Consider the following 57,671-nt stretch of genomic DNA (forward strand, 5'->3'; position numbering starts at 1 on the left):
AGCACGTTGGTGGCAAAGCCCTGGGTGCGGGTGCAGTCTGCGAGGTTCCAGGTGTCGATGCGGGCCCCTTCGTTGAAACAGACGCCGTTGCGCCAGTCGCCGACCCGGATCGGCTCGGTCGAGAAGTCCGGGAACCGTTGCGGAAAACCACCGCCGAGCGCGCCGGCCAAGCCGCCGACGCAGAGCAGGACGATCGCCGTCGCCGAAAAGGCGAAGATCGGCAATGGGGCGGTGAACGCCCGTTTCCGGCGAAACGGCTGCTCGACATATTTCCAGGAAAATGTCGCCAGGGCGAAACTGGCCACCATCATAGCGATGACCGTCGGCACGCCGATGGCTTTCAGCGAGAGATAGTGGACGAATGAGTTGATGGGCCAGTGAACGAGGTAGAGCGAATAGGAAATAAGACCGACCCAGACCAGCGGCGCGAACCGAAGGACGCGGGTGGCAACAGGGGCTGGCCTGTCGGCGCCGGCGTGATCGTGACCCGCATAGATGAGCAGGGCGGTTCCGATGCAGGGGAACAAGGCATTGTAGCCCGGAAACGGGTCGCTCTCCGAAATCGTCAGAAAGCCAAAGGCGATCAGGGCAAAGCCGGCGAGGCCGATCAGCTCCATGGCCGGCCGGCTGGCAAGCGCCGGTGGCTTCTTCAGCATCAGCATGGCGCCAAGCGCCAGTTCCCAGAGGCGCGTCGGCAACAGGTAGAAGCCGGCTGTCGGCGCCAGCGACGTTGCCATGACCGCCACGGCAAAGCTGCCGATGGCGATCGGCAGCAGAACCGTCAGCCAGCGCTTCGAGACATATCGGTAGATCAAATAGAGCAGGATCGGCGCGAAGATATAATACTGCTCTTCGACAGAAAGCGACCAAGTGTGAAGCAGCGGCCGCAGTTCGGCGTCGATGGAGAAATAGTTCGTCGTCTTCCAGAAATAGATGTTCGACCAGAAGGTCGAGGCGGCGATCACGCTCAAGCTGAATTCGTGCAGGTCCGACGGCAGCAGGATGAACCAGGCCGCAATGCTTGCGAGCAGGATGACGAAGGTCAGCGCCGGCAGGATGCGCCGTGCGCGGCGCCAATAGAAGCGACCGATCGAAAACTGGCCGCGCTCGAGATCGTCGAGCAGGCTGCCGCTGATCAGATAGCCCGATATGACGAAGAAGATGTCGACGCCGGTGAAGCCGCCGGGAATGGCGGAGACGCCGAAGTGGAAGAGCAGGACGGGCAGCACCGCCACGGCCCGAAGGCCATCGATGTCGCGCCTATAGTTCATCCGGGCAGGCTCGCGCGCCGCGGCCGGAGGCTTTGGTTCTGCGAGCTCAAGACGCCGCTCATACGGCGATGTCCCGCTGGTGCAAAAAATTCCGGCTCGTCGGTGTCACATGCCTATCCTCTGCGGTGCAACTTTGCTGCACCGCAACATAAGTGTCAAGGCATATGCCAGTTCGAATGCTGGCGAGGCCGGTCCGCGCCGGCGCGGCGGGATCAGGCGCCGGGCAGGTAGATCACCGCATCATCGTCCGAATAGGCCCGCTTCCAGCCCAGTTGGTCGAAGAAAGGAATGCGACTGTCGTCGGCTGCAATCAGCGCCCAGCCTATCGCGTATTTCTTCAGTTGGGCTTCGAGAAGCGGCTTGCCGTTGCTGTGCCCCGTCTCGTCATCGGCTTTTGTGAAACCGCCCAGGAACAGCTGGTCCGTCCGACCGTCGATATAGGTCTTGATCCCGTGGAAGATCAGCGTGCCGCCGAAATTGTAGGAATTCAGCACGTTGCCGGAGAGATGATGGCTTTCGGCGAACGCCAGCGCCCCGCTGGCCGACGTCTTCGGGCTCGGCGCGACATGATAGACGCTGCCGAACACGGCTACCGCGCCGATGACCATAACAGCTGCCGCGCCGCAGATCGCGTAAAACCGCCTGGCGAAGAATTGTTCCAGCCCGTCGCGCCTTTCAGCCAGCCATGCGGTGGCCGAAAGCGAGGGATATTGCTGTGCGACCTCCATCGCGATCACCACCGGAACCAGGAGGAAGAACAGATACATGAATCGCAGATGGGCGAGAAAGGCGTGCAAGGTAAAGACAATGAATAGCGCCTTGGCCCAGCCAATTCGCAACCGTGACACCAGCAGCCCGAACAGCGCCGCCAGCATAGCAACTTCCTGGACAACGAGATCCTGCGCATTGAACGGCCGCCATTCCGCGATTAGCGACACCGCCTCGTTGCCATAGGCCACGGCGAAGGTCGCCAGGATAGCCTGGACGCCATACGGGTGGATCAGGCTGACCAGCGGACAAAGCAGACCGAATGCGATCCATTTCGCCACGAGGGCCGGTTTTGTGAGACCTGTGCGCGTCAGCAGATCGAGACCGGCGAAAGCTGCGATAAAGAAGCTCAAGGTGAAGGTGGCGTGCAGGTTCGCCCACAACACAACGAGCACAAGCAGCCACCAGGGTGGCGCCCGTTCTTCCCATGCCGCACGAAAGAGCATCGCCGTCCAGACGACGATGATCGGGAAAGTGAAGATATGTGGACGCCCCGTAAAGATCGGGGTGATCAGGGCCATTGCGATGAAGGCCAGCGCAATCGACAGGATCGGCTTCAGCCATGTGCTGAGAAACCACCCCATCAGGAAAACCGTCAGGGAAATCATGGCGATGATCAGCGTGACCACGCCGTTCCAGCCTCCCGCCCGATAGGCAAGAGCCAAAAGGACCTGCCCCAACCATTCCTTGGCGATCCATGGCTGGCCGGCAAACGTGTAGGAATAAGGGTCGACTGTCGGAAATGTCCGGCTCGCCAGGAGATCCTGTCCGACCTTCACTTGCCACCAACTGTCGGGATCCTGCAGGATGGAAGGGGCGAAGGCGGCCAGCACCGCCGCCATGATACAGGCGGTGAACAGGCAGAATATCAGCCGGATACGCTGATCGTACGTTGCCGCGCCCGCACTGGCCTGAGCGTTGTTCATGGCGCCGCCTCCAATCGCTTCCGATGACAGTTGGTTCAAGGATTTCGACTGGTCGGCATCCGCCGAGACCCACCGGCCATCGGAAGGTTCCGGTCGGCGTCATCGTCTTTGCGACCTCCGCGCCCGACAAACACGAAGTGAGCCGAACCGAGGTAGAAGACAACCGAATAGACGCAGATTCCCGCGAGGTGAACCAGCGGGCTTTCGGTGATGCCTCCTGAGCGGGCGGCGATCACGACTGCCAGATTGATGCTGTAGGCGACCAGGAAGACGCCCCCATATCGCATCAGGGTTCCTGACCGGAAGCCATCGGCGCGGGTGAAGGTCCATTGGCGGTTGAGGAAGAAGCCGAGGACCAGGCCGGCGCCAAAGCCAGTGGCATTGGCGACGATGTCGCCAAGACCCAGCGCAAGTCCGGCCAGAATGACGGCGTAGCCCAGCGCCGTGTTCAACAGGCCGACGACGCCAAATCGCAGCATCCTCGGATAGTCAAACGGCAGGTTTGACCGCATGCGCAAAATATTGGGCTCCGACAGGAATCTTGGTGAGGAAACGCTCGAACGGCCTCAGCCGCGCAAGCAGCCGAGGAAAAAAGATCCGGTAGATGATCTGGGTGTTGGCAAGACCCGCCTCGGCCATGCGCATGCGCATCTCGTGCGCATTTATCAAGACCGCATTCTCGTCGAAGGCGCAATTTCTCACCGCGTGCGTGGTCAGCGGGTTCCACGGATTGTGCTCGAAAACAAAGAAGCTGCCGCCACCGGCCAGCACCCTGCCAATCTCCGCGAGCAGTCCGACCTGGAGGTCCTCGGGAATGTGGTGGAAGACGCAGGCCGCGAAAGCCAGGTCGAAGCTGCCGTCGGCAAAGGGAATTGTCTCGCCGTCGAAATGCGTGAAGGCGGCCTGGCCGGGGAAGCGCTTGCTGGCGATGTCGAGCGATTCCCGCGAAGGATCGAGCAAGGTGATCTCGCTGTCCGGAAAAGCGTTGCGCATATGGCCGAGCGAGTTGCCGACACCGGCGCCGAAGTCGAGTATCCGTCGCGGTTTCACGCCGGCCCGCCTCAGCGTCGCGGCGATGTCGTCGATCTTGTACTTGGCGAAGAAGTCCGGGGTTTCGCCGCTCAGCCTTATGCTGGCGGCATGCTGCTCCTGGTACTCCCGTGCAAACTGGTCGAACTCCGCCTCAAGCACGTGCGGCCCTCTTTGCCATCTCCTGCAGGCGGTGGACGGGCAGATCCTTGTCCTCGGCTGCCTGGCTGCGCGAAACGATCTCGTTGACGAAGTAAAGCGGCCGCCGCTTTGTCTCCATGTACATGCGCCCGAGATACTCGCCGAAGATACCAAGCACCATAAGCTGGACGCTGCCAAGGATCAGCACGATCGCGGCAAGGCTGGTCCAGCCGGGCAACACGTTTCCGACCGACCATTCGACCAGGGTGTAGCCGAGCACGACCAGGCCCAGAAGCCCGAACAACATTCCAAGCAGCGAGGCGAACCGCAAGGGTGCGATGGAAAAGCTGGTCATCGCGTCGACCGCCAGAAGAACCATCTTCTTCAGGGGATAGTGGGTGGTGCCGGCAAAGCGCCGATGCCGTTCATAGGGGAAGGCCACCTGCTTCAGTCCGATCCAGCTCACCATGCCGCGAATGAACCTGTAGCGTTCGGGCATCGCGTTCAGATGGTCGAGCGCGCGGCGGCTCATCAGCCGGAAATCCCCTGAATTCGAAGCGATCTCGACATCGACCATGCGGCGCAGCAAGCGATAGAACATCGAGGCGGAGGCGAGCTTGAACCAGCTTTCCCCGTCGCGGCTCTGCCGTTGGCCGTAAACGACATCGAAGCCTTCATTCATCTTCGCCATCATTGCGCCGAGCAGTTCAGGCGGATCCTGCAGGTCGGCATCGAGAATGAGAATGCGCTGGCCGCGACAGAATTCGAGCCCCGCGCTCAACGCGATCTGGTGGCCGTAGTTGCGGGCAAGGTCGATTGCGACGACATGGTCGTCCTTTTCCGCCAACTGGAAGATGGCCTCGCGCGTACCGTCTGTCGCGCCGTCGATGACAAGCACGATCTCATAGGAGGATCCCTGTTCCAGGCATGCGGCCGTCACCCGTCGATGAAGTTCGGCCACCCCATCCAGCTCATTGTAGCATGGGACGACCACCGACAGCATGACGGCGCGTCGCGCGGTGTTTTTCTCCATCTCCACCAAATGCCTTGCTCCCGCTATTCGATTGGGAATAGCGGCAATTGGTTAGAAAACAGATAAGCCAGCGGGTCGGTCGCGGCCGTTGGCGGACTGTGTTTTCTGCCGCCAGCAGCCACGGTTACGAACGAACCGGCAACCAAACCTGTCGGCTTGAAGCCGGGAAGCCAAGTGCGTATGTCTGGGCCGACGCCCTCGAGTGTGGGCACCTCAATCGGGGAGACGGGCTTTGTCCGCATTGACGCGCTTTCTCGGCGACTCGCCGCTCAGGGTGATCCTGAAGCTGCTTGTGGTGTCGTTCCTCGTCGGCCTGGTCATGAATGCCTTCGGCTGGTCGCCGATGGACGTGTTCTATGGCATCCGGAAGTTCTTCACCGATCTCTGGAATCTCGGCTTCCACGCCATCGATCGCTTTCTCGGCTACATCCTGCTGGGTGCGGCGATCGTCGTCCCGGCCTTCATCCTGCTCAGGATCGCCAGCTACCGGAAGTAGGGCATGATCCCGAACCGCAGGTCCGAGCAGCGAACTTGGGAACCGGTTTTCGGACAAGATCATGCGTAAAGGGATTATCTGATATAACTTGACGCCACCTCGAACAGGATGGCGTGGCGCGTGGCGAGTGTTGCGACATCGGTTGAATAACCGCCACCAATGACGCCGCAGACGGGAATGCAGAGCGTGCGAAAATGGTTGATCACCATGTCGTCGCGGGCGCGCAGGCCGTCATCCGATAGCGACAGCCGTCCAAGCCTGTCCTCGGCATGGACGTCGACTCCGGCATTGTAGAAGACGATGTCCCAATGTGCTTGGGCCGACAGTTCTGGCAGGATGGCGGCGAGCCTTTCGAGATAGGCAGCGTCACCTGTGCCGTCGGGCAGCGCGACATCGAGGTCGGAGGCGATCTTGCGCGCGGGGTAGTTGCGGTCGCCATGCATGGAAAAGCTGAACACGCGCGGATCGTCCGCGAGAATGTCCGCCGTGCCGTCGCCCTGATGCACGTCGAGGTCGACGACCAGGATGTTTTGTGCGGCGCCCTCGGCAAGCAGAACGAGCGCGGCGACAGCGACATCGTTGAAGGTGCAGAAGCCGGCGCCTTGCGCGCGCCGTGCGTGATGGCTGCCGCCGGCGGTATTGCAGGCGATGCCGTGGCGCAAGGCGAGCCGCGCCGCAAGCACCGTGCCGCCGGTGGCAAGCTGCGCGCGCAGCGAAACACGTGGGCCAACCGGAAAACCGATCTCGCGCTCGATTTTTTCAGGTACCGAGCAGCTGATGACCTGGTCGACATAGTCCTCCGCATGGGCAAGCTTCAGCCATGATGCCGGCGCCGGTTCGGTGGTGTTGAGCGCGCCGGGCCCGGCCAGACCGCGTGCGCGCAAGGCGTCCATCAGCAGCGGATATTTGCTCATCGGAAAGCGATGGTTGACGGCGAAGCCGGCGTCGTAGTCGGGATGGTGGACGATCTGCAGGGGCATGAACTGGATCCGGCGGGCTCGCGCCAGGCCGGGGATTCGGTTGGCCGTCACGGGATGGGTGATTGCGCGATGCCGGCAAAATGGGGCACACCGGCTGTTCAATCAAGCCGCAATCAGCAAGGCAGCAATCCTTTGGACAAGGGTGCAACCCCAGCCGACGCCAGATACTTTGTCGTCACCAATCGTTCGGTGCTCGCCATCGCGGTGCCGATGACGCTTGCCTATCTGACGACACCGATGCTTGGCCTGGTCGACACGGCGGTTGTCGGCCAGTTCGGCGACGCCGCCTTGCTCGGCGGCCTTGCCGCCGGCTCGTTGATCTTCGACGTCGTCTTCACCACCTTCAATTTCCTGCGCTCGGGCACCACCGGCCTCGTCGCCCAGGCTTTCGGGCGCGGCGACGAACTGGAGGAACGGGCGGTGTTCTGGCGCGCCGTGCTGATCGCGGTTGTCGCCGGCATCGTGCTCGCGGCACTTGCGCCCCTGGTCGCCATAGCCGGGCAAAAGTTCATGGGCGCCGAACCGCGCGTCAGCGAGGCGATGGCCGTCTATATCCACATCAGGATGCTCGCAGCCCCCTTCTCGCTGATCAACTATGCCATCCTCGGCTATGTCCTGGGCCGCGGCGAGGGCGGGCTCGGGCTGATGCTGCAATTGGTGCTGAACGGCATCAACATCGCGCTCTGCTTCCTGCTTGGATTGAAGCTTGGCTGGGGCGTCGCCGGCGTCGCCTGGGCAACCGTCACCGGTGAGTTCCTCGCCATGCTGCTCGGCCTGGCGATCGTGGTCCGCCGATTCTGGGCGACCCCGTCCTTGCCACGCCACCGCCTGCTCGACATGGCTGCCTTCCTGCGCATGCTGTCGCTCAACCGCGACATCATGATCCGTTCGTTCTCGCTGCTGGCCGCCTTCGCACTGTTCACCCGCCAGGGTGCGCAGTTCGGCACGGTGACGCTGGCCGCCAACGCCGTGCTGATGAATTTCTTTCTCGTTGCCGGCTATTTCCTCGATGGCTTTGCCACCGCTGCCGAACAACTGGCCGGCCGTGCCGTCGGCGCGCGTGCCGCCACACCGTTCCTGCAGGCCGTGCGGCTCACCTTGTTTTGGGGGTTCGGGCTGGCGGGCGCAGCGACCCTGGTGCTGCTGCTGGCCGGCGCCAATCTGGTCGCTCTCGTGACGACGTCGGAGGAAGTCCGTTCAGTGGCCGATATCTACCTGCCGTGGGCAGCGTTCACTGCGTTGAGCGGCGTTCTGGCTTTCCAGATGGATGGCGTTTTCATCGGTGCGACCTGGTCGCGTGACATGCGCAACATGATGCTGCTGTCGTTTCTGGTCTTTGCAGTAGCGTTGCTCACCTTGGCGCCTGCCTTCGGCAATCATGGTCTGTGGGCGGCGCTGCACATCTTCCTGCTGGCGCGGGGCTTCAGCCTGCTGACGATCTTGCGGCTGCGACTGCGGACGGCGTTCAGCTGAGCGGTTTCGACGCCCATTGATCGAGGTGGTCGTCGCGCAACTCGCGAATGGATCTGAGGCGCCCCGTTTCGGCAAAGCGTGCCATCCCGGCGACGATCCGGCCCGGCAGTGCGGGGCCGGCATAGATCATGCTGGTATAGAGCTGGACGAGATCGGCGCCGGCTCGGATCTTTTCGAGCGCCGCGTCGGTCGAATCGACGCCGCCGACGCCGATGATGGCAAGCTCTGGCCCGAGCAGTTTGCGCATTCTGGCCAGCACGATGGTCGAGCGTTCAAACAGCGGTCTGCCGGAGAGCCCGCCGGTCTCGCGCGCGGCGTCGCCGCTGCGCAGCCCTGGCCGGGAGATGGTGGTGTTGGAGACGATGACACCGTCGATCCGCTTCTCGGTCACCTCGGCGGCGATGTCTTCCAGCTCGGCCTCGACCAGGTCCGGCGCGATCTTGAGGAAGACCGGCGGCTGTGCCGTTGCAGCGGCGCGCGCGGCCGTGACGCGTGACAGCAACTCGCCGAGCTGCTCGCGCGCCTGCATGTTGCGCAGGCCCGGCGTGTTGGGCGAGGAGATGTTGACGGTCAGATAGCTGGCGTAGGGCGCAAAGCGGGTAACGCCGCGCTCATAGTCGCCGATGCGATCGGCACTGTCCTTGTTGGCGCCGATATTGACGCCGACGATGCCGCCCCGCCCCTTGCGGGCAGCGAGGCGCTTTTCGGCGGCCGCGTGGCCTTCATTATTGAAGCCCAGCCGGTTGATCACCGCTTCATCCGCCGTCAGCCGGAAGATCCGCGGTTTCGGGTTGCCGGCCTGCGGCAGAGGCGTGACCGTGCCGACCTCGGCAAAGCCGAAGCCGAGCCCAAGCAGCGCATCGGGCACCTCGGCGTTTTTGTCATAGCCGGCCGCCATGCCAAGCGGGTTGGGGAAATCGAGGCCGCAGACCGTCACCTTCAGCCGCGCATCGCGCGTTGTCCGCGCGCCGACAGGCAGGCCGCATCGCAGCGCCGCGATCGACATGCCATGCGCGGTTTCCGGATCGAATGTGAACAGCAGCTTCTGGCCGAGCCTGCCGAGCACGCTCATTCGGCCTCCAGTGCCGGAAGCTGGTGGGTACCGTCTGCGCCAAGCGGCAGCGGTCGAACCCACAGCACGGCTTCCAGGTCCAACACGCCGTAGAGATGCGGAAACAGCGCGCCGCCCCGCGAGACCTCGTATTTCAGCGCCGCGCCCAGACGCGAGCCGTCGATGGCGACCAGCAGAAGGCCGGCCTGGCCGGCAAAATGCTTCGCCGCCGTTTCCCTGACCTGCCCTGCCGTGGAGAAATGGATGAAGCCGTCGGCGACATCGATCGGCGCGCCGGTGAAGCGGCCATTGGCTTCGGCCTCGCGCCAAGGCGCTTCCGGGGTTATCTTGTAGATAAACTGAGACATGGTTGCGCTATAGTCCGAACCAGCCAATCGGGAAAGACCGCGCCAAGGGTCTTCCCCATTTCCGGCGCAAACATGCGATAAATCAGGCTTTGGCCATGGAGGACAACATGCGTCTGCAGCACATCTTGATCCCCGCCGCGCTCGTTTCGCTGGTCGCGGCTACAGCTTATTCGGAAGAAACCGACCGCTACCGGCTGGAAAAGTCTGACAACGGCTTTGTCCGCATGGATACGCAGACCGGTGCGATGTCGATCTGCGAGGAACGCTCCGGCCAACTCGTCTGCAAGATGGCGGCTGACGAACGCGCAGCTTTCCAGGACGAAGTCGACCGCCTCCAGACCTCGATGAAGGCGATGGACGAGCGCGTCACCAAGCTTGAGAATTCGCTGTCCGCCCGCCTCGAATCGCAATTGCCGAGCGAGGAGGATTTCAACAAGACGATGAGCTACATGGAGCGTTTCCTGCGTGGCTTCATGGGCATCGTCAAGGATATGGACAAGGACAACGGCGCCCAGCTCAACTCGCAGAAGACCTGAGGGCTCGAAACAGGGAAAACGCGGCGCGCTGGCTTTGCCGCTTGAAAACAGCGCGCAGCCCCTCATAATCGTCCAACTGGTCCCGGAAAAAGCAAAAATTATCGGGGATTCGGGGAGGGACACTTGCCGTCAGGCTATTCTTTCGTCATCGCCGACGATCACCCACTGTTTCGCGGTGCGCTGCGCGAAGCGCTCGCCGGCATCGGCAATGTCGCGGCAATCCACGAGGCCGGTGATTTCGAGAGCGCCAAGGCGCTGGTCGTGGCTAACGAAGATGTCGATCTGGTGCTGCTCGATCTGTCGATGCCGGGCGCCAGCGGCCTTTCCGGCCTGATCTCGTTGCGCGGGATCCATCCGGCGGTCCCGCTTGTCGTGGTCTCGGCGCATGACGATCCGGCGACCATCAGGCGTGCGCTCGATCTCGGTGCTTCCGGCTTCATCTCCAAGTCGGCCAGTATGGAGGAGATCCGCGACGCCGTGCAGTCGGTGCTTGCCGGCGACATCGCCGCGCCCGTCGGCATCGATCTCGGCGTCGAGCGCGATCCCGAGATTTCCGACCTGATCAAGCGCCTGCAGGCGCTGACCCCGCAGCAGACCCGCGTGCTCGGCATGCTCGCCGAGGGCCTGCTCAACAAGCAGATCGCCTATGAGCTCGGGGTCTCCGAGGCGACGATCAAGGCACATGTCTCGGCCATCCTGCAGAAGCTCGGCGTCGACAGCCGCACCCAGGCAGTGATCCTGCTGTCCAAGATCGGCAGCGACCCGTTACAGCCGGCCGGCTGACACGCGGGTCTCGTCGGAATCGTCATTCGGCCGCCGATGCCAGCGGCCTGACCCTGGCCATCATCGAACGCAGCACCGCCGGTTTCAGGGGCTTGTTGATCACCGGAACCTCGAGCCCGCCTGCGGCCGTGCGCACCTCGTTGGAGCGGTCGGCAGTGACCAGCACGGCCGGCAGGGCGTCGCCATGGATCGCGCGCAGCCTGACGATTATGTCGAGGCCGGTTTCACCGTCGAGATGGTAGTCGGCAAGGACGATGTCCGGACGACGCATCGTGGCGCTCGCCAGATCCCGCGAGCCGGACACCGTGTCGACATTGCAGCCCCAGCCTTCGAGCAGGAGCCGCATGCCTTCGAGGATGCGGGCATCGTTGTCGATGCAGAGCACATGCAGGCCGGCCAGCGAAGCTGTGGCACGGGCAGGGGCCCTGGTTTCGATCTCGCGTCGTGGCTCCTGCACGGCGGCGACCGGCAGGATGACGGAGAAGCGCGTACCCTTGCCCGGATTGGAAAAGATCCGGATCTCCAGGCGCAGCACCCGGGCGATACGATCGACGATGGAAAGGCCGAGACCGAGGCCCTCGGCTTCGCGAGCGCCTTCGTCCAGCCGGGTGAATTCGTGGAAGACGGTGTTCAGCTCGTCGCCGGCAATGCCGATGCCGGTGTCGATCACCTGGATCTCGACCAGGTCGCCACGTCGCCGAACGCCGACCAGCACACGGCCGTGGCGCGTGTATTTGATGGCGTTGGAGACAAGATTCTGGATCAGGCGGCGCAGCAGGTTGCGGTCCGTCATCACGGTCAGCGACGACGGCATGATCGTCAGGTCGAGTTTCTTTTCGGCGGCCAGCGGCCGAAAATCATTGCCGATCTGGCGCAGCAGTCCGTCGAGGTGGAAGGCGGTGTCGTCCGGCTTCATGGCGCCGGCATCGAGGCGGGAGATGTCGAGCACGGCGCCGAGAATGGTTTCGACCGATTCCAGCGAGGATTCGATGTTGACCGCTGCCTTGCCGGCAGGCCCCTTGCCGGCCTTCTCGATCAGCGACGAGCAATAGAGCCGGGCGGCGTTCAGCGGCTGCAGGATGTCGTGGCCGGCGGCGGCAAGGAAGCGTGTCTTGCCGAGATTTGCCTCCTCGGCCAGCATCTGCGCCTGCGCCAGCTCCTCGTTGACGCGGGTCAGCTCGATGGTGCGGGTCTTGACGCGCTGCTCCAGCGATTCATTGGCGCGCTTCAGCGCCAGGTCCTGTTCGACGCGTCCGGAAATGTCGGCGTAGGTGGCGACGATGCCGCCATCCGGCATCGGGTTGGAACGCAGCTCCAGGATGCGGCCGCTGGTCTTCAACTCCATCTGCCACGGACTGACGAAGCTGGTGAGCCGGTTGAGCATCGCCACACGCTGGTCCGATGGAATGTCGCCGCGCTCGGCAAGATGGCGCAGGATGCGGTCGAGCGAGACGCTGACCTGACCCATCTCATCGGGCAGGTCGAACAGCGCCCGGTACTGACGGTTCCAGCAGATCAGGCGGAAATCGCGGTCGAAAACGGTGATGCCTTGCTCCATCTGGTCGAGCGCGATCTGCAAGAGGTCGCGATTGTGCTGCAGCGCCTCGGTTGCGTCGTCGAGCAGCCGGAAGGCATCCCTGGATTCGCGGTCGTGGCGCCGAAACAGCAGCGACAGGATCAGCCGCGCCGAGGATGAGCCGACGGCGCTGGCCAACAGCTGCTCGGAAAAGCGGATGACGTCCATGCTCGCCTGCTCCTTGCCGTGCAGCGAGGCGCCGTTGGTCTTTTCGAACGACTGGAAGGAGCGCTCGGTGCGCTCGACGCCGAGATAGCGCGAGATCGTGTCTTTGAGGTCGTTGACAGTGATGGCGGTGCGGAAGCGGCGCAGGCTGGGCATCGGCCCGGCATCGCGCGGCACGAAGATCGACGCCTGGATGCGCTCCAACGGCACCGACGCGCGCGACAGGGAGCCGAGCACGAAGAACACCGCGTTGATCGACAGGCTCCACAACACGCCATGGTTCAGCGGTTCGGCGACTGTGCCGAACAGCGCCTGCGGCCGCAGTGCCTCGAAGCCGAACAGCCCGTGCGCGATGATGTCGGTGTCGGGTGCGGCAAGCGATGGAAGCAGCAGCGTGTAGCCCCAGATGAGGATGCCGGCGACCATGCCGAGTGCAGCACCCCGTCCATTGGCGCCACGCCAGATCAGCCCGCCGATCAGTGCGGGCGCGAACTGGGCAATGGCCGCGAACGACATCAGGCCGATCGACGACAGGCGCGCACTGTTGGTGCTCTCGCGGTAGTACAGGAAGGCGATGAACAGCAGGATGAAGATCGCCCCGCGCCGCACATTGAGGATCAGCGTCGACCAGTCTTCATCCTCGGAGGTCGAGGTCTTGAGAAGGCGGCGCACGAACAGCGGAATGACGAGGTCGTTGGAGATCATGATCGACAGCGCCACGCTTTCGACGATCACCATGGCCGTTGCAGCCGACAGGCCGCCGATGAAGGCCGCCATCGCCAGCAGATCATGGCCGCTGAACAAAGGCAGCGACAGCACATAGAGATCGCTGCTGGTCCCGGTGCCGACCAGCGACAGGCCGGCAAAGGCGATCGGAAGCACGAACAGATTGATCGCCGCCAGATAGAGCGGAAACACCCATGTCGCGGTGCGCAACTCGGCCTCGCCGCGGTTCTCGACGATGGTGACGTAGAATTGCCGCGGCAGCATGATGATGGCAAAGCCGCTCAGGCAGGTCAGCACCAGCCAGGTGGCAAGCGAGGTGTTGTAGCCCATCGCCTGCCGGACCTGCGCGTTCTGCGCCAACTTGTCGAACATGTCGCCAGGGCCGCCGAAGATCAGGAATGTGACCATCAGGCCGATGGCAAGGAAAGCGGCGAGCTTGACCACGGTCTCGACCGCCACCGCCAGCACCAGCCCGTCCTGGTGTTCGGTGGCATCGGCATGGCGGGTGCCGAACAACACCGCAAACAGCGCCAGCAGCATGGCAACGACCAGCGAGATGTCGCTGACGAACGGATCGAAGGAGGGTGGCGAGCCAGTGTAATGCTCGACCATCAGGCTGACCGAACCGGAGATCGCCTTCAACTGCAGCGCGATATAGGGCACCGCGCCGATGGTCGCGATCAGCGTCGCGATCGCCGAGACCGTGAAGCTCTTGCCATAGCGGGCGCCGAGGAAGTCGGCGATCGAGGTGATCTTCTCCGTCTTGGCCAGCCGCACGATGCGGTTGAGCAGCGGAAACCCGAACACGAACACCAGCACCGGGCCGGTATAGATGCCGAGGAATTCGAGACCGCGCTCTGAGGAGAGGCCAACCGAGCCGAAGAAGGTCCAGGACGTGCAGTAGATAGCAAGGCTGAGCGCGTAGATGAACGGCCGCGCCCGGCTCGGCCCGGATATCGCCGAGCGGCGGTCGCCCAGGCTGGCGATGGCGAACAGCAGCGTCACATAGGCGATCGCGATGATGACGATGAACAAGCCCTGCACGCCTGGAATTTCCTCCTTTGCCGCCTTTTTATTCGGCTTGTCCGAACGCAATCACAGCTTGGCGTCCGAGTCCATTGCGGCTTTGGAAGCATGGTGGCGACATTCAGACAGCAACCAAGCTGACGTCCAAGGCGCCGCCCGAGGTTCCGCCCGAGGTTCCGTCATGTAAGGAGAAACCGGTTGCTTTCCCCTTTTTGCCCATGTTGCAACCCCAGGTTTTTGTTATGTTGCCCTCAGGTCGATGCCGCAAGGACGGAACGGCAGAGCGGCCGGTCACGACAAGGAGGGTCGAATGCTGAAGGAATTCCAGGAATTCATTTCCAAGGGCAATGTGATGGACCTTGCGGTCGGCGTCATCATCGGCGCGGCCTTTGGCAAGATCGTCACTTCGCTGGTCGACGACGTCATCATGCCGATCGTCGGCGCGATCTTCGGCGGACTGGACTTCAACAACTATTTCTTTGGACTGTCCTCGGCAGTCAACGCCACCGCGCTGGCGGACGCCAAAAAGCAAGGCGCTGTTTTCGCCTATGGCAGCTTCATCACCGCGGTGCTGAATTTCCTCATCCTTGCCTTCATCATCTTCCTCATGGTCAAGGCGGTGAACAACATGCGCAAGCGGCTTGAGGCCGAGAAGCCTGCGGCACCTGCCGCGCCGCCGCCCGCCGACGTTGCGCTGCTGACCGAAATTCGCGATCTGCTCGCCAAGCGCTAATCTCTCAGGCGGCTTTGCTGGACCAAAACCCCGGTCGTTTGCGGCCGGGGTTTTCTGTTTTCGCATCTGGTATGGAGCGCTGATTGACGCTCGAGATTGGAACGGACCCGCCATGACCTTGATCGACAGCTTGCGCGCGGAAGCCCGTGCCGCGCCCGAAAGCGGCATTGTCGCCGTTGTCAATTACGGCCGCCTGCGCGAGGGCATGATCCCGCTCTGGGCCGGAGAGGGCGACCTGCCGACGCCTGCCTTCATCACCGATGCCGCGTCGAAGGCGCTGGCCGGCGGCGAAACGTTCTACACCTGGCAAAGAGGCATCCCCGATCTCAGGCAGGCGCTTGCCCGCTACTATGCCAGGCATTTCGGCAAGACGTTCCCCGAGGAACAGTTCATCGTCACCGGGTCCGGCATGCATGCCATTCAGCTGGCGCTCGACGCGCTCGCCGGCGCCGGCGACGAGGTTGTATATCTGTCGCCGGCCTGGCCGAATTTCGACGCTGCCGCGGCGATATCGGGAGCCCGTTCCGGTGCCGGTCACGCTCGATCATTCCGGCAATGGCTGGTCTTGCGACGTCGAGAAGATCGCGGCGGCGATCACGCCGCGCACCAAGGCGCTGTTCATCAACACGCCGTCGAACCCGACCGGCTGGACCGCCGACCACGAGACCTTGCAGGCGATCCTCGATCTCGCCCGTGCCAAAAATCTCTGGATCATCGCCGACGAGATCTATTCGCTGTTCCACTACAGCTATGGCCGGGCGCCCTCCTTCCTCGACATCGCGACGGCTGAAGACCGCATCCTGTTCGTCAACAGTTTTTCCAAGAACTGGGCGATGACCGGCTGGCGCGTCGGCTGGATCAAGACCCATCCGGCCTTGCAGCAGGTGTTCGAGAACCTGATCCAGTATTCCAACTCGGGCGTCGCCCAGTTTATGCAGCGCGGCGCGGTCGCCGCCCTTGATGAGGGTGATGGTTTCATTGCCGAACAGGTCGAGCGGGCGAGGAAGGCCCGGGACCTGGTCTGCGGCATTCTCGGGGCCACCGGCCGCGCCCGGTTCACCGTGCCGCAGGGCGCGTTCTATCTGTTCTTCACGGTCGACGGCATCACCGATTCACGGAGCGCCGCTTTCGACATCGTCGACAAGGCCAATGTCGGCCTGGCGCCCGGCACGGCCTTCGGCTCCGGTGGCGAAGCCTTCCTCAGACTGTGCTTCCACCGCCGCCTCGACCAGGTCGAGGAAGCGGCGCACCGGCTGGCGAAGTGGATGAAGAGCGTTTGAGAAGGCGGCGGTTTACGCCGCGCTGGCTTCAGCCGCCTGACTTGGGCACCAGCAGCGGAATGACCCGGTCGCTTTTGGCGACAGAGGGGCGGCCAGCGGATCCGTACGGTATGCCCAGCGCATCCCAGGTCTCGACCAGCGCGTCCTGTAGTTCGGCGATCAGCGCGTCGGAGTGGAACGGCGTCGGCGTGATGCGCAGCCGCTCCGTGCCGCGCGGGACGGTCGGATAGTTGATCGGCTGGATGTAGATGCCGTGCACGCCAAGCAGGCGGTCGCTGGCCATCTTGCAGAGTTCCGGGTCGCCGACCAGCAGCGGCACGATATGCGTCGGCGACTCCATCACCGGCAGGCCGGCGGCCGAGAGGATCTGCTTGGTTCGCGTCGCCTGCCGCTGCTGCGCGTCGCGCTCGGCCTGCGAGCGCTTGAGATGGCGGATGGACGTGGTCGCGGCGGCGGCGATCGCCGGCGGCAATGCCGTGGTGAAGATGAAGCCCGGCGCATAGGAGCGCACGGCGTCGATGACAGCACTGGTGCCGGTGATGTAGCCGCCCAGCGTGCCGAATGCCTTGGCCAGCGTGCCTTCGATGATGTCGATGCGGTCGGCCAGCCCTTCGCGCTCGGTGATGCCGCCGCCGCGCGGTCCGTACATGCCGACGGCATGGACCTCGTCGATATAGGTCATGGCGTTGTGGCGCTCGGCGAGCTCGACGATCTGCTTGATCGGCGCGATGTCGCCATCCATCGAATAGACGCTTTCGAAGACGATCAGCTTGGCGCGTTCGCGGCCCGCCGCCTGCAGCAGGCTTTCCAGATGCGCGACGTCATTGTGGCGGAAGATCTTCTTTTCCGCACCCGAGCGCCGCACGCCTTCGATCATCGAAGCGTGGTTCAGTTCGTCCGAAATGATCAGGCAGTTGGGCAAAAGCCGTGCGATGGTCGAGATCGACGCTTCGTTGGAGACGAAGCCGGAGGTGAAGACAAGGGCCGCTTCCTTGTCGTGCAGGTCGGCAAGCTCCAGCTCGAGCTCGACTAGCGGGTTGCTGGTGCCGGAAATGTTGCGGGTGCCGCCGGCGCCAGAGCCCATCTTGCCCGCCGCATTCTGGAACGCGGCGATGACATCGGGGTGCTGGCCCATGCCGAGATAGTCGTTGGAGCACCAGACGGTGATTTCCTCCGCGCGGCCATTGGAACGCCAGATGGCGCGCGGAAACTTGCCTGCAATGCGCTCGAGGTCGGCGAAGACGCGGTAGCGACGCTCGGCATGGAGCTGATCGATCGCTTCCTCGAAGAACCGCTGATAGTTCATGTCGACTTCCCAATTTTGCGCGGGATCATAATCATTGCCCTATTGGTCGTCCACCGGGCCAATTTGGTCAAAATGCCACGCCCCGGACCTGTTCCTAACGACCACGGATCGTGGCCTATTCCCTTGATGTGGATCAACTTTGTTTCAGTACGATGCCTTGAGCCGGAGAGACTGTTACGGATTTAACATTTTGGTCTTGTATGGCCCTGCGGCAAGCTTTCCAATAAGGCGGCTTTTGAGACAGTTTCCGATAAATCTTGAGATGCGAGGATGCGGATGACAGTTTTGGTGACAGGCGGTGCCGGCTATATCGGCAGCCATATGGTCTGGGAGTTGCTGGATGCCGGCGAGAGCGTGGTCGTTCTCGACCGCCTTTCGACCGGCTTCGAATGGGCGGTGGCGCCCGAGGCAAAGCTGGTCGTCGGCGATGTCGCCGACAAGGAACTGGTCGGCTCGATCATCAGGGATAACAAGGTCGACGCGATCATCCATTTCGCTGGTTCCATCGTGGTGCCGGAATCGGTCGCCGATCCGCTCGGCTATTACGAGAACAACACCTGCAAGACGCGCACTCTGATCGAAACCGCGGTGCGCGAGGGCGTGCCTAATTTCATCTTTTCCTCGACCGCCGCCGTTTATGGCGGCGCCGGACTGGAGCCGGTGCGCGAGGATGCCCGCCTGGCGCCGGAATCGCCCTATGGCCTGTCCAAGCTGATGAGCGAATGGATGCTGCGCGATGCGGCAATCGCGCATGGGCTCCGCTACACCGCGCTGCGCTACTTCAACGTCGCCGGCGCCGACCCGAAGGGCCGCACCGGCCAGTCGACGCCTGGCGCCACCCATCTGATCAAGGTCGCTTGCGAAACGGCGCTCGGCAAGCGCCGGTTCATGCAGGTGTTCGGCACCGATTATCCGACGCCGGACGGCACCTGCATGCGCGACTATATCCATGTCAGCGATCTGGCGGCGGCGCATCGCCTTGCCCTGCAACGACTGCGCAACGGCGGCGCAAGCCTCATTGCCAATTGCGGCTACAGCCATGGCTATTCGGTGCTCGAGGTCATCGACAGCGTGCGCCGCGCATTTGGCCATGATTTCGAGGTGAAGATGGGCGATCGCCGTCCCGGCGATGCCGCGGCGGTGGTCGCCGATTCGGATCTCGCCCGCGCCGAACTCGGCTGGACTCCACAACGCGACGATCTCGACCAGATCGTTGCCGACGCTCTCGCCTGGGAGCGCATTCTGACCGGCAAGAACTCCGCACGGGGCTGAGCCCGGTCGTCCCTAGGGCTCGCAAGGCGCCCAGCGACGCGCTATTGAAGGCATTCGCGGCAGGGCGCTGCGCCGCGAAGAGCTTTGGGGATGGCATGAAAATAACCGTGCTTGGAGCCGGCGTTGTCGGGACGGCGGCCGCCTATTACCTGGCGAGCGACGGTCACGAAGTCACCGTGATCGAGCGCCATCCGGCGCCGGCGCGCGGCACCAGCCAGTCGAATGCCGGCCTGGTATCGCCGGGCGACGCCACCGCCTGGGCCTCTCCGGCGGCGCTGAAGACCTTCCTGCGCGCGCTCTACAATCATGATCTCGGCATCAAGGTGCGGCTGCGATTCGATCCCTATTTCCTCGCCTGGAGCCTGCGCTTCCTGCGCCAGTGCACGAAAGAGCGCTTGCGCGCCAACAGCCGGGTCAAGCTGCGCCTGGCGCTCTATTCCCGCGACTGCATCAACGCCATCTCCTCCGATACCGGGATCGGCTATGACGAGCGCAAGAAGGGCATCCTCTATTTCTTTCGCTCGCAGCACAGTCTCGACACCGGCACCGACAATTACCGCTATCTGGCCGAGCATGGCCTGCCGATCGAGATCGTCGGCCGCGACCGGCTGATCGAGCTCGAACCGGGTCTTGCCGGCGTGAAGGAAAAGATCGCCGGTGGCGTCTATTCGCCGATCGACCAGACCGGCGATTCCCGGCAGTTCGTGGAAAAGCTCGCCGCCTATGCCGCCGAGAAGCTCGGCGTGAGATTTCTCTACGGCACGACGGTCGAAGGCCTCGCCATCGAGGGCGACCGGGTGGGTGCGGTGATGACCTCGGCCGGACCGGTGGCCGGCGATGCCGTGGTCATCTCGATGGGGCCGGAAAGCGGCTTGCTCGGCCGCCGCTACGGCATCGACCTGCCTGTCTATCCCGTGAAGGGCTATACGGCGACGATCCCCCTGGAGGACGAGAGCAAGGGTCCGACCATGGGCGGCGCCGACGAGGACCAGCTGATTGCCTATTCCAGGTTGGGCAACCGGCTGCGGCTCGCCTCAACCGCCGAATTCACCGGCTTCGACCGCACCCACAGGCCAAGCGACTTCGCCGCCATGTTCAGGACCGGCAGGGATCTCTTCCCCGGCGCGTTCGACGAGAAGAAAGCCGAACTCTGGGCTGGGCTGCGGCCGATGATGCCGAACTCCGTGCCGGTCATCGGCCAGGCGCGCCACAAGAACCTCTATCTCGACACCGGGCACGGCCATGTCGGCTGGACCATGGCTTGCGGCTCGGGGAAATTCCTTGCCGATCTGGTCGCAGGCCGCAAGCCGGAGATCGACCCACAGGGACTGGTCTACGGAGGCTAGAAATGTCGGGACCGCAAGTCGCCATCGACCTCGGCCGCATCGAGCGCAATGCGCGCACGATCGTCGAGCGCTGCGCGCTGTCGGGCATCAAGGTGTTCGGCGTCACCAAGGGCACCTGCGGCATGCCGCAGGTGGCGCGCGCCATGCTGCGTGGTGGTGTCGCCGGCATCGCCGAATCGCGCTTCGAAAACATCCGCCGGCTGCGAGACAGCGGCATCAACGCGCCGATCATGCTGCTGCGCAGTCCGCCGATGGCGCGTGTCGAGGAAGTGGTACGCACGGTCGACATCAGCCTGCAGTCGGAACTGACCATCATCCGCGAGATATCACGCATCGCCGAGCGCATGGGCCGCGTCCACGACATCATGCTGATGATCGACCTCGGCGATCTCCGCGAAGGCATCTGGCCGAGCGATCTTATTCCCACGGTCGAACAGATCCTGCAGTTCAAGGGCGTGCGCATCGCAGGCATCGGCACCAATCTCGGCTGTTTCGGCGCCATCATGCCGACGCAGGAAAATCTCGGCCAGCTCGTCGCCCACGCCTACAAGACCGAGCGCCTGTCCGGCAAAAGCCTCGACTGGATTTCCGGCGGCGCCTCGTCATCGCTGCCGCTGTTGCTCGAAGGCAAGCTGCCAGCCGGCATCAACAATCTGCGCGTCGGCGAAGCGATCCTGCAAGGCGGCGTCGAAACCTTCCGCGATGTGCCATGGGCTGAACTCGAACCCGACGCCTGCCGCCTGACCAGCGACATTATCGAGGTCAAGCTCAAGCCGTCGCGGCCGATCGGGCAATCCGGCTACGACGCCTTCGGCAACCAACCGGTCTTCCCTGACGAGGGCGACAGGCTGCGCGCCATCGCCAATATCGGCCGTGAGGATGTGTTGGTCGAAGGACTGACGCCGATCGCCAAGGGGGTGCGGGTGCTCGGCGCCTCCAGCGACCATCTGCTTTTGGATGTGGCCGACGCCGACCCGCCGCCGGCCGTCGGCGACCGCGTCGCCTTCCGCATGAGCTATGGCGCCATGCTGCTGGCGATGACCTCGGAATATGTCGAAAAGGCCCCGATGCACGATGTCGAGGACTTTTCCGGCCGCAAGATGGTGTCGATACTGGCGGAACAGGGCGCCGCTGGCATCCTGGCCCGGGAAGGAACCGGCGCGCGGCTGGAAGCGATGAATTTCGATGTCGTCGAGCTGGCCGATATCGAGCGGCCGCCATCGGGGCTGATCCGGCTGGCTGCCGGTGCCGACCGCCGTATCGCACACAAGGCGCTGACCGCAACGGCGCGCGCGACCCACTCCTTCGGCCTGATCTGGATCGATTCCATCGCCGCCCTGATGCCCGAGGACGAGGACGGCATCGACCTGCCGGAAGGCTCGGTGCTGGCGCGCGCGCTTGGCCTCGACCATAAGGCGGGTGCGCTGCAGCCCCAGCTGTCACCGGAAAATGTCGTCATCATCGGTCTGCGCCACGCCGATCCGGCGGAAGTGCGGGTGCTCAAGGATTCGCGCGTCTCGGCCTTCACCATGACCGACATCGACGCTATGGGCATGCGCGACCTGATGCACGAAGCGATCCGCATCGCCACCTCAGGCACGCAGGGTTTTCATGTCAGCTATTCGCCTGATGTCACCGAATTCGCCGGCTGGGCGGCAGGTTCGGGTGGCCTTACCGTGCGCGAAACCCATCAGGCGATGGAGGCGATTGCGCTCTCCGGCCGGCTGTTGTCGATGGATGTTTCGGGCTTGACCGCGGATCTGGAGCCTCGGATCGGCACCGACACGGTCAACTTCGTCATGTCGGCCTTCGGCAAGCGGATATTGTGATCAGCATTGCGCTTCGACTACCGCGCGCCATGCGCTGACGTAGTCGGCCCAGGCCGGATCGGTCGGCGGCTCGATTCTTTCGCCTTGGCCGTGGGCCGTTGCCCGGTCCGTTGCCAGCAACGCGGCGCCGATGCTGGTGCCGGTGGCGGCCTTCGACGCGACAACGGCGCGCGCCGTGCTTGCCGCCAACATGCCGACGAAGAGCCGGTTGCGGGCAAAGGGCCCTTCGACCGTGGTCGGGCCGTCGGCGCCGATCAGGTCGAGGCAGGTCGCCGTCATCAGAGCCAGGTAGAACGAGATGGCGGCAAAGCGCTGGCCGCGTGTGACGTCGTCGGCGTCAAGCCATGTCGCGGCATGATGCGGGAACGGCCCCGACCCTTGCTGGGTCGAGGGCAGCAGCAATGTCTTTCGCCCCAGCACGGCGCCGACATCATCTTCGGTCCAGCTGTCCGGCTGGCCTTTCGTCAGCACGGAAAACTCGCGGCCGCCCATGAACCGTGCCGAGGGGACAGGATGGCCCAGCGCGCTGACGTTGACCAGCGTATCGCGCACTGCGTCCAGCACGATCTGTTTGCCGCCGACCGCCATCGACACCACCCAGGTGCCGGTCGAGACCACGGAGAAAGGTGGCGTGTCGGACAGGAGATGCGGCAGCAGCGAGGCGTTGGAATCGTGCAGGCCGCAGAACACCGGCGTTTGCGGATCGAGCCCGGTTCGTGCCGCAAGCGCAGGCAGGAGCGGGCCGAGGCGGTCCTTGGCTGGCCGCACCGGCGCCATCAGCTCGCGCCAATCCAGACGATCGACCAGCGATGAAAAGTCGGCTGTCCATGGGTTCCACAGATCGGTGTGGCAGCCGAGAGAGGTCACCTCGTTGGCGGCGACACCGGTCAGGCGCAAGGCCCAGTATTGCGGATACATCAGCATCGCAGCGACCTTCGCGAACTCCGCCGGGAAGCGTTTCTTCTGCCAGAAGAATTGCGCGCCGAGATTGAGGCCGAGCGGCAACCGCGGCGTGCCGGTCTCGGCGAAGGGCGGGCGGATCGCGCCATAGTCCGCCGCGAGCGTGTCGGGCCCATCGAACTCATAGTCGAGCACCGGCAGCACCAGTTCGCCCGCGGCGTCGACCAGCACGCCCGTCGCGCCATGCGTGGTGATCGAAATGGCGTCGATGCGCTGTTCGCGGTTGAGGCCGGCAAGGCTGCCGAGGATGAACGTCCACAACGCCTCGACACCGTGATGCGGGTAGGGCGCCTGCCGCACTGGCGCATTGGCCATGCGGCGCAGCGCGACCTCGCTCAACGTGGCGAGATCGACCAGTGCCACTTTGGCATTGGTCTTGCCGATGTCGATGACGGCGATGTGGCGCATCGCGCTCATGCCATGTGGAACACGGTTTCCAGCGGCACGGCCACCGGCTCGTTGTCCGGCTTGGTCTCCATGATGTCGGCCATGTGAGCCCACCAGCGCTGCATCACCGGGTGCTTCGGCAGATCGTACATGCCGTGATTGTCTCGCCGCCACAGCACGCCAAACAGGATATTGGTCTCTTCGTCGAGGTGGATCGAGTAGTCGGAAACGCCGGCCTGCTTCAGGAGCGCGACCAGCGATGGCCAGATCTCGTCGTGGCGGCTCTTGTACTCAGCTTTCATGCCCGGCTTGAGCTTCATCTTGAACGCGTATTTCTCAGCCATCATCGTCCTCCGCGCAGCCGCCGCCAGACGATCGGCAGCGCGATGACGATAATCAACAGCAGGCCGATGAAGATCGACATGACGATGCCGGGCACGTTGAGCAGGCCGAGTCCGAAGGTCACCAGCCCCATGATGAAGGCGGCAAGCACGACGCCCAAAATGCTGCCGGCGCCGCCCAGGATGCTGACCCCGCCGAGCACCACCATGGTGATGACTTCGAGCTCATAGCCCTGAGCGATCGACGGCCGTGTCGAGCCGAGCCGCGAGGTGATCAGCACCGAGGCGATGCCAGACATCAGCCCGGTCAGGCAAAACAGGATGAACTTGATGCGGCCGACCCGCACGCCGGAAAACTGCGCCGCGACTGGATTGTTGCCGATGGCAAAGACGCGGCGGCCGAAACTCGTCCGGTGCAGCGCGAGCCAGTAGACGATAGCCGCGACGAGGAAGAGGACCAGCTCGAACGACACCACCCACCAGACATAACCCTGGCCGAAGAAGGCAAAGCTTTCGGGGTAACCCTTGTAGGCCTGGTCGCCGAGGATGATGAAGGCGATACCGCGAAACAGGCTCATCGTGCCGATGGTGACGACGATCGACGGCAACCCCAGCCGTGTCACCAGCAAGCCGTTGAAAGCGCCACAGCCGAGCCCGACGACGATGCCGATCAGCACCAGCACCGGCGTGCCGGCGCCGGCCTGTACCGCCATGCCCATCATGGTCGACGCCAGCGCTATGATGGCGGCGACCGAGAGATCAATCTCGCCGGAAATGATCAGCAGCGCCATGGCGAAGGCGATCAGACCCTTCTCGGTGAAATTGAAGGTGAGATCCGACAGCGAATAGGGGTCGAGGAAATAGGGCGAGGCGAAGCTGTTGATGGCGAAGATGGCGACGGCCACCACGACCAGCAGCGTTTCCCAGGAGAGGATCGCCGAGCTCAGCGGCTTGTCGAGCCGGTCGGGAATGTGGCGCGGGGCAGGGATTTCGGTCATGTCACCACCTCCACTTTTCTGAGGATGATGCGGCCCTGCTGGCGTTCGCTGCGCGCGTTGAGCACGACGGCGAGAATGATGGCGCTGCCCGAAATCGCCATTTGCCAGAAGGGCGAGATGTTGATGACCGGCAGCGCGTTGGAAATAATGCCGAGGAACAGCGCGCCGAGCACCGCGCCGCCGACCGAGCCGATGCCGCCGGCGATCGAAATGCCGCCGATGACGCAGGCGGCGATGATGTTGAGCTCATAGCCATTGGCGACCTCGACCGAGGCGATCACGTAGCGTGATATCCAGAGGTAGCCGGAAAGGCCGCCGATCATGCCGGAGATGCAGAAGACGATGAATTTCGTCCGGCCGACATCGATGCCGGCATAGACCGATGCCGTCGGGTTGACGCCGATGGCGTAGATCGAGCGGCCGAGTGCCGTGCGCGTCATCAGGACGAAGAACACCGCGATCACCAGGATGGCGATCCACGACAGTACCGGAATGCCGAGGAAGGCGGCACGCTGAAAGCCGATGAAGTCGGGGCTCATCTTGTCCGCATTGACCCAGGCGCCGCCCGACAGGACGAAAGTGGCGCCGCGATAGATGGTCAGCGTGCCCAATGTCACCACGATCGAGGGGATGTTCAGCCGCCAGACCAGCAGGCCGTTGATGGCGCCGAGCACCAGACCGACGGCCAGCGCGATGACGATCAGCAGCGGGATCGGGATTGCCGGGTGCGCGGCGTTCAGCATCGCCACCACCATGCCGGTGAAGCAGAGGTTGGACGCCATCGACAGATCGATCGACCGGGTCAGGATGACGACCATCTGGCCGAGGGCCAGGATCATCAGGATCGAGGTGTCGTTGAACACCTGGCGCAGATTGCCGGGATCGGCGAAGGCCGGGAAGCGTGTCGAGATCAGTCCGATCAGCACGATGATTGCCGCGAGCAGCCAGATTTCGCGGTATTTGAGAAAGGCTTTCATGCCGCGATCCCCGCTGCCGTCCTGACCAGCGTCTCGGCGTCCAGTTCCTTGTTGTCGTAGACCGCCGCGACGAGGCCTTCGCGCATGACGACGACGCGGTCGGACATGCCGAGGATTTCGGGCAATTCGGACGACACCATGATCACCGACAGGCCTTGCGCCACCAGTTCGGCCATGAAGCCGTGCACGGCAGCCTTCGAGCCGATGTCGATGCCCTTGGTCGGCTCGTCAAGGATGATCACCTTGGGCGCGGTCGCCAGCCATTTGGCGATGACGATCTTCTGCTGGTTGCCGCCCGACAGCGTACCGACATCCTGGCTGAGCGAGGAGGCGCGCAGGTCGAGCCGCTCGGTGTAGGAGCGGGCGAGCGCGAACTCCTCCGACAGCCGCAGCAGGCCGGATTTGGAGGTACGCTTGAGCGAAGGCAGCGAGACGTTCTGGAAGATCGGCAGGCCGATCACCACGCCTTGCTTGCCGCGCTCCTCCGGCACGTAGACGATGCCAGCATCGATCGAATCCGCCGCCGATTTCGGCGCGATCGTCTTGCCTTCCAGCGTGATCGTGCCGCCAGTGGTGCGGGTGATGCCCGAGATCGCTTGCATCACCTCGCTGCGCCCGGCGCCGACAAGGCCGTAGAAGCCGAGGATCTCGCCCTTGTGCAGTTCGAAGCCGATGTCGTTGAATTCGGTCGGGTGCGACAAGCCGGAAACGGAAAGCACCGGCGCGCCGATTTCGGCCTTGCGCTGCGGAAAGATGTGGTCGACCGACCGGCCGACCATCATGCGCACGATCTGGCTCTGCCCGGCATCCTTGATCAACCCTTCACCAACCATCTCGCCATCGCGAAACACCGTGTAGCGGTCGGCGATGCGGTAGATCTCGTCGAACTTGTGGCTGATGAACAGGATCGCCTTGCCTTCGCTCTTGAGGAACTCGATGAGCAGGAAAAGCTCCTCGATCTCCTTCATAGAAAGCGCGGCGGTCGGCTCGTCCATGATGACGATCTGTGCGTCGATCGACATCGCGCGGGCGACGGCGACGAGATGCTTGTTGGCGATGCCGAGGTCCTTCAGCCTTGTGTCGGCGTCGATATGGCCGGCGTGCATGGCATCGAGAACTTCGCGCGCATTTTTGCGCATCGTGCGCCAGTCGATGGTGCCCAAGCGCGTGCGCGGCGCATGGCCGAGAAAGATGTTTTCAGCCACTGTCAGATCGTCGAACAGCACGGTTTCCTGATGGATGGCGGTGACGCCATAGCCGAAGGCGGCGTGCGCGCTGGGCAGGGTGACGGCCTGGCCGTCAATGCTGATGGTTCCCGTGTCGGGCTGGTAGATGCCGGTCATGATCTTGACCAGCGTCGACTTGCCGGCGCCGTTTTCGCCGATCAGGGCTGTCACCTGGCCCGGATAGAGCGACAGGCTGACATCGTGCAGCGCGCGCACGCCGGGAAAGCTCTTGGAGACGCCGGACAGCGTCAGGCGTGGGGCTGCATTATCCTCCCCCTTGTAGGGAGGGTCGCGAACAATGTGAGCGGGGTGGGTGTTGTCTAGCATATCAAGGTCCTGGTGTGTGGAGATGTGGCCACCCCCACCCCGTCTCGCCGATCTTGCTGCGCAAAGCCGGCTCGCCGACCCTCCCCGCAAGGGGGAGGGTGCAAGCGTCCGAGATCAATAGATCTTGGAGAACTTCTCGATGTTGCTCTTGTCGAACTGGAAGGGCGGAGCCATCGCAGCCGAGTTGGTGTCGTCGAGCGTGACCTTGCCGACGCGGCCGATCGACAGCGTGGCGCCCGGCTTGGCCTCTTCCTTCTTCACCGCCAGATCATGCGCGAGGTAGACGGCGGAGTAGCCGAGGTCGATCGGGTTCCACAGCGCAACTGCCTGCGAGGCGCCATTGTCGATGAACTTCTTGAACTCGGACGGCAGCGCGAGACCGGTGACGTTGACCTTGCCGATCAGGTTCTCGTCAGTCACCACCTGGGCGGCTGCAACAACGCCGACGGTGGTCGGTGCGATGATCGCCTTGAGGTTCGGGTAGGACTTCAGCAGGCCCTTGGCTTCGTCCGTGCTCTTGGCCGAATCGTCATCGCCATAGACGGTGGCGACGAGTTTGATCTTGGGGAACTTCTCCGGCAGGATTTTCTTGGCCGCGTCGATCCAGGCGTTCTGGTTGGTCGCGGTGGAAGACGCCGACAGGATGGCGACGTCGCCACCTTCCGGCAGATAGTCGGCGGCAAGCTTGATGATGGTCTCGCCGATCAGTCCGGTGTCGGACGGGTTGAGGTGAAGCTGGCGGCCTTCCTTGGCGACGCCCGAATCCCAGGAGATGACGGTGATGCCGCGCTCCATGGCCTTCTTCAGGACCGGCACCAGCGCGTCGGCGTCATTGGCCGAAATGGCGATGGCGTTGACCTTCTGGGCGATCAGCGAATTGACCACTTCGATCTGCGCCTCGGCGGTCGCCTTGGTCGGGCCGGTATAGATGATGTCGACGCCGCCGAGTTCCTTGGCCGCCTCTTCGGCGCCCTTGTTGGCGGCATCGAAGAAGCCGTTGCCGAGCGACTTCACCACCAGCGCGATCTTGACGTTTTCCGCGTAGGCTGCATTCACGAACATGGCGGCCGAGAATGCCGCCGTCACCATCAATTTCTTCAAAAAGCTCATCGAATATCCTCCCTTGAGCGTTGCATTCCATCGCCGCTGCGGGCGTGAGTTGGTCTCAGGCCCGCAGTGAAGATTCTTCCTTGTTGGTTGCCGACTTGCGGGCGACGATCAGCGCCACCCCGGCGGTCTCGAGCATTTTCGCTTCACGATCCTCGATGCCGTCATCGGTGATGACGGTGGCGATGCGCGACAGGCCGCACAGGATCAGGCTGGAGCGTTTGCGGAATTTCGAGGAATCGACCAGCACCACCAGTTCGTCGGCCTGGTCGATCAGCTTCTGCTCCGCCTGGATCAACAGCGGGTCGCCTTCCATCAGCCCGAGCGGCCCAAGACCCTGCGCGCCCATGAACATGCGGCGTGCGTAGAAATTGCGGGTCACGTCATTGTCGAAGGGCGACAGAATGATGTTCTGTTCGCGGTAGATGGTGCCGCCCGACAGCATGACCGTGTTCTTGGAATGCTTGAGCAGATGCTCGGCGATTGGGAACGAATTGGTGAAGATCGGCATGCGGCGGCCGGTCAGGAAATGCACCATCTGGAAGGTGGTGGTGCCGCCATTGATGATGATCGGTTCGCCGTCCTTGCAAAGCTCGACCGCTTCGCGGGCGATCGCCCGTTTCTGCGCGGCGTTGAGCGTTTCGTTGACGGAAAAGGGCCGGCCGGCGAGGCCGATGAACTGCGGCGGCGAGATCGCCTCGGCGCCGCCGCGCACACGGCGCAGGCGTTTCTGCACGTGGAGTGCAGCGATGTCGCGCCGGATCGTCGCCTCGGAGGACTCCGTCAGATCGACCATCTCCTGCACCGTCACAACAGGCTTTTCCTGGACGGCGGACAGAATGATCCTGTGGCGCTCTTTTTCGTGCATGGTTCCTCCCTGCCCAAACATCTAGGCACCCAAAGCGCGCAGTGTCAATCATTTCCAATCATATAATTTCATTGTGCAGTGCAATATGATCGATATTGATCGTTTGTGATTGACAAGTCGGACGCTTCCGTGGAAATTCGGACGAAATGGGCCGCACCGTTTGCGTGCCTTCGGGAGGATCATCCATGCTCGACAAGCGCACCGGCGCGCGCCTCGCCAATCTGTGGGACGAGGCCAAGGCCCAATCGATGAGCGAGCCGGAACTTCTGGTTTATCGCTCGAACACGCTCGGTTCCGACAAGCGTGTCACCAACTATGGCGGCGGCAACACCTCCTCCAAGATCTGGCAGAAAGACCCGCTCACCGGCGCGGACGTCGAAGTGCTTTGGGTCAAGGGCTCGGGCGGCGACAGCGCATCGATTAAAACAGATGGTTTCGCCACCCTCTATATGGACAAGCTGCGCGCGCTGAAGGGGCTCTATCGTGGCCTCGCGCATGAAGACGAGATGGTTGGCTTCCTGCCGCACTGCACCTTCAATCTGAACCCACGCGCGGCCTCGATCGACACGCCGCTGCACGCGTTCGTGCCGAAGCCTTTTGTCGATCACATGCATCCCGACGCGATCATAGCCATCGCCGCCGCGAAGGATTCCAAGGCGCTGACCAGGGAGATTTTCGGCGACGCCATCGGCTGGCTGCCGTGGAAGCGTCCGGGCTTCGAACTCGGCCTGTGGCTGGAGAAGTTCTGCGTCGAACATCCCGCCGCCAAGGGCGTCATCCTGGAAAGCCATGGCCTGTTCACCTGGGGAGACACCCCTCGGGAATGCTACGAGACGACGATCTCGGTCATCAATCAGGCGATCGAGTGGTTCGAGCGCCGCTCAGAAGGCCTCGCCATCTTCGGCGGTGAAACGGTCAAGTCGCTCGACGCCGCCGAACGCCGCGCCATCGCCGCGAAGCTGATGCCAAGGATCCGCGGCCTGATTTCGGAAAAGAGCCACAAGCTCGGTCATTTCGACGATTCCGCCGCCGTTCTCGAATTCGTCAACTCCAGGGATTTGCGGCCGCTCGCGGCACTCGGCACCTCGTGCCCGGACCATTTCCTGCGCACCAAGATACGCCCACTGGTGATCGAATTCGATCCGGCCAAGCCCGATGTCGATGCCGTCATCGCGCGTCTCGCCGACGACATCGCCGCCTACCGCGTCGGCTACCAGGCCTACTACAACAGCTGCAAGCATCCGGATTCCCCCGCGATCCGCGATCCCAATGCGGTGGTCTACCTGATGCCTGGCGTGGGCATGTTCACCTTCGCCGGCGACAAGGCGACGGCGCGCATTTCGGGCGAATTCTACGTCAACGCCATCAATGTCATGCGTGGCGCCTCGACGGTTTCGTCCTATGTCGGCCTCCCAGCACAGGAAGCCTTCGATATCGAATACTGGCTGCTCGAGGATCTGAAGCTGCAGCGCATGCCGAAGCCGAAGGCGCTCGCCGGCCAGATCGCGCTGGTCACCGGCGGTGCCGGCGGCATCGGCCGCGCTACCGCCAGCCGGCTGCTGCGCGAAGGCGCCTGCGTCGTGCTGGCCGACATCGACGAGACAGCGCTCGCCAGCGCCAATGACGAACTGGCCAAGGCCTACGGCAAGGATTTCGTCCGGCCGGTGCTGATCAACGTTACCTCGGAGGATCAGGTGATCGCGGGCTTCGCCGAGACCGCGGTCGAATTCGGCGGCATCGATATTCTGGTGTCGAATGCAGGTCTCGCATCCTCGGCACCGATCGAGGAGACCACGCTGGCACTGTGGAACAAGAACATGGACATCCTGTCGACCGGCTATTTCCTGGTCTCGCGGGAAGCGTTCCGGCTGTTCCGGGTGCAGAAGATCGGCGGCAACGTCGTCTTCGTCGCCTCCAAGAACGGCCTTGCCGCCTCGCCCAATGCCGCAGCGTACTGCACCGCCAAGGCCGCCGAGATCCATCTGGCGCGTTGCCTGGCGCTGGAAGGCGCGGAAGCGCAGATCAGGGTCAATGTCGTCAACCCGGACGCCGTGCTGCGGGGCTCGAAGATCTGGACCGGCGAGTGGAAGGAACAGCGCGCCGCCGCCTACAAGATGTCGACCGACGACCTGGAGGAGCATTACCGCTCGCGCTCGATGCTGAAGCGCTCGGTGTTTCCCGAGGACATCGCCGAAGCCATCTATTTCTTCGCCTCCGACATGTCGGCCAAGTCGACCGGCAACATCATCAATGTCGACGCGGGCAACGCGCAGAGTTTTACACGGTAATCGTTTGAAGGCGGTGCCGGAGCGCTTCCCTTCTCCCCGTCTCTATACGGGGAGAAGGTGCCGGCAGGCGGATGAGGGGCGGCGCCGACCGAACGCATTGGGAGGAAACAACAATGTCCGAATCCATCATCTCCGCCGACCTCGTCGACAAGGACAATGCCGCGCGCAAAGCCGATCTCGAGCGTGACTACGCCTCGCTCGGCGAGCGCCTCGACCGTCGTGGCATCGCCATCGACGCCATCCGCGACAAGGTCGAGAAATTTGCCGTGGCGATCCCCTCCTGGGGCGTCGGCACCGGCGGCACCCGCTTTGCTCGTTTTCCCGGTGCCGGCGAGCCGCGCGACATTTTCGACAAGATCGAGGACTGCGCCGTCATTAGGCAATTGACGCAGGCGACGCCGACGGTGTCGCTGCACATTCCGTGGGACAAGGCCGACCCGAACCGGCTGAAGCAGGCGGCCTCGCGCTTCGGCCTCGGCTTCGACGCCATGAATTCCAACACCTTCTCCGATGCGAAGGACCAGAAGCTTTCCTACAAATTCGGCTCGCTGTCGCATGCCGATGCCGGCACGCGCCGGCAAGCGGTCGAGCACAATCTCGAATGCATCGAGATTGGCAAGACGCTTGGCTCCAGGGCGCTGACCGTGTGGATCGGCGACGGTTCGAACTTCCCCGGCCAGGTCAATTTCGCCAAAGCCTTCGAGCGCTACCTCGACGCCATGAAGGAGGTCTATGCCGGACTGCCGGACGGCTGGAAGCTGTTCACCGAGCACAAGATGTACGAACCGGCCTTCTACTCCACCGTCGTGCAGGACTGGGGCACCAACTACATGATCGCCAAGGAATTGGGCGACAAGGCGTTCTGCCTGGTCGACCTTGGCCACCATGCGCCCAACGTCAACATCGAGATGATCGTGTCGCGGCTGATCCAGTTCAAGAAACTCGGCGGCTTCCATTTCAACGATTCGAAATATGGCGACGACGACCTCGATGCCGGTTCGATCGATCCCTACCGGCTGTTCCTCGTCTTCAACGAACTGGTCGATGCCGAGCTTTCAAGCGCCGAGGGTTTTGACCCGGCCCATATGCTCGACCAGAGCCACAACGTCACCGATCCGATCGAAAGCCTGATGCTGTCGGCGGTCGAGGTCCAGCGCGCCTATGCGCAAGCGTTGTTGGTCGACCGCAAGGCGCTGGAAGGCCACCAGGACAGCAACGACGCGCTGATGGCGACGCAAACGCTGAAAGCCGCCTACCGCACCGATGTCGAACCGATCCTCGCCATGGCGCGGCTGACGACCGGCGGCGCCATCGATCCGGTCGCCGCCTACCGGGCGGCCGGCTACCGCGCCAAGGTGGCGTCGGAACGTCCGGCGGTCGCCGGCGGCTCGGGCGGCATTGTCTGACATCTGAATTGATCCGTCAGGTCCATCATTGACGGGTGGACACGCTGGTCCCGACGGGTTCTTCTAGGCGTCCCCCCGCCCGGAGAACCGCCATGCCTCTCAACCGTAGGACACTGATCGCCGCCAGTCTTTCCATCACCTTCGTCCTGGCGCCATTGACGAGCGCCTTTGCCGCGTCACCCGCGCCAGCCAAGGGCGAGCACGGCATGGTGGTGACAGCCCAGCATCTGGCGTCGGAAGTCGGCGTCGAGATCCTCAAGAAGGGCGGCAATGCCGTCGATGCGGCAGTCGCCGTCGGCTATGCGCTCGCCGTCGTCTACCCCAATGCCGGCAATATCGGCGGCGGCGGCTTCATGACCATCCGCTTCAAGGACGGCAAATCGACCTTCCTCGACTTTCGCGAGCGGGCGCCGCTGGCGGCGACCAAGACCATGTATCTCGACAAGGACGGCAATCCTGTGAAGGGCGCCAGCCTCGACGGCTATCTCGCGGTCGGCGTGCCTGGTTCCGTCGCCGGCTTCGAGATGGCGCGCGAAAAATACGGCACCTTGTCCAGACAGGATCTGATGGCGCCGGCCATCGGCTATGCAAAGGACGGATTCGTCCTCAATCAGGGCGACGCCGCCTCCTTTGCCGGCAGCGCCGACAGGTTGGCGAAGGACCCCGCGGCTGCGGCCATCTTCCTGAAACCCGATGGCAAGCCCTATGGCATCGGCGAGCGGCTGGTCCAGCCGGACCTTGCCGCCTCGCTCGCCGCCATTTCCGAGAAAGGCGCTGATGCCTTCTACAAAGGCGCCATTGCCGACGCCATCGTCAAGGCAAGCGGCGCCAAGGGCGGCATCCTGGCCAAGCCGGACTTCGAGCAGTATGCGGTTCGCGAACTCAAGCCCGTGACCTGTAGCTATCGCGGCTATGAGATCACGTCCTCGCCACCGCCAAGCTCCGGCGGCGTCATCATCTGCGAAATCCTCAACGTGCTGGAAGGTTATCCGTTGTCTTACCTTGGCGCCGGTTCGGCCGAGACGGTCCATGTCATGGTCGAGGCGATGCGCTATGCCTATGTCGACCGCAATTCAGCGCTCGGCGACCCCGATTTCGTCGACAATCCGGTCTCGAAACTGTTGGACAAGACCTATGCCAAGGACATCCGCGACAAGATCGATCCGTTCCGGGCCGGCGTGTCGCAGGACTTGATGCCGAAGGGCTTTGGCGAGAGCAAGGAGACGACGCATTATTCGATCATCGACAATGACGGCAATGCGGTCGCCGTTACCTATACGCTGAATGGCTCGTTCGGCGCCGGCGTCGTCGCCGACGGCACCGGCATCCTGCTCAACAACGAGATGGACGATTTCACCCAGAAACCCGGCGTGCCCAACCTCTATGGTCTGGTTCAGGGCGAGGCCAACGCCATCCAGCCGAAGAAGACGCCGCTGTCGTCGATGAGCCCGACCGTCGTGGCCAAGGACGGCAAGCCGTTCATGGTCATCGGCAGCCCGGGCGGTTCGCGCATCATCACCATCACGCTGGAAGCCATCGTCAATGTCGTCGACCATGGCATGAACATCCAGGAGGCGATCGACGCGCCGCGCATCCACCACCAGTGGCTCCCCGACACGGTTTACATCGAGCCGTTCGGCCTGTCGCCAGACACCGAAAAACTGCTGGCCGGCATGGGCTACCACCTCGATCTCGGTGATAAGACCTGGGGCCAGGCTGCGGGCATCCTCGTCGGCGGCAAGAGCCTGGCGGAGATCGAGAAGGGCGGCGGCGCGCGCTACAATGGCGCTATAGACAGCCGTGCCGCATCGGGCGAAGCGCTCGGATATTGATGTCTTAATTCACAAGCCGGACCGTCACGAAATCAGCGTGACGGTCGACGCTATCAGCAACAACGCGGCGATGCCGACAAACAGCGCGTAAATGCGCGGCCGGTCGAGCAGCAGCGCGTTTCCCGATACCCAGGCCGATGTGGCGCCGCCCAGTGCAAAGAGGAACCCATTGCGGTGCCCGAAGGTCATCGACGCGGCCATCAACCCGCCAATGATCAGCGCGCCGAACACGATGATCACGGCAACCGCATATTTCTCGAAGTCGTTGCCGCTTCCCATGCTTGGACCTATCGCATTCAACGTCGGCAGATCGTCCGGGTCGAAGGGATTGCTCGACCCATATTCGTCTTGACCGGCAGGCTCTCGCATTACTCGTTCTCCGTATAGCGGCAACAAATCATCAAGCCTTGCCGAGCGCAACCCGATCGCGCTGCCCTCGATGCGTTCGGCACGGTCTTCTACACCTTCCGCCGCAGCTTGCCGCCGACTTTTTTGATTCGTGCCCTGGCCGTTTTCGATCCCGGATAATCCTAGGCACACCTGCCCGGAGGCTGCCGTGGATCACCCCATCATGGAACGAATTCGTGGAGGAAAAATGATGCCGAACATGGATTGGTCGTCCGGGCGGCGATTTTCGGTGGGGCGTGACGTCGCACTGGGCCTGGCGTGGCCGAATCGCCTTGCCGTTGCCGCCAACATGGTTGCGCGGCCGCACGCCTGATCGCCCAGGACGCGTCGCATCGTCACAGTTTCATGCGCCGCGTTTCAAGCCGCGGACGGTCTGCGACGCGTCGCTTCGCCCTTTGTTCCGCAGCCCAGGATGACGAAGCGTGAAAATATCCATTGATCACCAAGGCATGCGGCCGCCAAACCTCTGCTCGACACCCATGATTTCTATCCGCGAGCAGGTGGCAGCTCGAATACAGTGGCGCCGTTCTCCCTGCCGCGTTCGACATAGCCGATCAGGTGAAACCATCTTGCGACATCAGACCCCTGCAGCCAACTGCGCGAGTGGATGGGCAGGTTGCCGGCGAGTGCCTGGATGTGCCTGATATGCCGCTTGCAGAAGCGAATGGTCGCGGCACGGAAGAAATCCTCCTGTGCGGCGAACAGCGTATTGGCAGCGTCGCTATTCTCATGCCAGGCGATGATTGCCACGGTCTTGTCGTTCTCGACAAGTGCATGCGCACGGCCTTCTTTCAAGTTCATCATCAGATTGTCGTATGCGATCTTGCTGTCCTTGCCGGCAGCGACGTATTCGTCCGACATCCGCTTGGACAGGCCGCGAAAGACATCCTCGAGATCCCCGAGCGTTGCAGCGCGTGCTCTCATTTCTCCTCCTGGAGCCCCGACAGGCAGTTTGCCCTAAGGTTGGGGGATCACCAAGCAAATCAAATCCGCTGGTGGGCCAACGAGCGCAAAGTTGTTTCACTCGACGATGTGCTATGACGGCGCGAGGCGGGCTTCCGCGTCTCCGTCAAGGTGTAGAGATGCGCCGCGAACCCGCCCAAGTCAGGCGGATTTTTCGCGCGTCAGTCTGGGATCGCGCGCATGAGGGGAAATGCACCCCGACCGTCAAGGGCGATAGCGCACAGGCGGAAGGCGGCTTGGCGGTTTAATACCCATGGTAGGTGATGCCGGTAACGTACCAATAGGTCAGCATGATAGCGGCGCCGATAACAACCAGCCGGAGGAAGCCCCTAGCTGGACCGGGATCCATTCTCGACTCGTAGACAAAGCCGGTTCCGCCGCACTTTGTGCAGTTCATCCTCAGTGGTCCAGCGCCCGGCATCTGGCAGTTAGGGCACACGACTTTGACTTGGTGCATAACGCGCCCCTTTAGTCCAGCGGTAGCTTGAATGCCAAGCAACGCTGCGGCGTACTTGAATTTAACGGATATTGGGAGGCGGGACATCATGTCTAAAGGTAGTAGTGGGGGGTAGAGATCTCTTGATCTGTTTTCGCGTACTCTTAGCAGGCTGTGGCTGGCAAATCGGTACCATACCCACCAATGCGGCGATCATCGCGCTAAATTCAAAAAGCGGCGGGGAATTTCATGGGATCGGGCGCCACGCTTGGCATTTCAGTTGGTGCGTGCCGACCTGAACCTCTGCCCACGAAGAACTTCTCATTCATGAGCGCGTCAAGGCAAACGACTGCAAGGGAAGCCGAGTGCGCAGTGCGGCAAATTATTAAGCGATTTCAGATAGATAAATGGTGCCCAGAGGCGGAATCCAAGCGGGGGAAATCTGGACTTAGTTCTAAGCGGTTAGGGCTGGCCGATGGCCGCTCAAGCCAACAGAAATACCAACAAAATTCTTCTGTGGATTGGTTCTGTTCCGGAATATTGCCATTCCCCCAGCCCCATCGCTCCTGAACCTTATCTCTGGGGCCGATCCGACTATTTCTGAGTTTGGCTCGGATTGTCTCCTCGATTGCTTTCACAAATCGGGAGAGCCTCGAACGATCGCCGTCACCGAAGTGTTTGCCGGTCCGACTGCGCAGGAGCTCGCGGGCTCGTTCATCGTCAGTTCGATCATGTACCATTTGGGCGTATCCAGGTGCCTAAGAACGCAGGCTGCGGTCAGGTCGGGACCTGTCAATCTGGCGCAAAATGGATCGATTCTCTATTCACGGCGGAGACATGGAGTGAGACATGGATGAGAGGTGGCCGGATATCCTATATCTGCCGTGGCGCGATACAGCCGCTGCGCTGCAGCTCTACGCACAGATCGTTGGCAAATATCGGCTCGCGCGAACACCGTGGGTGAACCACTCATGGCATGCGATGTTCTACCCGAACGCCCGTGGGTTCACCACCGGCCTGGTGCCGGATAGCGTGGGTGAGATCGAGTTGAGCTTCGACCTTGTCGATCACCAGCTTGTCGGTACATCCACCGATGGACGGACAGCACGCGTCGCATTCGCTGATCGAGCGGCCCTATGACAGCGAGGCTGTCGCGCGGTCTTTAGGGCGTTCATATCAGTGTCGGTAGTGGTCCAAAGGTTCCGGGCCTCATATTTGGGCAAAGTCAGCCCCGTTCATCTCTTCTGGGGTAGCTTCGGGTATGCGTCGCATTCTTGCATCTACACGTTCGACGAGCTGCGGCAGATGGAGCTGCGGATTGCTGAAGTCAACCGCGAGGCGATTGCCTTTCAAAGCGATACCGCACGTCGATTAATGACTATCCCGGGCATTGGTCCACTCGCGGCGAGGGCGCTTTTGGCAGCAGCTGGATCTGCCCGACAGTTCAAAGAGGCCCGCGATATGGCAGCTTGGGTCTTGTTCCCAGAGAATACTCTACGGGAGAGAAACGAAGCTGTTGGGAATAAGCAAGCGCGGCAACCGATATCTGCGCCGGATGATCATCCATGGCGCCCGCTCCTGCGTGACACACCTTGATCGCTCGCGATATCACCTTGGCGCCTGGCTTGATGGACCTCAGGCACGCATGCACACTAACAAGGTCACCGTCGCCTTGGCGGCCAAGATTGGGCGGATCGCATGGGTAGTGATGACTAAGCCCGGCGCAAGCTACGAACGGCGGGATCCGGCCTCTAGCTGATCCCATTTGTTCCAGACTGCGAGGCTCGTGAAAGTGAGGACGAGACAGTCGATCGGCGCGCCATAAGCCCTGTGCAAAAAAGCGGGTTGTGAGCCCGACCATTTATTTGGGAACCGCACGGGCGGATCTCATCATGGCCTGGCCGCGACAGCGGCCCACTTGCAAGAGGCCGGATACATTTGTGCAGACTGCATCGTCCTGATCGAAACGACCCTTACACGGGGCGGGTCAACATTTTTTGAAAGCAGCTCGCGAAGGGCGGCCGCGTCGAGCATCTGCTCAGCCAGAAGCTTCTTCAGCTTCGCGTTCTCCTTTTCCAAGGCCCTCAGCCGCTTCGCCTCGGAAACGTCCATGCCGCCGAATTTGGCCTTCCAATTGTAGATCGTCGCTTCGGAGATCCCATGCTTGCGAGCCAAGTCCAGCATGTCCGATCTATCCATATTACGAGTGTAACCCGTTTCGACGTTGACGCTTCAGAATTTTGGATCTTCATTAAAGGACACGCTCAAATCGGCGCATTCGATATTGAACGGAGGGCCACTTGCCGCTCGGAAAACTTACATCATCTCATCCGAGGCTCAGTCAAAGTGGAAACAGCGTTCGGCTATCACGTGGATTGAGTACGCTTCTTGATAACGGCGGGTATTTTGCCGCCTGTGAAGCAGATACTTCCCCCCCGGATCCCATTGCTCTCGGTCACGGCGAGAAATATCTCGATCTTGCCGATCAGGATCAGTGTCGGGTCCAACATGAAGCCGGAACTTCAGCTCCGGTAGAGGAAGCGCAAACTGGAGCGGCCGATGAGAAGGAGCAGCCATGGCTACCGTGAAAGTCGATATAAATAACTTCCAGTCGGAAGTTCTGGAATCCGCAGCACCCGTCGTCGTCGATTTCTGGGCCGAATGGTGCGATCCCTGCAAGATGATTGCTCCGAGCCTCGAGGAAATCTCCGTCGAGATGGAAAGCAAGATCAAGGTCGCCAAGCTCAACATCGATGAAAACCCGGAACTCGCCGCCCAATTGGGCGTGCGCTCCATTCCGACGCTCGCGATCTTCAAGGGCGGCGAAGTGGCCGATTTCTCGGTCGGCGCCAAACCGAAGACAGCTCTTTTGAACTGGATTTCGAACGCTGCCTGATCGATATCGCTCAATCTGTACCGCAATGAAAAAACCGTAGATTCTCCCCGTAAAGCGGTAGGGTTCACAGTGATTTACGGGCCTTTGTACAGGGCTCAGCCCTTTGAGCTTCAGCCTGATGTCGAAGCGATCGAGTGGCGAAGAAGCTTTTCATTGCGGCGTTGTCGAGGCAGTTGCCGCTGCGTGAATGCTGCGGCTTTCAAGCATGCCGTTGCAGTCTCGCGTGACCGCCCTCAAACCAATGATGCCCTGTTGTTCACAGGCTTTAGGCGATGCGTTTTGCTGGATCGGAGAGGGAATATGGGCAGCACCGGAGAGTTGGTCGGACAAGAAGGGCGTCCTGATAGCGAAGGAGGCCCGCATCGCATCTCCGACGCAATGTCGGACCAGCAKAAGRCGCGCGAAGMGACKSTTGCCATCGCCGGCGCGGTGGTTGCCCGCGACGGCAATCTCGACGGATTTTCGGATTCAGAGTTGGCCGATTTGGTGAACGGCTTCAGCAGATGGCCGGACCAGCAGAAGACGCGYGAAGCGACKGTTGCCATCGCYGGCGCGGTGGTTGCCCGCGACGGCAATCTCGACGGATTCTCGGATCAAAAATTGGCCAATCTGGTGAACGGTTTCGGCAAGTGGCCGGAAGAAGAAAAAGCACGCAAGGGGATCGTTGCCATCGCCGGCGAGCTCGGTTCCAAGGGCCGTCGTTTCACTACTTTCAGCACGCCTGCGCTAGCCAGGATCGCCAACGGTCTGTCGCGCGGTATCGAGGAGGGAGAGACCGCCGGCGAGGTCGCGGAACCCGCCTTGCTGAAGGACCGGCTGCATCAGCTGGCGCACTACCTCCAATATGCCGAGGATCGGCTGCAGCAGGCCGATGTCCATGCCATCGCGAGCATATTCAAGGCGTTGGGCAAGGCGCAGTTGTCGGACGATTTCGGTGCGCTGGCACAGCCGGGGCTGGACAGGCTCGAGGTGTTACGTGCCGCTCCCGGGTTTAAGCTCGACAACAACCTCGAGACGATGGGCAATCTTTGCGCCTCCCTGCTGCCACTAGCTCGCAGCCCGAAGCCGGGGTTGCGCTGGCACCGCAAATCGACGCTGAACCTGCTCAACGCCATCCAGCCGGTGGTGGAACACAAGATCGATGCCCATCTCAAACGAGGCCAGGCCGAGCGCACCAGCGACGCCAATTCAAGCCGCTGCCCGGCGCTTTCGATCTATCAGGTGCTCAAGACCCGGGCGGTGCTGGAGACGCTCTATCGGCGGCCCTATGTCGACGGCGACGAGCGCGCCTTGCAGGCCAGGCAGGAAGAGCTGCACGGCAAGACCAGGCAGATCCTGGACAGTTCCCGCGCCCTCATCTACGCCGACCTTTCCCACATGAGCTGGAGCGTGATCGCCGAGATCGAGGCGAAGGAGCCGCTCGAAGCGCTCGACACCTTCATGGCGCAGAACGCATCGATGATCCAGGCCCAGCATGCAGCCGCCAGCTTCGATGTCCATGGCGTCCTTCAGGCCATGGACCACGAGCCGAAACCGCCGCAAGGCGATGCCGGACTGATGCGGCTGCCGGTGGTCGACATGCAAGGCCGGCCGCTGGCCAGCGAAGCCGAGTTGCGATATTCCATTTTCCACCGCTTGACCTCGGGCTCGGTGAAGGTGTTGGCGGTGCAGCTAAAGGGAACTCCGACTGGCGCCATGCTGACACGCACGTTCACCGTGGAGGGCGTGCCCTACCGCATGGACCTGTTCGGCGGCAGCAAACTGAAGCCGCCGCAAAAGAGCCTGAACCAGCTTGCCTCTCACCTGCCCTTCACGGCCGCAGAGGCCCCAAGCGGCAAGCTTTTGGCGATCCCCTATGCCGAGACGGCTCCGGGTACGGCCTTTGAGCAGCTGTCGCGGGACTGGGCGCCGTTCAAGGAAGCCTATTACTATACCCAGCGCCGCGGATTTGCTGCGCCGCCGGGCATCCCCGACATTGGCCCGCATGATTATGCGCTGGAAGGGTGCTTCAAGCTGTCCCTTCTGCCCGACCGCCCCGCAGGAGCAGTGCATCCCTTCCGGTTAGAGGGGCGAGACGGCGAGATCGCCTTGCGGCCGCATGACGGCTGCGGCTTCATCAGGGCCTCACTGGCCGAGCGCATGCCGTCCATTGCCCGGGCTCGCCACGACGCTCCCGAGCGGATGCCTGCCTATGCCGATAAAAAGCAATCGGCGGTACCGCCCTCGGCGCTGCAACATTATCCGCGCAGCGTCGAGGTGGCACAGGAGACCCGCGAGAAGGCTCTGGCTTGGCTCGAAACCCATCAAAGCCTCACCGCCGAGGAGCTGTTCCGGACGGTCACGGGCGGGCATATCGAGGGTCCGGGCGCTATCGCCGTGCCGTCCAGCGACGAATGCCTGCATGTGCCGACCGGCAAGAGCAAGACCTTGACCCGTGACGCTGGCGTGCTTGTCGGACGCTCCCCCTATGACAAGCCCAACCTGCGCCCGTTCGCCGCCGACCGGGTCAGGTCGGCGCGCGATGGCGATCGGACCGCGGCGTTCCTGGATCGGTGCGTGGCCTTCCAATACAGCTTCAACGTCGCGCACAGGTCGGGGGCTGGGCTTGCCGCCGACGACCCGACCTTCTTTGCCAAAGGCATCTTGATCGTTGTGCCCGACGAAATGTGGCCAGCGGCCTTCGCCGAGCGCGGGGTGGTGATGTCTGCCGAGGACGTAAAGTGCCATTCGCGCTGGCTGGAGAAAAAGGACCGGGTCAAGGCCGACACCGCGCTCGAGTGCGTCGGCATCCTGCAGGCGACGGAGGTGTTCGCGCCCGGCTCTTTGGTTGCGGTTCCGAGCGTCGAACAAAAAATGCTCGACGGCGATTTTGACGGCGACCCGGTCGTCATCATCGGCGACCAGCCTCGTCTTTACGAGCATGTGCGCCAGTTCGACGCGCAGCTGCAGGCGCGCGGCATCGCCTCGATGAAGCCGCCGAAGTCGCACACGCCGGCCATTGAGAAAGGCGGCTACCAGTTCAGCCGGTCCAAGCAGATCCTGTCGGCCACCGGGCTGGTGCTGGAGACCTACAGCTGCCTGCAGCGCGACCTGCTGGCGCAGCCGCTGGAGGCGCAACGCTGGTTTGCCGAGCGTGCCATCTTCGGCACCTACGAGGGAATTCATCATGAGCTCAAGGCCGACATCCGCGCACTGTTGCAGGAAGATCGGCCAGATGGCCAGACCCTCCGTGAGCTCATCGCCAGGGCGGGGGAAGACAGAAAGGCCGCCAGGCATCCGGTGGCCTGCGAACTGGCCGGGTTGCTAGTGGCCGAGCTCCAGGACTGGAACCTGCAGCTCAATAGGGAGCCGGCTCATGAGCAGTCGGACGTCAAGCAGCAGTTAGCGCTATCCGTGGCCTCAACCGGCGCGAAGCCTGCCGTCAGCGCCGACGCCGGCGCGCTCTTCCCGCAACTCAGCGAATCCTATCCGGCAACCGCTGACGCCAGGAAGCGCATCGATTTCCTGCTCAACTTCTACCAGCCGCGCATTTATCCGCGGCCCGACGGCTACAAACCGGACGATCTGCATGAAAGCGCCATCAATCTGTTGAGCGTCGGCATCAAGGTCGGCACTGACGCCTACAAGTCCGATACCGGTGCGCGGATGTTCATGCAAAGAACCACCGGATTGCAGCGGCTCTTGGAGCGGAGGCCGGGCTTCAAGGCGGCGCCCTATGTCAAGGCGCAGGCGGCAAAGCTCCACCAGGGCCTGTTCGACGTCGATGGCAGCCTGGCAAATCTGAAGGACAACCCCACGCTGGCGGCCTCGGTCATGGAGGCCTCGATCAGCCTCGCCGTCGAAAAGCGCATCCTGCCCAGCGCCTTAGCAATCTCGGCCGACGACGACCGCGCCAGCAGGATAACGCTGAGCAGCGAACAGGCCCAGGAGCGCGCCAGGCTCGAAGCCGCCCCCGCCGAAGCGCAAGAAAGCGCGATTAACGAAACTGTGCATGCGGTTGCCGAGCTTTTGCGGCAGGACGGCATCGAGGTGAAGGTGCCGCATCTGGATCAACGGTCGCGCGGGCAGGTCTGGATAGCCGACGAGTTGACCGATCAGAGCGTGAACGCGCCGGAGGCCCAACTTGTCACCAATGCCGTGCGCCATGTCTTCGAGATACCGGACGAGGCTTTTACGCGCGCCTTCAGGAAGGCGGCACTGGCCTTCGAGGAGCGGGACTGCAGCGAGGTCGAGACCACCAACTGGTTCATCAGGAAGGACACGCCGAGGTTACGGGGCGTTCACACTGCCTTCAGAACCGCGCAGGACTATCGCTTCGAGGTCGAGTTCCATACGCCGGCCAGTTACCAGGCCGAGCTCGCGCAGCGCCCGCAGAGCGAATGCGAGGAGGTCCCCATTCCCCGTGGTGCCTGGGAGATATTACACTGGGGCTCGTCAGGAGAAAGCAGGTCGAGGGCGGCAGGGACCTCCAGGTCGCCCACCGTCGCAAGACAACAGATTGCGGTCGCTCGCTCGCCGCAAGCCGGCGAGATCCTCGCGGCCCTCGGTACGCGGCCGGTCGTGCTCGTCGGCATGCCGGCGAGCGGCAAGTCGACCATCGGCGCTCAGCTTGCCAAGGAGTTGGGGGTAGAGTTTGTCGACATCGATAAGCGTATCGTCGCCGAGCACGGCAATCTGATGGAGATGTTCGCCGACCCTAACCGCGGCGAGGCGCACTTCAGGGACCTGGAGACCAAAGAGCTCGCCAAGCAGTTGGAGAGAGGGTCCATCGTCATCGCAAGCGGCGGAGGCTGCTTTGGCAAGGAGTCCAATCAAGCCCTGATTCTTAACAAGGCGAGGTCGATCTGGCTCGACACCGATCTGAAAGAGCTCCGCAGGCGCCTCAAGAAGGACACCAGCCGGCCGCTGCTGCAAGGCGCCGACATCGAGCAGAAGGTTGACCAGCTGTACGAAGAGCGCAGTCCGTCCTACCAAAAGGCCGATATCAGGTTGCCCCTCGTCCCGCCCTTTCAAAAAGACAAGAAGGACGCCCGCATTTGCGTGAAGGAACTCTACGCTTTCCTGTGCAGCGACAGAGAAGCTGCTCTGCCCGCTGCCGAGGGTTCACGTGTCTCCGGTGCTTCCGGCACAGCCATCAGCATGTCCCCAACACCGCAGCGCATGCACGATGATCATAACAACGGCTACGATCGCGGGGGCGGCGTCGTGGAAATCATCCAGGCGCCGGCGGCACCATTGAGTGAAGGGGAACGCCCGCCGCCCCTCGACACCCTCACCGCCGACCCGCAGCCTTTGCTGGCCGGCAATAACGCACGAGCGGATTTAGCGTCTTCCACGAGAAGCAGAGAACGCTCAAGAGGACAATAAGCTTTAGCGGCAACAATCAAGGGTTCTTTCGCAGGTTTAGCGCAGCGTACGGGTTCGCGCCGAATGCTAATAAAAAGTGGGAATCGCATGCATAAGTCGTGAGAAGCCTGATGGCCGAGTTGATGCGGCCTGGATGACACAGGAGGATTCGCCGCACAAAGACGAACCGCCGGTGCCGGGTCGCGAGCCAAATCCTGGTGATAGACCGGGAAGGATCAGCTCCGAGTCTAAACGAGGGCATTACGTTGAAAGTACGCTAAACAACGCGCTAAGGTCGAACGGAGAGTGAACGCCCGGATGTTCGCTGTCGACACGCCATTTGCGTCTTGTACCGTTACGCCGCTTTGGACAGAGGCTTTGCCACGACCGTTCTGGAGTGGAGTGGAAAGTGGCCCGACGAGCGCTTCTCAAAGAACACGAGCGAAAAGCGCTATTCGACATTCCGGTGAAGCCAGTCTGACCCTCCACTATTCCTTCGCCGGCCGATTTGATGGAAATCCAGCTACGGCGCCGTGAACACAATCAGCTCGGCTTTGCGATCCAACTTTGCATGTTCAGGTTGTATGCTCGTCGTGAGGAAACCCGCAGCAATCACCTTGCTCACCTCCTGGGTTATTTGCAGAAGCGAAACGCAACAGCCGAAGATCGGCGTGCCGCATTGCTGTCGGCAATCGAGAAAGCCTCAACAACAGACGCGGGTGCTTCGATAGCTGGGGTCATCGCAGCCGAGTTCCGCAATCGAAATTCGCTGCTCCCGGCAGCCAACATCATTGAGCGGATGGGGATCGCGGCGCGGGCCATTGCCCGGCGACGGGCAGAGGGGCCACTGATCGAAGCGATACCAGCTGATCGGCTTGCATCGTTGGACGTGTGTTTGGAGGTCGACCCGACGATCAGTCAAACGCGCTTTCATTGGTTGAGATCAGCGTCAGAAGCGCCTGGAGCGTCAAACCTGGTTGGACTGACCGAGCGGATCACGTTTCTGCCGACGCTGGAGATCGACCCCGCGTTACATGTCCGCATTTCTTCGGGACGTTGGGATCAGATGATATACGAAGGCAATGCCACGCCAGCATGGCTGGCCAACGACTTCAACGCCAGCCGTCAGCACGCCCTGATCGTGGCGCAGGTCATCAAACTGGGCCAGAAGCTTACCGATGATTCCGTGACGATGTTTATCAAGTTGATGGGGAGGCTGTTCTCGCAAGCCAACAGCCGCAAGAAGCAGCGGCACATGGACTGACGACACGCCGCCCCTTCGCGTCGATCGCGAAACTCTGCCTTATCGTCCCTGTGTCGGGTTGATGATCCTCAGTATCGACGGCCTGGTCTGGTCGGGCGCCGCAATGCAGAACAGGACAATGAATATGCCGGTGCAACGCAACTGTGGCAGATGCCGCAAGGCGGCATCGACAAGGGCGAGGAGCCGCTGCGCGCAGCGTCTCGCTGTTAGCCGAGGCGCCGGGTTGGATCAACTATGATTTGCCGGACGAATTCATCGGCGCTGAAGGGACGTTATCGCGGCCAGACGCAAAAATGGTTCGCCTACCGCTTCCATGGTAATGTCAGCGAAATCGAGATCAATCCACCTCCTGGCGGGGGCATACGGCCGAATTCGACAGATGGGCATGGCGGCCTATGCAGGATCTGCCGGGCCTGATCGTGCCGTTCAAGCGCAAGGTCTATGAGGATGTGGTGGCTGCGTTCCGGCACCTCGTGCAATAGCCTTCCTCAGACCTGGAACCGATTACAGTAAACACGCTCGGCGAGTGCACAAGGGGATAGCGGCGGCGAACGGGATTACTGCCTGCGTCGATCCAGGATTTTCGGAAGGAAAATTTGCGCGTTGGCGTTCCATTCGCTGTGATATTATGCTGTTTACGACCTGCTGCGTGGAGTGTCGCGCATGGCTGTTGGACGGAAAGCCGAAATAGGTCAAAGCGCGTTTGATCCCCTCAGACAACAGAGCGATTCCCTACGGCTGGGGAGCGCCGTCGTTGGCGGAGGGGGCGATTGTCGCATGCGCATTGGTGGTGCGGGAGCCCAATGAAGCGGATGGTAAACGCACCCTTCGTGCCGACCGAAATTCACGTCAACACGGTCCCAGGAGACGCCGGGATGTCCATGGCCGCACTACGCCGACTCTGCCGAAAGTGAGGCTCTAAAAGCCCGGACTTGACGTCGCCATCACATCGCCCTTTTTATCAAAGCCTATTACTCACTCGGGCTGCCGGACAGGATAGTTCAGCACTCAGTCCGCCGCCCTCGTGATCGCGAAGGCTGAATGAAAATTGATGCAGTCGCGCTATGGCTGCGACAAGGCTCAATCCGAGCCCATATCCCGGATCATGGCGGCTGCGGTCGAGGCGATAGAAGCGCCGGAGCACGTTGCCCCGCTCCTCGAAGGGAATGCCGGGTCCCGTATCCCAAACCCGCACGACCGCTGCTGTCGGCGTGCCAACAAGCTCGAGCCCGACCCGCCCGCCCGGCGGGGTGAATTTTATTGCGTTGTCGACGAGATTAGCTAGCGCCTCGAACAGCAAGTCGCCATCAGCGTCTATCGGCACCGCCGGCTGGCAAACGACTGCGAAATCGAGGCCGCCTTCTTCTGCGATCGGCCCATAGAATTCAGCCAACGCGGTCACGATGTCGCCGAGATCGACACGTGAAAAATTCTCTCGGCGGCGGCTCTGCTCCACCTCGGCAATCCGCATCAGGGCAGCGATCGTCGCCAGCAGCTGGTCGATGTCCGCCAAGGACTTCTGCATCGCAGCCTTGACAGGTGCATCACCCGAAATTGCACGCAAACTGCGCTCAAGGCGTGCGCGCAAGCGCGTCAGCGGCGTTCGGAGGTCATGGGCAATGGAATCGCCGACCCCTTTCACTTCCGCTATGAGCCGCTCGATCTCGTCCAGCATCGTGTTGACGATCACCGACAGCTTGTCGAATTCGTCTTGGCGCTTATGAACCGGCAATCTTCGGTCGAAATGGCCCTCCATGATGGAACTACAGGCTCGGCGCACAGCCTCGACGCGCCGTAACATCGCCCGGCTCATCACCAGCCCGCCGATCAACGAAAGCGCGATCGCAGGGATGATTGCGAGCGCCATGGCCCTAGCGACGATTTCTTTTATTTCGTCCAGCGATGCCGTTGCACGCCCCAGTAAAAGTATGCTGCCATTGGTGAGGATGGTCGCGACGCCGCGTACGCTCTCCGATCGCTTCTCCGCACCGTTGTCCAGGGACAGCACCAGAGTTGTCGGGATATCGAGCTCCGGCAATGTTGATGGCAGTATTGCGATGTTACCGGCGAGCCGCGTGCGATCGGCTGAGAAGATGCCGAAGGCCTTTTCCTGCCGCTTGTCGATAGCCAATGCTTTCTCGATGCGGGCTGGAAGGGATGCCGGATCATCCCGTGCGAAAGAACGCGCGTCGCCGATCAGCGAATCGTCGATCTGTTTGGTGAGATAGCCAACTGTCTCCCTGTAGAAAAACCCAGCCATCAGCAGAAGCGCGAGGGCAAGGATCCCCGCCGCGCCGATCGTGCGGCGGAAGCTGGCCGTTTGGAAGATCCTAGTCCTGTGCACGAAGGACAAACCCCCGACCACGAATCGTATGGATCAGCGGCAACTCATCTGCCAGATCGATCTTACGGCGCAACCGGCCGATATGAACGTCGACGAGGTTCGTTCCTGGATCGAAGCGATAGTGCCAGACATGCTCGAAAAGCATCCCTCGCGTGACGACTTGCTCGGCATGCCGAAGCAGATATTCGAGCAGGGTGATCTCGCGCGGTACGAGTTCGACGATGCGGGTACCGCGTCGTACCGTGCGGGTCAAAAGGTCAAGTTCCAGGTCGGCGAGCCGCAGGACCGTGGCTCGCTGATCGGGAGTGCGGCGCGCCAGCACCTCGATGCGCGTCCGCAGTTCAGCCAGCGAGAACGGTTTCACGAGGTAGTCGTCCCCGCCCGCCCGCAATCCTCTTATGCGCTCGTCAACACTGGACAGTGCACTGAGGACCATAACCGGCGTATCCACGCCGCCTCCGCGCAAGCTTTCGAGAAGGCTCAGACCGTCTAGGCCAGGCAGTAGGCGATCGAGCGTGATCACGTCAAAGACCTGGGTTTTGGCTTTAGTCAACCCGTCCGGCCCGGTCGCGGCGCGCTCGACTTCGAACCCCGCCGCACAGAATTCGTCGACGATCTCATCGGCCGTATCTGCATCGTCTTCGACGACCAGGACCTTTATCACAGCGTGTTGTCCTCTCCCATTGGCCACGTTGTTGCTGCACCCCGGCGGGCGTCAGCGGGCCAAGCACGGCCGCTCCCCAACCTATTCTGCCGGGACTGCGGGGAGCGCGGGCCGACGCCCGATGATCCGATACTTGACGCCCATCATCAAGCCTGCACACTGCTGCATGTAGAGGTAGATGACCGGCGTGGTGTACAGCGTCAGCAGCTGCGACACGCAGAGTCCGCCCACGATCGCGATGCCGAGCGGGCGTCTGAGTTCCGAACCGACGCCTGTACCTAAAGCGAGCGGCAGCGCGCCCAACAGCGCACAGAGCGTGGTCATTGTGATGGGCCGGAACCGCAAGATGCAGGCTTGGATAATGGCTTCCTTTGGCGGCAAGCCGCGGTCCCGCTCGGCTGACAATGCAAAGTCGATCATCATAATCGCATTCTTCTTCACGATGCCGATGAGCAGGATGATGCCGACAAGCCCCATGACATCAAGCTGACCACCAACAAGCATAAGCGTCGCGAGGGCGCCCACTCCCGCTGAAGGCAAGGTCGACAGAATGGTTATCGGGTGGATCACGCTCTCGTAAAGCATGCCGAGAACGATGTACACGGCGATCAGGGCTGCCACGATTAGCATCGGCTGCGTGCTGAGCGAGGCCTGGAAGGCCTGTGCGGTGCCCTGGAACCCGGTCTGCACCGTCGCGGACATGCGAATCCGTGCCTGCATGGCTTCGACCGCCGTAACCGCGTCCCCGAGGGCGACGTTGGGCGCGAGATTGAAACTCAGCGTTACGGACGGGAACAAGCCCTGATGGTTGATCGTCAGCGGCGCCACGGAGCTACTGACCTTGGCGAAAGCGCTGAGCGGAACCTGCTTGCCCGAATTGCTTCCGACATAGATCGCATCAAGCGCGCCTGCATCGACTCGGTATTTCGGGTCGATCTCCATGACGATTTTGTGCTGGTCGGCTTGGGTGAAGATCGTCGTGACCTGCCGCTGACCGAATGCGTCGTAGAGTGTGTCGTCGATCGCCTGCGGCGTGATGCCGAGGCGTGATGCCGTGTCCCTGTCGACAGCGATGCTGGCATGCGGCGCCGCGGCTTGCAGGTCATTCGCAACGTCTCGGACCTGAGGAAGCTTGCGCAATTCGGCGGTCATCGTGTCGGCCCATCTGTACAGTTCGGGCAGGTTGGGGTCCTGCAAGGTGTACTGGAACTGCGTCTGGGAGCCGCGTGCGCCCACGTTGATGCCCTGTACAGCCTGCATGCCCACGCTGACGCCGGACACACCGGCCGTTTCCTTGCGGAGGCGTGCAATCACCTGATCCGCAGACACGGATCGTTCCGACAGCGGCTTGAGGACGATCTGCAAGTTGCCGGAGTTCATGCGCCCGGAGCCGCCGAGGGTGGACCGGACCGTGTCGACCGCCGGATCTTTCAGGATGAGATCGACAACGGCCTGCTGCTTGGCTGCCATCGCTTGGAAGGAGATATCCTGCGCGGCCTGCGTGGACCCGGAAATCAGCCCGAGGTCCTGTTGTGGGAAGAAGCCCTTCGGGATCGCTAGGAACAACTCCGCCGTTACAGCCAGCGTTGCGAAAAAGGAGAGGAGAACAAGCCTTGGATGTCCGACCACGACGCGGAGCGAACGGCTATAACCCCGCTGGATGAAGTCGAAGCCGCGTTCGAGCAGGCTGGATAAGCGGTTGGGCTTGGCTTCGTGACGATGGCCTTTGATCATCAGGGCGCACATCATAGGCGTAAGGGTGAGCGAAACGAGCGCCGAAATGATGAGCGCTACCGCTATGGTGACGGAGAACTCCCGGAACAGCCGGCCGACCATGCCGCTCATCAGAAGCAGCGGGATAAAGACCGCGATCAGCGATGCGGTCATGGAAACGACCGTAAAGCCGATCTCGCTCGCCCCCTTCAAGGTGGCCTCAAGAGGGGATTCGCCGCCCTCGATGTGCCGGACGATGTTCTCGATCACGACGATCGCATCGTCGACGACAAACCCTACGGCGATCGTGAGTCCCATCAGCGAAATGTTGTCCAGCGAGTAACCCAACAAATACATCACGCCAAATGTGCCGATCAGGGAAACGGGAATCGTGACGGCCGGAATGATGGTCGCGCTCATGCTCTTGAGGAATAGGAAGATCGTGAGGACAACCAACCCGATCGTAATCATGAGTGTGAACTGGACGTCGGCCACGGCTGCGCGAACGGCAACCGTAGAGTCACCCGCCGTCATGATCTGGACCGAGGGAGGGAGGCGCAACCGCAGTCCTGGCAGGGCGGCCTTGACGCCATTCACGACGTCAACCGCGTTAGCGCCCGACTGCAGATGAACGTCTATGAGGACAGCCTTCCGATTATTGTACCATGCACCCAACGTCGTGTTCTCGACGCTATCGATCGCGCGTCCGATATCGCTGATCCTTATCGGAGATCCGTTGCGGTAGGCGATGATTGCCGCGCTCGCGTCCGCCGAGGTGAGGAGTTGGTTATTGGCGTCAAGCGTGACCGAGCGCTGCGCGCCTTCGAGAGTGCCCTTGGGTCCGTTGGTCGTCCCCACTACCAGCGCGGACCGAACGTCTTCGAGGCTCATCCCGAGGCTGGCCAACTTCATGGGATCGAGCTGGATTCGGATGGCCGATTTCGAAGAACCGGGCATGTCCACGAAGCCGGCTCCCGGAATCTGGGACAAGGTCTGGGCAACCATATTAGACGCCGCATCCATGACAAGCGGGAGGGGGATCGTGTCCGACTGCAGCACGATGGAGATCACGGTGAACAGCGCCGGATTGACCTTGTGGTAGGTGGGCGGACTTTGCATTGCCTTTGGCAATGAGCCGCTCGCCGCGTTGATCGCCGCCTGAACGTCCTGGGCCGCGCTGTCGATATTGCGGCTGAGATCGAACTGCAGCGTCATGTCGGTTTTGCCGAGCGTACTCGTCGACGTCATCTGGGCTAGGCCGGGTATGGTCGAGAATTGCTGTTCGAGCGGGCTCGCTACCGTGCTCGCCATCGTTTCCGCGTTGGCGCCGGGCAACGTGGACTCTACAGCGATGGTCGGAAAATCGACCTGAGGCAGCGACGAGATCGGCAGAAGCATGTACGCAACCATGCCCACGAGCACGATGCCGAGCGTCAGCAGCCCGGTCGCAATTGGACGCTGGACGAATATGTTGGAGACGCTCACACTCGATCCCTTCGATGGCCCAAAGCTTCGCCTGCCGCGTCCTGCGATCCGGCGCTCTGCGTCGACACTTTCATCCCGGGCTTCAGGCTGTATTGCCCCTCGGTGACGACCGTATCGCCGGCATTCAAGCCCGAAGCAATCACGGTGACGTCGCCGGCTACGCGTTTGACCGTCACCTGGCGCTGGACCAGCGTCGAGTCCTCCGGCTTGACCAGATAGACGTAAGTGCCGTTGGCCGACTGCTGAACGGCACTTGATGGAACCGAAGTCGCCTCGGACAGGAGCACGCTCTGGAACAGGGCACTGACGAACTGCCCCGGCTTCAGTTGATGGTCCTTGTTCGGGAAAGTCGCCTTCAATTTGATGGTAGCCGTCGCGGGATCGATATGATTGTCGACGAGGCTCAAAGTTCCCGTGTCGAGCATCCTGCTATCGTTGGCCGCTAGGGCGGTGACGGAAATCGCGGACGCTGGCGTTCCGACCGGCCAGTCAGCGACGGCGTCCGCCGGCACGGTAAAAACGACCGAAATCGGCTCGAGCTGATTGATTGTCACAATCCCCAGATCGGTCGAAGTGATCATGTTGCCCGCATCGATCATCCGTATGCCCGCCACGCCGTCGATCGGCGAGGTGATGGTGGTGTAGTCTATCTGGGTCTGCGCGTTCTCGATGGCGGCTTTGTCCGCCAAAATCGTCGCCTCCGTCTGGGCGATCTGCGCCTTTTGCGTATCGAGGACCTGGCCCGTGGCAAAGCCTTTCTGGGCAAGGCTCGAAACGCGTTGCAGATCAGCTTGAGCATTGGTGAGTTGTGCCTGATCCTTGGCCAGCGTCGCTTCGGCCTGATGCAGAGGTCCAAGGAAGGGTTTCGGGTCCAGGCGGGCGAGCACATCGTGCGCATGCACCATCTGGCCTTCAGTGAAGACGATATCGTTGATCTGCCCATTGGCGCGAGGCTTGACTGTCACGCTGTTGAAGGGTTGCACGGTTCCGAGCCCTGTGACCCGGATCGGAACGTTCCCAAGTTGCGCCTGCGCTGCCTTGACCACAATGGGAGGCGCCGGTGCGACAGTTGCGAGCGCGACGGCGTCCGAAGGGCGAGCGCTGCTGTAGGCATAGATGGCAAAAGAGCTACCGCCCAAGAGGACGATCGCGAACATTAATCGCAGCGACCGCGACTTGCGGAACTTCTCAGCGGGAAGGGTCTGTTGCGCCAAAGGCTCGTGCGGTTTGTCTGGGGTCTGTTCGAGCATTCGGATCTCCTGGTGACAGTGCATAAACGGCACGCTCAAAGACCGTTCTGTTGCACTGCAGCATTACGTCGGAAATCCCTTTGCGCTATTAAAATCGGTGTTAAGAAACGTTGCGTAACCAGCCATGAGTAATTCTCCGTGGAATATACCCGGCGACTGAGGCTGCTCCTTGGGCCGCCGCTACGGTCCCGTCCGTCGTCACAGCGACCAGGCACCGCTGGCGCCTCCCAGCGCAGCCTCTTTAAAGGTACGAGTATGTCAAATCGCGAGCGTGTCCTCGCGGCCGTGAAGAGATGGCTCGGTTCAGACAAAGGCGGCGCCTCCTTGGACTGACGCCGCGCCAGATTGGATACACGCTGAGGAAATACGGCATCAGATCAAGCGTCCTTGAAAGGCTGACCGAGGCAAATATCAGGGACAAATCAAGCGTTGATGGCTGGCGGAGCCTTGGCCCGATGACGAGTGGATGCGGACTGAGCGTCGGGCCAATCCGACCCCGGGGCCATGCGGCGCGGTTCGAGGAAGCCCGGAAAGTAGGAACCCTTCCTGAGCTTGCGAATGCGCAGTTCGACCGTGCCGGCCCGCGTCTCCCGATCGCGCTCGCGGTAGCCGTTGCGTTGAGCGAGCCGCAACGGGGTCTTCTCGCCATAGCCGGCGCCGGTGGCCGCGCCCACCTCCAGCTCCATCAGCCGCTCGGCGGCAAAGCCGATCATCTCCCGCAGCAGATCGGCATCCGGGGTCTTCTTCACGAGCGTGCGCAGGTTCATCATGTCGTCGGTCATCGGTGGTCCTTCCGAAATGGGTTGGCGTCAACAACCAAACCCTACCGGAAAGCGCCGATGACCACCGACACGCCGCTCACTCGCTACAGCGCTACTAACGGCGCGCTCGCGAGCGGCTTCATAACCGCCGAGCTACACCACCTGATGGGACACGACCCGCCGGACTTATGAATGCAAAAGATGTCGACAGGTCGTTGATCAGACCACACGCCATGAGAATGCGTTGATCTCGTCCGTATAAATCCATGACGGTTCGTCATCGAGTCCCAAATGACATTTCAGCTTGGGAGGAACTTCAAACGCCGGCTTCTAAGCCTCGGAGCTAGCGCTTTGGACCTGTTGGAGCGAACGAAAACGACCACACTGGTTCACCGAACCGCAATTTCCCACGTCCTCCGATGGCCATCCATTGTGCTTGTACTGTCTACCCGACCGATCTTTGTGACCCCGTCGAGGACCGCTGACAGACGATTTGCGATATGGGTCTGCGGGGCCTTGGCCGCGATTCCTCGGATGTGGATCCCATTCGCATTTTGTATGAAATCGCCGGCTTTTCCGGTTGGCACAAGCGTTGCAGAGCTTTTTGCGATAACATTTCGCCTAATGGGTAGGACGCATGAATTGCTGCAACAAGCTGCCTGACATCGGCCGCCGTCAATTTCTAAGGGGAGGAACGTTTGCCGATGCAGGAATGGCCATACCTGTGGCACTGCCTGCGCAGACTCAGACAAAGTCTGCACTGGGGCTGACACTTATCGAACACCCATCGAACAGGATGAAGCCGAACGAATCCTCGGCGTCAGTTACCAGGACGGAGCGGGCCGGACCGCGACATTGTCGGATTCTCGACCACGTGCCCGCACAAGGTTCCCATGGAACTACAGCGCCCATGACCACTCAATAGTTGTCCCGGCCGCTACTCACATTTGAGAAAGGTAGCAGATCTGGAACCAGTCGACGGCCATTATTCCTCAATACGAGCTGCGTATCGACGCCGAGGGCGAAATCTACGCCGAGGGAGTCGACGAGCTTCTTTACGGCTGCCTGAGCAACGTACTTTAAGCGAGGATTGGATCATGGCTTATAAACATATCGACCGCCTGCCGTATCTTCAATCGGGGAATTCCCGCGTGAAATATCTATTCGTCGCCACAATGGTTTTGGCGTGCTTGCCTCCGGTCGCCCGGGCTCAGGATATCGAGGCCGGAAAGACAGTCTTCAAAAAGTGTGCCGCATGCCACAGCGCTGATACCGACGCGAATAAGGTCGGGCCAACCTTGAAAGGCGTTGTAGGCCGGACAGTTGGGACCGTTCCGGGCTATTCGTACTCGAAAGCCATGAAGGATGCGGGCGCAGCGGGCCTCGTATGGGATGAGCCGAACCTGATGGAGTATTTGGCCAATCCCAAGGCGAAAGTGCCGGCAAACAAAATGGGGTTCCCTGGCCTCAAGAATCCCGAGGACGTCAAAAACGTCATCGCCTATCTGAAGAGTGTGTCAGGTTAGAAACCTTTGGCCATTGCGTTTCGGGAACAACGCAAAGGAGGGAGCAATAGTGTTTCAAGTCGTGAAACCAGTTTTGAAAGCCGACTGTTCTGCCGGGCATAGTGGCGAAGTTATTCCGTTCGAGACGGCGGTAGCCAAAGCCATCGCGCTCCCCAAACCTGTTCGACATAGGGAAACGGTCTCGCTCGTCGATGCATTGGGGAGGGTTTGCGCGGCCGATATATACTCGCCTGTTTCGCAGCCTCCGTTCAATAATTCGGCCATGGACGGATTTGCCGTACGAACGGCGGATTTCGATGGGGAAGGCCCTTGGACTTTTCTTGTCGCTGAACGGGTGGTCGCCGGCGTTGTACGCGTTCTTGAGAACCTTGCCCCCCGAACTGCACTCCGGATATTCACGGGAGCACCTGTTCCGTGGACCTTCGACGCCGTGGTCATGCAAGAGCGCTGCGAGCGAATTGACGACACCGTTACGATTCACGAGCGGCCCGTCGGGGCCATCACATCCGTTTTGCTGGCGAGGACGTCAGCGCCGGCTCGGGACTGATAACGCGGGACAAGGGCCTATCCGCCAGGGATCTAACCTCGTTGGGAGCGGCGGCGATCGCCGACGTCCAACTGCTTCGAAAAACCCGGATAGGACTTCTGCTCTCGACCGGAACCGAATGGAAAGAGCCGGGTGAACCCCTTGGCACGGTCAGATTTACGATTCCAACCAGATAATGCTGAGCTCGTTGCTGGCGGCTTGTCCTTGGGCGGAAATCGTCGACTTCGGCATGGTCCCTGTCTGCCTAGGGCTCCTCAATGACGTTGTCGCTCGCGCCCTCACGTCCTGTGATGCCCGGGTTACCAGAGGTGGGATCTCGGCAGGCGAGAGGGCGGCCTCATGGATCGGGTCTCGGCGATCTGGGGCCATGCATTGAGGAAATCGACAGCGTCCGCGAGACTGGCAATCTCTTGCACGATGTGCACTGCACGTCGTACGAAAAGCGGCTGCCGAAAACCTCGGAGTTTATCGATCCTCCTGCGGTGGCTCACCAGGCAGCATATCTACATGGTCTCGACAAAAAACCATTGGAACATCGTCGGCTTTGACCCTCAAGAACACGGCTTCCTCTTCTCCGCCTTTGCTGCACCGGCCAAGTATGACGAGCGGCCGCCGCTGACCTGCATGGCCACGCACAGACGCATCGGCGCAGCGAATCTTCTGCCTGTACGAGGAGCGGAGTTTGACAATGAATAGGCGTCAGCCGAAGCCTGCAATCCCGCAGGGCCCGGGTGCCATGTCATTCTTGCGGCGAACGGCCGTGATCACGTCTGCCAAGCAGCGTGTGTGCGCCGCCCGTTCACCCTCATTTACGCGAACAACTCCTTATAATCGGTCGTCATCATCCAGTTCGCCCAATCGAGATGGCTTCGCGCGGCTTTCCGCGCGCGCACCGGCTCTTCCGCCGGATCGATGCCGAGGATGACATGCGCCATCTCCTCATAATTGGCATCGTCGGCGGAGGCGTCCAGGAACCTCAAGTAGGTCTTGAAGTGCTCCTTGTCGTAGGCGGTCAGGCTGTCAGACCAGGGGACTTCATCTTGAAGACCTGGTTCAACGTCTGTGTATTTCATCACGGGGAATATCGTCCACAAGGCGACATTCCGATCATCGTCTGCAAGTGCCCGCTCCAAGCGAGAAACGCTCCTTTGGCGATGCAACTCCAGGCTAAGGGATGAATTGCAAAAAGCGCAAAGACTGTTTCGGCTGACCGTCGATTCCGCCGACTGCTCGGCCA

At 61.9% G+C, this 57,671-nt stretch carries 42 protein-coding genes and 7 pseudogenes (1 of these 49 only partly in view); 22 read left to right on the forward strand and 27 right to left on the reverse strand.

Going from position 1 to position 57,671, the window contains the following annotated elements:
* From AC1DZU_RS27995 to AC1DZU_RS28015, 5 genes are all read right to left on the reverse strand, one after another.
* Nucleotides 1-1,271, reverse strand: partial view of an acyltransferase family protein gene (locus tag AC1DZU_RS27995; protein WP_477289847.1) — the 5' portion only. 619 nt of this gene lie to the left of the window's left edge; the window shows 1,271 of its 1,890 coding nt (coding positions 1-1,271); it begins with the start codon at nucleotides 1,269-1,271; the stop codon falls past the left edge of the window.
* 212 nt (nucleotides 1,272-1,483) lie between these two features.
* Nucleotides 1,484-2,965 carry a hypothetical protein gene (locus AC1DZU_RS28000; RefSeq protein ID WP_477289848.1) on the reverse strand — a complete coding sequence of 494 codons (1,482 nt, stop codon included), beginning with the start codon at nucleotides 2,963-2,965 and terminating at the stop codon, nucleotides 1,484-1,486.
* A gap of 35 nt (nucleotides 2,966-3,000) precedes the next feature.
* Nucleotides 3,001-3,444: a GtrA family protein gene (locus AC1DZU_RS28005; protein ID WP_477289849.1), complete on the reverse strand. Its 444-nt coding sequence runs from the start codon at nucleotides 3,442-3,444 to the stop codon at nucleotides 3,001-3,003.
* Between the two features lie 10 nt (nucleotides 3,445-3,454).
* Nucleotides 3,455-4,156: a class I SAM-dependent methyltransferase gene (locus tag AC1DZU_RS28010; protein ID WP_477289850.1), complete on the reverse strand. Its 702-nt coding sequence runs from the start codon at nucleotides 4,154-4,156 to the stop codon at nucleotides 3,455-3,457.
* Nucleotides 4,149-5,168, reverse strand: coding sequence for a glycosyltransferase family 2 protein (locus tag AC1DZU_RS28015; RefSeq protein WP_477289851.1), 1,020 nt, complete (start codon nucleotides 5,166-5,168; stop codon nucleotides 4,149-4,151). Before AC1DZU_RS28015 ends, AC1DZU_RS28010 begins: the two co-directional genes overlap by 8 nt.
* Nucleotides 5,169-5,400: 232 nt before the next feature.
* On the opposite strand from AC1DZU_RS28015, the gene AC1DZU_RS28020 reads away from it, so the two are divergent.
* Nucleotides 5,401-5,664 carry a DUF6460 domain-containing protein gene (locus AC1DZU_RS28020; protein WP_095082235.1) on the forward strand — a complete coding sequence of 88 codons (264 nt, stop codon included), beginning with the start codon at nucleotides 5,401-5,403 and terminating at the stop codon, nucleotides 5,662-5,664.
* A gap of 74 nt (nucleotides 5,665-5,738) precedes the next feature.
* Here the strand turns inward: AC1DZU_RS28020 and AC1DZU_RS28025 are convergent, their stop codons facing one another.
* Complete coding sequence (locus AC1DZU_RS28025; RefSeq protein WP_477289852.1) at nucleotides 5,739-6,644, reverse strand: histone deacetylase family protein; 906 nt, start codon at nucleotides 6,642-6,644, stop codon at nucleotides 5,739-5,741.
* 132 nt (nucleotides 6,645-6,776) lie between these two features.
* Here AC1DZU_RS28025 and AC1DZU_RS28030 point away from each other — a divergent pair, with 132 nt between their 5' ends.
* On the forward strand, nucleotides 6,777-8,117 hold the full coding sequence (locus AC1DZU_RS28030) for an MATE family efflux transporter (protein WP_477289853.1): 1,341 nt from the start codon (nucleotides 6,777-6,779) through the stop codon (nucleotides 8,115-8,117).
* Here the strand turns inward: AC1DZU_RS28030 and AC1DZU_RS28035 are convergent.
* Together AC1DZU_RS28035 and AC1DZU_RS28040 are read right to left on the reverse strand one after the other, a co-directional pair.
* A complete protein-coding gene (locus AC1DZU_RS28035) occupies nucleotides 8,110-9,189 on the reverse strand; it encodes a quinone-dependent dihydroorotate dehydrogenase (protein WP_477289854.1) in 1,080 nt (359 codons plus the stop codon). The genes AC1DZU_RS28030 and AC1DZU_RS28035 overlap by 8 nt on opposite strands.
* Nucleotides 9,186-9,536 (reverse strand): DUF952 domain-containing protein, encoded by a 351-nt coding sequence (locus tag AC1DZU_RS28040; RefSeq protein WP_477289855.1) that lies wholly within the window; start codon nucleotides 9,534-9,536, stop codon nucleotides 9,186-9,188. The genes AC1DZU_RS28035 and AC1DZU_RS28040 overlap by 4 nt, the downstream gene beginning before the upstream one ends.
* 107 nt (nucleotides 9,537-9,643) lie before the next feature.
* Here AC1DZU_RS28040 and AC1DZU_RS28045 point away from each other — a divergent pair, with 107 nt between their 5' ends.
* A complete protein-coding gene (locus AC1DZU_RS28045) occupies nucleotides 9,644-10,072 on the forward strand; it encodes a hypothetical protein (protein ID WP_477289856.1) in 429 nt (142 codons plus the stop codon).
* 123 nt (nucleotides 10,073-10,195) lie between these two features.
* Nucleotides 10,196-10,855, forward strand: coding sequence for a response regulator transcription factor (locus AC1DZU_RS28050; RefSeq protein ID WP_095082229.1), 660 nt, complete (start codon nucleotides 10,196-10,198; stop codon nucleotides 10,853-10,855).
* Between the two features lie 22 nt (nucleotides 10,856-10,877).
* Here AC1DZU_RS28050 and AC1DZU_RS28055 read toward each other — a convergent pair whose 3' ends face one another.
* Nucleotides 10,878-14,366, reverse strand: coding sequence for a PAS domain-containing hybrid sensor histidine kinase/response regulator (locus AC1DZU_RS28055; RefSeq protein ID WP_477289857.1), 3,489 nt, complete (start codon nucleotides 14,364-14,366; stop codon nucleotides 10,878-10,880).
* A gap of 292 nt (nucleotides 14,367-14,658) precedes the next feature.
* Here AC1DZU_RS28055 and mscL point away from each other — a divergent pair, with 292 nt between their 5' ends.
* On the forward strand, nucleotides 14,659-15,081 hold the full coding sequence (gene mscL, locus AC1DZU_RS28060) for a large conductance mechanosensitive channel protein MscL (RefSeq protein ID WP_095084257.1): 423 nt from the start codon (nucleotides 14,659-14,661) through the stop codon (nucleotides 15,079-15,081).
* A gap of 112 nt (nucleotides 15,082-15,193) precedes the next feature.
* Nucleotides 15,194-16,361 (forward strand): annotated as a pseudogene (locus tag AC1DZU_RS28065) (pyridoxal phosphate-dependent aminotransferase).
* Nucleotides 16,362-16,389: 28 nt separating this feature from the next.
* Here the strand turns inward: AC1DZU_RS28065 and hemA are convergent.
* Nucleotides 16,390-17,667: a 5-aminolevulinate synthase gene (gene hemA, locus AC1DZU_RS28070; protein ID WP_111544598.1), complete on the reverse strand. Its 1,278-nt coding sequence runs from the start codon at nucleotides 17,665-17,667 to the stop codon at nucleotides 16,390-16,392.
* Nucleotides 17,668-17,943: 276 nt separating this feature from the next.
* On the opposite strand from hemA, the gene galE reads away from it, so the two are divergent.
* The 3 genes from galE to AC1DZU_RS28085 all read left to right on the forward strand — a co-directional run bounded on the left by galE (nucleotide 17,944) and on the right by AC1DZU_RS28085 (nucleotide 22,114).
* Nucleotides 17,944-18,939, forward strand: a complete 996-nt coding sequence (galE, locus tag AC1DZU_RS28075; RefSeq protein ID WP_477289858.1) for a UDP-glucose 4-epimerase GalE — start codon at nucleotides 17,944-17,946, stop codon at nucleotides 18,937-18,939.
* A gap of 95 nt (nucleotides 18,940-19,034) precedes the next feature.
* Nucleotides 19,035-20,285, forward strand: a complete 1,251-nt coding sequence (locus tag AC1DZU_RS28080) for a D-amino acid dehydrogenase (RefSeq protein ID WP_477289859.1) — start codon at nucleotides 19,035-19,037, stop codon at nucleotides 20,283-20,285.
* A 2-nt stretch (nucleotides 20,286-20,287) separates the two neighbouring features.
* A complete protein-coding gene (locus AC1DZU_RS28085; protein ID WP_477289860.1) occupies nucleotides 20,288-22,114 on the forward strand; it encodes an alanine racemase in 1,827 nt (608 codons plus the stop codon).
* On the opposite strand, the gene AC1DZU_RS28090 is transcribed toward AC1DZU_RS28085, so the two are convergent.
* The 7 genes from AC1DZU_RS28090 to AC1DZU_RS28120 form a co-directional block, all read right to left on the reverse strand.
* Nucleotides 22,115-23,491 (reverse strand): FGGY-family carbohydrate kinase, encoded by a 1,377-nt coding sequence (locus AC1DZU_RS28090; protein WP_477289861.1) that lies wholly within the window; start codon nucleotides 23,489-23,491, stop codon nucleotides 22,115-22,117.
* Nucleotides 23,488-23,805, reverse strand: coding sequence for an L-rhamnose mutarotase (gene rhaM, locus AC1DZU_RS28095; protein WP_477289862.1), 318 nt, complete (start codon nucleotides 23,803-23,805; stop codon nucleotides 23,488-23,490). Before rhaM ends, AC1DZU_RS28090 begins: the two co-directional genes overlap by 4 nt.
* Complete coding sequence (locus tag AC1DZU_RS28100) at nucleotides 23,805-24,800, reverse strand: ABC transporter permease (protein WP_477289863.1); 996 nt, start codon at nucleotides 24,798-24,800, stop codon at nucleotides 23,805-23,807. Before AC1DZU_RS28100 ends, rhaM begins: the two co-directional genes overlap by 1 nt.
* Entirely contained in the window at nucleotides 24,797-25,777 is a 981-nt protein-coding gene (locus AC1DZU_RS28105; protein ID WP_477289864.1) for an ABC transporter permease, read from the reverse strand. Before AC1DZU_RS28105 ends, AC1DZU_RS28100 begins: the two co-directional genes overlap by 4 nt.
* A complete protein-coding gene (locus AC1DZU_RS28110; protein ID WP_477289865.1) occupies nucleotides 25,774-27,330 on the reverse strand; it encodes a sugar ABC transporter ATP-binding protein in 1,557 nt (518 codons plus the stop codon). Before AC1DZU_RS28110 ends, AC1DZU_RS28105 begins: the two co-directional genes overlap by 4 nt.
* A 114-nt stretch (nucleotides 27,331-27,444) precedes the next feature.
* Complete coding sequence (gene rhaS / locus AC1DZU_RS28115; protein ID WP_457150999.1) at nucleotides 27,445-28,440, reverse strand: rhamnose ABC transporter substrate-binding protein; 996 nt, start codon at nucleotides 28,438-28,440, stop codon at nucleotides 27,445-27,447.
* 55 nt (nucleotides 28,441-28,495) lie between these two features.
* Nucleotides 28,496-29,305, reverse strand: a complete 810-nt coding sequence (locus AC1DZU_RS28120) for a DeoR/GlpR family DNA-binding transcription regulator (protein ID WP_477289866.1) — start codon at nucleotides 29,303-29,305, stop codon at nucleotides 28,496-28,498.
* 185 nt (nucleotides 29,306-29,490) lie between these two features.
* On the opposite strand from AC1DZU_RS28120, the gene AC1DZU_RS28125 reads away from it, so the two are divergent.
* The 3 genes from AC1DZU_RS28125 (at nucleotide 29,491) to ggt (ending at nucleotide 34,831) form a co-directional block, all read left to right on the forward strand.
* Nucleotides 29,491-31,593 carry a bifunctional rhamnulose-1-phosphate aldolase/short-chain dehydrogenase gene (locus AC1DZU_RS28125; protein WP_477289867.1) on the forward strand — a complete coding sequence of 701 codons (2,103 nt, stop codon included), beginning with the start codon at nucleotides 29,491-29,493 and terminating at the stop codon, nucleotides 31,591-31,593.
* Nucleotides 31,594-31,706: 113 nt separating this feature from the next.
* Nucleotides 31,707-32,999 (forward strand): L-rhamnose catabolism isomerase, encoded by a 1,293-nt coding sequence (gene rhaI, locus AC1DZU_RS28130; RefSeq protein ID WP_477289868.1) that lies wholly within the window; start codon nucleotides 31,707-31,709, stop codon nucleotides 32,997-32,999.
* Between the two features lie 92 nt (nucleotides 33,000-33,091).
* Nucleotides 33,092-34,831 carry a gamma-glutamyltransferase gene (ggt, locus tag AC1DZU_RS28135; protein ID WP_477289869.1) on the forward strand — a complete coding sequence of 580 codons (1,740 nt, stop codon included), beginning with the start codon at nucleotides 33,092-33,094 and terminating at the stop codon, nucleotides 34,829-34,831.
* Nucleotides 34,832-34,855: 24 nt separating this feature from the next.
* On the opposite strand, the gene AC1DZU_RS28140 is transcribed toward ggt, so the two are convergent.
* The gene (locus AC1DZU_RS28140) at nucleotides 34,856-35,110 is read right to left on the reverse strand and encodes a hypothetical protein (protein WP_184872292.1); all 255 of its coding nucleotides are present in this window, start codon (nucleotides 35,108-35,110) and stop codon (nucleotides 34,856-34,858) included.
* A gap of 277 nt (nucleotides 35,111-35,387) precedes the next feature.
* Here AC1DZU_RS28140 and AC1DZU_RS28145 point away from each other — a divergent pair, with 277 nt between their 5' ends.
* Nucleotides 35,388-35,552: a hypothetical protein gene (locus AC1DZU_RS28145; RefSeq protein ID WP_477289870.1), complete on the forward strand. Its 165-nt coding sequence runs from the start codon at nucleotides 35,388-35,390 to the stop codon at nucleotides 35,550-35,552.
* Between the two features lie 173 nt (nucleotides 35,553-35,725).
* On the opposite strand, the gene AC1DZU_RS28150 is transcribed toward AC1DZU_RS28145, so the two are convergent.
* Entirely contained in the window at nucleotides 35,726-36,163 is a 438-nt protein-coding gene (locus AC1DZU_RS28150) for a hypothetical protein (protein ID WP_477289871.1), read from the reverse strand.
* 1,324 nt (nucleotides 36,164-37,487) lie between these two features.
* On the opposite strand from AC1DZU_RS28150, the pseudogene AC1DZU_RS28155 reads away from it, so the two are divergent.
* Both AC1DZU_RS28155 and AC1DZU_RS28160 read left to right on the forward strand, forming a co-directional pair.
* A pseudogene (locus AC1DZU_RS28155) lies at nucleotides 37,488-37,844 on the forward strand (DUF5996 family protein); the annotation flags it as partial.
* Nucleotides 37,845-37,925: 81 nt separating this feature from the next.
* Nucleotides 37,926-38,397, forward strand: a pseudogene (locus tag AC1DZU_RS28160) (transposase); the annotation flags it as partial.
* 212 nt (nucleotides 38,398-38,609) lie between these two features.
* Here AC1DZU_RS28160 and AC1DZU_RS28165 read toward each other — a convergent pair.
* Nucleotides 38,610-38,816: pseudogene (locus AC1DZU_RS28165) on the reverse strand (transposase); the annotation flags it as partial.
* Nucleotides 38,817-39,213: 397 nt separating this feature from the next.
* On the opposite strand from AC1DZU_RS28165, the gene trxA reads away from it, so the two are divergent.
* On the forward strand, nucleotides 39,214-39,534 hold the full coding sequence (trxA, locus tag AC1DZU_RS28170) for a thioredoxin (RefSeq protein ID WP_477289872.1): 321 nt from the start codon (nucleotides 39,214-39,216) through the stop codon (nucleotides 39,532-39,534).
* Nucleotides 39,535-39,684: 150 nt separating this feature from the next.
* Here the strand turns inward: trxA and AC1DZU_RS28175 are convergent, their stop codons facing one another.
* The gene (locus AC1DZU_RS28175; protein WP_168992077.1) at nucleotides 39,685-39,864 is read right to left on the reverse strand and encodes a hypothetical protein; all 180 of its coding nucleotides are present in this window, start codon (nucleotides 39,862-39,864) and stop codon (nucleotides 39,685-39,687) included.
* On the opposite strand from AC1DZU_RS28175, the gene AC1DZU_RS28180 reads away from it, so the two are divergent.
* The 3 genes and pseudogenes from AC1DZU_RS28180 to AC1DZU_RS28190 all read left to right on the forward strand — a co-directional run bounded on the left by AC1DZU_RS28180 (nucleotide 39,835) and on the right by AC1DZU_RS28190 (nucleotide 46,626).
* Nucleotides 39,835-44,901 (forward strand): shikimate kinase, encoded by a 5,067-nt coding sequence (locus tag AC1DZU_RS28180; protein ID WP_477289873.1) that lies wholly within the window; start codon nucleotides 39,835-39,837, stop codon nucleotides 44,899-44,901. The genes AC1DZU_RS28175 and AC1DZU_RS28180 overlap by 30 nt on opposite strands.
* A 469-nt stretch (nucleotides 44,902-45,370) precedes the next feature.
* Nucleotides 45,371-46,141 (forward strand): annotated as a pseudogene (locus tag AC1DZU_RS28185) (DUF4158 domain-containing protein); the annotation flags it as partial.
* 64 nt (nucleotides 46,142-46,205) lie between these two features.
* A pseudogene (locus AC1DZU_RS28190) lies at nucleotides 46,206-46,626 on the forward strand (RNA pyrophosphohydrolase).
* A 479-nt stretch (nucleotides 46,627-47,105) separates the two neighbouring features.
* Here AC1DZU_RS28190 and AC1DZU_RS28195 read toward each other — a convergent pair.
* The 5 genes and pseudogenes from AC1DZU_RS28195 to AC1DZU_RS28215 all read right to left on the reverse strand — a co-directional run.
* Nucleotides 47,106-48,488, reverse strand: a complete 1,383-nt coding sequence (locus AC1DZU_RS28195) for a sensor histidine kinase (RefSeq protein ID WP_477289879.1) — start codon at nucleotides 48,486-48,488, stop codon at nucleotides 47,106-47,108.
* Nucleotides 48,475-49,152, reverse strand: coding sequence for a response regulator transcription factor (locus tag AC1DZU_RS28200; protein WP_477289874.1), 678 nt, complete (start codon nucleotides 49,150-49,152; stop codon nucleotides 48,475-48,477). Before AC1DZU_RS28200 ends, AC1DZU_RS28195 begins: the two co-directional genes overlap by 14 nt.
* An 81-nt stretch (nucleotides 49,153-49,233) precedes the next feature.
* The gene (locus AC1DZU_RS28205; RefSeq protein ID WP_477289875.1) at nucleotides 49,234-52,350 is read right to left on the reverse strand and encodes an efflux RND transporter permease subunit; all 3,117 of its coding nucleotides are present in this window, start codon (nucleotides 52,348-52,350) and stop codon (nucleotides 49,234-49,236) included.
* Nucleotides 52,347-53,600: an efflux RND transporter periplasmic adaptor subunit gene (locus AC1DZU_RS28210; protein ID WP_477289876.1), complete on the reverse strand. Its 1,254-nt coding sequence runs from the start codon at nucleotides 53,598-53,600 to the stop codon at nucleotides 52,347-52,349. The genes AC1DZU_RS28205 and AC1DZU_RS28210 overlap by 4 nt, the downstream gene beginning before the upstream one ends.
* A gap of 500 nt (nucleotides 53,601-54,100) precedes the next feature.
* Nucleotides 54,101-54,382, reverse strand: a pseudogene (locus AC1DZU_RS28215) (transposase); the annotation flags it as partial.
* 1,154 nt (nucleotides 54,383-55,536) lie between these two features.
* Between AC1DZU_RS28215 and AC1DZU_RS28220 the strand changes: the two are divergent.
* From AC1DZU_RS28220 to AC1DZU_RS28230, 3 genes are all read left to right on the forward strand, one after another.
* On the forward strand, nucleotides 55,537-55,887 hold the full coding sequence (locus AC1DZU_RS28220) for a c-type cytochrome (RefSeq protein WP_436175449.1): 351 nt from the start codon (nucleotides 55,537-55,539) through the stop codon (nucleotides 55,885-55,887).
* Between the two features lie 49 nt (nucleotides 55,888-55,936).
* Nucleotides 55,937-56,434: a hypothetical protein gene (locus AC1DZU_RS28225; RefSeq protein ID WP_477289877.1), complete on the forward strand. Its 498-nt coding sequence runs from the start codon at nucleotides 55,937-55,939 to the stop codon at nucleotides 56,432-56,434.
* Between the two features lie 507 nt (nucleotides 56,435-56,941).
* Nucleotides 56,942-57,130, forward strand: a complete 189-nt coding sequence (locus AC1DZU_RS28230; RefSeq protein WP_436175372.1) for a hypothetical protein — start codon at nucleotides 56,942-56,944, stop codon at nucleotides 57,128-57,130.
* Between the two features lie 113 nt (nucleotides 57,131-57,243).
* On the opposite strand, the gene AC1DZU_RS28235 is transcribed toward AC1DZU_RS28230, so the two are convergent.
* Nucleotides 57,244-57,507 (reverse strand): DNA -binding domain-containing protein, encoded by a 264-nt coding sequence (locus tag AC1DZU_RS28235; RefSeq protein WP_477289880.1) that lies wholly within the window; start codon nucleotides 57,505-57,507, stop codon nucleotides 57,244-57,246.
* Between the last annotated feature and the right edge of the window lie 164 nt (nucleotides 57,508-57,671).

The sequence above is a fragment of the Mesorhizobium sp. P2_A12 genome (assembly GCF_056405075.1).

Bases quoted from the DNA above. Each gene is read 5' to 3' on its own strand.
- AC1DZU_RS28005 (WP_477289849.1), bottom strand. From the start codon at position 3,444: ATGCTGCGATTTGGCGTCGTCGGCCTGTTGAACACGGCGCTGGGCTAC.
- hemA (WP_111544598.1), bottom strand. From the start codon at position 17,667: ATGAACTATCAGCGGTTCTTCGAGGAAGCGATCGATCAGCTCCATGCC.
- rhaS (WP_457150999.1), bottom strand. From the start codon at position 28,440: ATGAGCTTTTTGAAGAAATTGATGGTGACGGCGGCATTCTCGGCCGCC.
- AC1DZU_RS28140 (WP_184872292.1), bottom strand. From the start codon at position 35,110: ATGGGAAGCGGCAACGACTTCGAGAAATATGCGGTTGCCGTGATCATC.
- AC1DZU_RS28235 (WP_477289880.1), bottom strand. From the start codon at position 57,507: ATGAAATACACAGACGTTGAACCAGGTCTTCAAGATGAAGTCCCCTGG.
- AC1DZU_RS28105 (WP_477289864.1), bottom strand. From the start codon at position 25,777: ATGAAAGCCTTTCTCAAATACCGCGAAATCTGGCTGCTCGCGGCAATC.
- AC1DZU_RS28000 (WP_477289848.1), bottom strand. From the start codon at position 2,965: ATGAACAACGCTCAGGCCAGTGCGGGCGCGGCAACGTACGATCAGCGT.
- ggt (WP_477289869.1), top strand. From the start codon at position 33,092: ATGCCTCTCAACCGTAGGACACTGATCGCCGCCAGTCTTTCCATCACC.
- AC1DZU_RS28230 (WP_436175372.1), top strand. From the start codon at position 56,942: ATGGTCTCGACAAAAAACCATTGGAACATCGTCGGCTTTGACCCTCAA.
- AC1DZU_RS28035 (WP_477289854.1), bottom strand. From the start codon at position 9,189: ATGAGCGTGCTCGGCAGGCTCGGCCAGAAGCTGCTGTTCACATTCGAT.
- AC1DZU_RS28125 (WP_477289867.1), top strand. From the start codon at position 29,491: ATGCTCGACAAGCGCACCGGCGCGCGCCTCGCCAATCTGTGGGACGAG.
- AC1DZU_RS28040 (WP_477289855.1), bottom strand. From the start codon at position 9,536: ATGTCTCAGTTTATCTACAAGATAACCCCGGAAGCGCCTTGGCGCGAG.
- AC1DZU_RS28100 (WP_477289863.1), bottom strand. From the start codon at position 24,800: ATGACCGAAATCCCTGCCCCGCGCCACATTCCCGACCGGCTCGACAAG.
- AC1DZU_RS28080 (WP_477289859.1), top strand. From the start codon at position 19,035: ATGAAAATAACCGTGCTTGGAGCCGGCGTTGTCGGGACGGCGGCCGCC.
- AC1DZU_RS28110 (WP_477289865.1), bottom strand. From the start codon at position 27,330: ATGCTAGACAACACCCACCCCGCTCACATTGTTCGCGACCCTCCCTAC.
- rhaM (WP_477289862.1), bottom strand. From the start codon at position 23,805: ATGGCTGAGAAATACGCGTTCAAGATGAAGCTCAAGCCGGGCATGAAA.
- mscL (WP_095084257.1), top strand. From the start codon at position 14,659: ATGCTGAAGGAATTCCAGGAATTCATTTCCAAGGGCAATGTGATGGAC.
- galE (WP_477289858.1), top strand. From the start codon at position 17,944: ATGACAGTTTTGGTGACAGGCGGTGCCGGCTATATCGGCAGCCATATG.
- AC1DZU_RS28150 (WP_477289871.1), bottom strand. From the start codon at position 36,163: ATGAGAGCACGCGCTGCAACGCTCGGGGATCTCGAGGATGTCTTTCGC.
- trxA (WP_477289872.1), top strand. From the start codon at position 39,214: ATGGCTACCGTGAAAGTCGATATAAATAACTTCCAGTCGGAAGTTCTG.
- AC1DZU_RS28120 (WP_477289866.1), bottom strand. From the start codon at position 29,305: ATGCACGAAAAAGAGCGCCACAGGATCATTCTGTCCGCCGTCCAGGAA.
- AC1DZU_RS28220 (WP_436175449.1), top strand. From the start codon at position 55,537: ATGGTTTTGGCGTGCTTGCCTCCGGTCGCCCGGGCTCAGGATATCGAG.
- rhaI (WP_477289868.1), top strand. From the start codon at position 31,707: ATGTCCGAATCCATCATCTCCGCCGACCTCGTCGACAAGGACAATGCC.
- AC1DZU_RS28090 (WP_477289861.1), bottom strand. From the start codon at position 23,491: ATGAGCGCGATGCGCCACATCGCCGTCATCGACATCGGCAAGACCAAT.
- AC1DZU_RS28025 (WP_477289852.1), bottom strand. From the start codon at position 6,644: ATGCCCCTGCAGATCGTCCACCATCCCGACTACGACGCCGGCTTCGCC.
- AC1DZU_RS28045 (WP_477289856.1), top strand. From the start codon at position 9,644: ATGCGTCTGCAGCACATCTTGATCCCCGCCGCGCTCGTTTCGCTGGTC.
- AC1DZU_RS28015 (WP_477289851.1), bottom strand. From the start codon at position 5,168: ATGGAGAAAAACACCGCGCGACGCGCCGTCATGCTGTCGGTGGTCGTC.
- AC1DZU_RS28210 (WP_477289876.1), bottom strand. From the start codon at position 53,600: ATGCTCGAACAGACCCCAGACAAACCGCACGAGCCTTTGGCGCAACAG.
- AC1DZU_RS28085 (WP_477289860.1), top strand. From the start codon at position 20,288: ATGTCGGGACCGCAAGTCGCCATCGACCTCGGCCGCATCGAGCGCAAT.